The 55,901-nt window shown below is 71.0% G+C and carries 55 protein-coding genes and 1 pseudogene (1 of these 56 running past the window's edge); 17 read left to right on the top strand and 39 right to left on the bottom strand.

The window, feature by feature from the left end; all coding sequences use genetic code 11:
- On the top strand, nt 1-339 hold the 3' portion of the coding sequence (locus tag C9J87_RS03305) for a SigE family RNA polymerase sigma factor (RefSeq protein ID WP_107704707.1). 171 nt of this gene lie to the left of the window's left edge; the window shows 339 of its 510 coding nt (coding positions 172-510); the start codon falls outside the window, past its left edge; its stop codon occupies nt 337-339.
- Complete coding sequence (locus C9J87_RS03300; RefSeq protein ID WP_107704706.1) at nt 332-1,573, top strand: hypothetical protein; 1,242 nt, start codon at nt 332-334, stop codon at nt 1,571-1,573. Before C9J87_RS03305 ends, C9J87_RS03300 begins: the two co-directional genes overlap by 8 nt.
- Before the next feature lie 79 nt (nt 1,574-1,652).
- Here C9J87_RS03300 and prfB read toward each other — a convergent pair whose 3' ends face one another.
- From prfB to C9J87_RS03235, 13 genes are all read right to left on the bottom strand, one after another.
- A complete protein-coding gene (gene prfB / locus C9J87_RS03295; protein ID WP_010831976.1) occupies nt 1,653-2,768 on the bottom strand; it encodes a peptide chain release factor 2 in 1,116 nt (371 codons plus the stop codon).
- Nucleotides 2,769-2,920: 152 nt separating this feature from the next.
- Nucleotides 2,921-3,718 (bottom strand): hypothetical protein, encoded by a 798-nt coding sequence (locus tag C9J87_RS03290; RefSeq protein ID WP_107704705.1) that lies wholly within the window; start codon nt 3,716-3,718, stop codon nt 2,921-2,923.
- Nucleotides 3,719-3,793: 75 nt separating this feature from the next.
- Nucleotides 3,794-4,234 carry a Tad domain-containing protein gene (locus C9J87_RS03285; protein WP_010831975.1) on the bottom strand — a complete coding sequence of 147 codons (441 nt, stop codon included), beginning with the start codon at nt 4,232-4,234 and terminating at the stop codon, nt 3,794-3,796.
- Nucleotides 4,231-4,695: a hypothetical protein gene (locus C9J87_RS03280; protein WP_010831974.1), complete on the bottom strand. Its 465-nt coding sequence runs from the start codon at nt 4,693-4,695 to the stop codon at nt 4,231-4,233. The genes C9J87_RS03285 and C9J87_RS03280 overlap by 4 nt, the downstream gene beginning before the upstream one ends.
- A complete protein-coding gene (locus C9J87_RS03275; RefSeq protein WP_232211618.1) occupies nt 4,692-5,027 on the bottom strand; it encodes a TadE/TadG family type IV pilus assembly protein in 336 nt (111 codons plus the stop codon). The genes C9J87_RS03280 and C9J87_RS03275 overlap by 4 nt, the downstream gene beginning before the upstream one ends.
- Nucleotides 5,028-5,094: 67 nt before the next feature.
- Nucleotides 5,095-5,292: a hypothetical protein gene (locus tag C9J87_RS03270; RefSeq protein ID WP_036490243.1), complete on the bottom strand. Its 198-nt coding sequence runs from the start codon at nt 5,290-5,292 to the stop codon at nt 5,095-5,097.
- Nucleotides 5,293-5,350: 58 nt separating this feature from the next.
- Nucleotides 5,351-6,292, bottom strand: coding sequence for a type II secretion system F family protein (locus tag C9J87_RS03265; RefSeq protein ID WP_107704704.1), 942 nt, complete (start codon nt 6,290-6,292; stop codon nt 5,351-5,353).
- Complete coding sequence (locus C9J87_RS03260) at nt 6,289-7,143, bottom strand: type II secretion system F family protein (RefSeq protein WP_010831972.1); 855 nt, start codon at nt 7,141-7,143, stop codon at nt 6,289-6,291. The genes C9J87_RS03265 and C9J87_RS03260 overlap by 4 nt, the downstream gene beginning before the upstream one ends.
- Nucleotides 7,143-8,396 (bottom strand): CpaF family protein, encoded by a 1,254-nt coding sequence (locus C9J87_RS03255; protein ID WP_107704703.1) that lies wholly within the window; start codon nt 8,394-8,396, stop codon nt 7,143-7,145. The genes C9J87_RS03260 and C9J87_RS03255 overlap by 1 nt, the downstream gene beginning before the upstream one ends.
- Before the next feature lie 138 nt (nt 8,397-8,534).
- The gene (locus C9J87_RS03250) at nt 8,535-9,227 is read right to left on the bottom strand and encodes a response regulator transcription factor (protein WP_010831912.1); all 693 of its coding nucleotides are present in this window, start codon (nt 9,225-9,227) and stop codon (nt 8,535-8,537) included.
- Between the two features lie 70 nt (nt 9,228-9,297).
- Nucleotides 9,298-10,191, bottom strand: a complete 894-nt coding sequence (gene ligD, locus C9J87_RS03245) for a non-homologous end-joining DNA ligase (RefSeq protein ID WP_010831911.1) — start codon at nt 10,189-10,191, stop codon at nt 9,298-9,300.
- The gene (gene ligD, locus C9J87_RS03240) at nt 10,188-11,123 is read right to left on the bottom strand and encodes a non-homologous end-joining DNA ligase (protein WP_107704702.1); all 936 of its coding nucleotides are present in this window, start codon (nt 11,121-11,123) and stop codon (nt 10,188-10,190) included. Before ligD (C9J87_RS03240) ends, ligD (C9J87_RS03245) begins: the two co-directional genes overlap by 4 nt.
- 13 nt (nt 11,124-11,136) lie before the next feature.
- Nucleotides 11,137-12,714 carry an AMP-binding protein gene (locus C9J87_RS03235; protein WP_107704701.1) on the bottom strand — a complete coding sequence of 526 codons (1,578 nt, stop codon included), beginning with the start codon at nt 12,712-12,714 and terminating at the stop codon, nt 11,137-11,139.
- Between the two features lie 46 nt (nt 12,715-12,760).
- Here C9J87_RS03235 and ku point away from each other — a divergent pair, with 46 nt between their 5' ends.
- Nucleotides 12,761-13,669, top strand: coding sequence for a non-homologous end joining protein Ku (gene ku / locus C9J87_RS03230; protein ID WP_107704700.1), 909 nt, complete (start codon nt 12,761-12,763; stop codon nt 13,667-13,669).
- Between the two features lie 140 nt (nt 13,670-13,809).
- On the opposite strand, the gene C9J87_RS03225 is transcribed toward ku, so the two are convergent.
- The gene (locus tag C9J87_RS03225) at nt 13,810-14,715 is read right to left on the bottom strand and encodes an SDR family NAD(P)-dependent oxidoreductase (RefSeq protein ID WP_198652238.1); all 906 of its coding nucleotides are present in this window, start codon (nt 14,713-14,715) and stop codon (nt 13,810-13,812) included.
- 26 nt (nt 14,716-14,741) lie between these two features.
- Nucleotides 14,742-19,640: an NAD-glutamate dehydrogenase gene (locus C9J87_RS03220; protein ID WP_107704699.1), complete on the bottom strand. Its 4,899-nt coding sequence runs from the start codon at nt 19,638-19,640 to the stop codon at nt 14,742-14,744.
- A gap of 136 nt (nt 19,641-19,776) precedes the next feature.
- Between C9J87_RS03220 and C9J87_RS03215 the strand changes: the two genes are divergently transcribed.
- The gene (locus tag C9J87_RS03215) at nt 19,777-20,247 is read left to right on the top strand and encodes a DUF2505 domain-containing protein (RefSeq protein ID WP_157953104.1); all 471 of its coding nucleotides are present in this window, start codon (nt 19,777-19,779) and stop codon (nt 20,245-20,247) included.
- Nucleotide 20,248: 1 nt separating this feature from the next.
- Nucleotides 20,249-20,737 carry a DUF2505 domain-containing protein gene (locus C9J87_RS03210; RefSeq protein ID WP_010831904.1) on the top strand — a complete coding sequence of 163 codons (489 nt, stop codon included), beginning with the start codon at nt 20,249-20,251 and terminating at the stop codon, nt 20,735-20,737.
- Nucleotides 20,738-20,798: 61 nt separating this feature from the next.
- On the opposite strand, the gene C9J87_RS03205 is transcribed toward C9J87_RS03210, so the two are convergent.
- The 5 genes from C9J87_RS03205 to C9J87_RS03190 are packed head-to-tail and all read right to left on the bottom strand — an operon-like array spanning nt 20,799 to nt 25,619.
- Complete coding sequence (locus tag C9J87_RS03205; RefSeq protein ID WP_107704697.1) at nt 20,799-22,055, bottom strand: hypothetical protein; 1,257 nt, start codon at nt 22,053-22,055, stop codon at nt 20,799-20,801.
- A 5-nt stretch (nt 22,056-22,060) separates the two neighbouring features.
- Nucleotides 22,061-22,192, bottom strand: coding sequence for a hypothetical protein (locus C9J87_RS20390; protein ID WP_269634806.1), 132 nt, complete (start codon nt 22,190-22,192; stop codon nt 22,061-22,063).
- Nucleotides 22,189-23,823 (bottom strand): L-glutamate gamma-semialdehyde dehydrogenase, encoded by a 1,635-nt coding sequence (gene pruA / locus C9J87_RS03200; RefSeq protein WP_107704696.1) that lies wholly within the window; start codon nt 23,821-23,823, stop codon nt 22,189-22,191. The genes C9J87_RS20390 and pruA overlap by 4 nt, the downstream gene beginning before the upstream one ends.
- 9 nt (nt 23,824-23,832) lie before the next feature.
- On the bottom strand, nt 23,833-24,165 hold the full coding sequence (locus C9J87_RS03195; protein WP_010831901.1) for a DUF6912 family protein: 333 nt from the start codon (nt 24,163-24,165) through the stop codon (nt 23,833-23,835).
- Nucleotides 24,162-25,619: a WS/DGAT/MGAT family O-acyltransferase gene (locus C9J87_RS03190; RefSeq protein ID WP_107704695.1), complete on the bottom strand. Its 1,458-nt coding sequence runs from the start codon at nt 25,617-25,619 to the stop codon at nt 24,162-24,164. Before C9J87_RS03190 ends, C9J87_RS03195 begins: the two co-directional genes overlap by 4 nt.
- Nucleotides 25,620-25,733: 114 nt before the next feature.
- Between C9J87_RS03190 and C9J87_RS03185 the strand changes: the two genes are divergently transcribed.
- Nucleotides 25,734-26,192, top strand: coding sequence for a hypothetical protein (locus C9J87_RS03185; protein WP_107704694.1), 459 nt, complete (start codon nt 25,734-25,736; stop codon nt 26,190-26,192).
- Between the two features lies 1 nt (nt 26,193).
- Complete coding sequence (locus C9J87_RS03180; protein WP_107704693.1) at nt 26,194-27,516, top strand: hypothetical protein; 1,323 nt, start codon at nt 26,194-26,196, stop codon at nt 27,514-27,516.
- On the opposite strand, the gene C9J87_RS03175 is transcribed toward C9J87_RS03180, so the two are convergent.
- The 3 genes from C9J87_RS03175 to C9J87_RS03165 form a co-directional block, all read right to left on the bottom strand.
- On the bottom strand, nt 27,517-28,782 hold the full coding sequence (locus tag C9J87_RS03175; protein WP_107704692.1) for a calcium-binding protein: 1,266 nt from the start codon (nt 28,780-28,782) through the stop codon (nt 27,517-27,519).
- A gap of 75 nt (nt 28,783-28,857) precedes the next feature.
- Nucleotides 28,858-30,111 (bottom strand): AAA family ATPase, encoded by a 1,254-nt coding sequence (locus C9J87_RS03170; protein WP_107704691.1) that lies wholly within the window; start codon nt 30,109-30,111, stop codon nt 28,858-28,860.
- A gap of 13 nt (nt 30,112-30,124) precedes the next feature.
- Complete coding sequence (locus C9J87_RS03165) at nt 30,125-30,796, bottom strand: hypothetical protein (RefSeq protein ID WP_157953103.1); 672 nt, start codon at nt 30,794-30,796, stop codon at nt 30,125-30,127.
- A gap of 128 nt (nt 30,797-30,924) precedes the next feature.
- On the opposite strand from C9J87_RS03165, the gene C9J87_RS03160 reads away from it, so the two are divergent.
- The gene (locus C9J87_RS03160; protein ID WP_010831894.1) at nt 30,925-31,167 is read left to right on the top strand and encodes a helix-turn-helix domain-containing protein; all 243 of its coding nucleotides are present in this window, start codon (nt 30,925-30,927) and stop codon (nt 31,165-31,167) included.
- Between the two features lie 8 nt (nt 31,168-31,175).
- On the opposite strand, the gene C9J87_RS03155 is transcribed toward C9J87_RS03160, so the two are convergent.
- The 3 genes from C9J87_RS03155 to sigE are packed head-to-tail and all read right to left on the bottom strand — an operon-like array spanning nt 31,176 to nt 33,797.
- On the bottom strand, nt 31,176-32,612 hold the full coding sequence (locus C9J87_RS03155) for a S1C family serine protease (RefSeq protein ID WP_010831893.1): 1,437 nt from the start codon (nt 32,610-32,612) through the stop codon (nt 31,176-31,178).
- 10 nt (nt 32,613-32,622) lie between these two features.
- Nucleotides 32,623-33,207, bottom strand: a complete 585-nt coding sequence (locus tag C9J87_RS03150; RefSeq protein ID WP_036490189.1) for an anti-sigma factor — start codon at nt 33,205-33,207, stop codon at nt 32,623-32,625.
- Entirely contained in the window at nt 33,204-33,797 is a 594-nt protein-coding gene (gene sigE, locus C9J87_RS03145; RefSeq protein ID WP_010831891.1) for an RNA polymerase sigma factor SigE, read from the bottom strand. The genes C9J87_RS03150 and sigE overlap by 4 nt, the downstream gene beginning before the upstream one ends.
- A gap of 239 nt (nt 33,798-34,036) precedes the next feature.
- Here sigE and C9J87_RS03140 point away from each other — a divergent pair, with 239 nt between their 5' ends.
- Nucleotides 34,037-34,675, top strand: coding sequence for an O-methyltransferase (locus tag C9J87_RS03140; RefSeq protein ID WP_408635501.1), 639 nt, complete (start codon nt 34,037-34,039; stop codon nt 34,673-34,675).
- A 90-nt stretch (nt 34,676-34,765) separates the two neighbouring features.
- On the opposite strand, the gene C9J87_RS03135 is transcribed toward C9J87_RS03140, so the two are convergent.
- From C9J87_RS03135 to C9J87_RS03125, 3 genes are read right to left on the bottom strand one after another with little or no spacing between them, the layout of a single operon-like run.
- Nucleotides 34,766-35,104, bottom strand: a complete 339-nt coding sequence (locus C9J87_RS03135) for a hypothetical protein (protein WP_107704689.1) — start codon at nt 35,102-35,104, stop codon at nt 34,766-34,768.
- A complete protein-coding gene (locus C9J87_RS03130) occupies nt 35,104-36,636 on the bottom strand; it encodes a leucyl aminopeptidase family protein (RefSeq protein WP_232819811.1) in 1,533 nt (510 codons plus the stop codon). The genes C9J87_RS03135 and C9J87_RS03130 overlap by 1 nt, the downstream gene beginning before the upstream one ends.
- Before the next feature lie 2 nt (nt 36,637-36,638).
- Entirely contained in the window at nt 36,639-36,806 is a 168-nt protein-coding gene (locus C9J87_RS03125; RefSeq protein ID WP_084622999.1) for a DUF3117 domain-containing protein, read from the bottom strand.
- Nucleotides 36,807-36,973: 167 nt separating this feature from the next.
- Between C9J87_RS03125 and C9J87_RS03120 the strand changes: the two genes are divergently transcribed.
- On the top strand, nt 36,974-37,759 hold the full coding sequence (locus C9J87_RS03120; protein WP_107704688.1) for a PaaX family transcriptional regulator: 786 nt from the start codon (nt 36,974-36,976) through the stop codon (nt 37,757-37,759).
- Between the two features lie 46 nt (nt 37,760-37,805).
- Nucleotides 37,806-38,603 carry an enoyl-CoA hydratase/isomerase family protein gene (locus C9J87_RS03115; protein WP_010831886.1) on the top strand — a complete coding sequence of 266 codons (798 nt, stop codon included), beginning with the start codon at nt 37,806-37,808 and terminating at the stop codon, nt 38,601-38,603.
- Nucleotides 38,604-38,643: 40 nt separating this feature from the next.
- Here the strand turns inward: C9J87_RS03115 and C9J87_RS03110 are convergent, their stop codons facing one another.
- Genes C9J87_RS03110 through dapE form a run of 4 tightly spaced genes read right to left on the bottom strand, consistent with a single transcriptional unit; the run spans nt 38,644 to nt 41,226 of the window.
- Nucleotides 38,644-39,069, bottom strand: a complete 426-nt coding sequence (locus C9J87_RS03110) for a hypothetical protein (protein WP_010831885.1) — start codon at nt 39,067-39,069, stop codon at nt 38,644-38,646.
- A gap of 15 nt (nt 39,070-39,084) precedes the next feature.
- Entirely contained in the window at nt 39,085-39,396 is a 312-nt protein-coding gene (locus tag C9J87_RS03105; RefSeq protein ID WP_010831884.1) for a DivIVA domain-containing protein, read from the bottom strand.
- Nucleotides 39,397-39,400: 4 nt separating this feature from the next.
- Nucleotides 39,401-40,159: an LOG family protein gene (locus tag C9J87_RS03100; protein ID WP_010831883.1), complete on the bottom strand. Its 759-nt coding sequence runs from the start codon at nt 40,157-40,159 to the stop codon at nt 39,401-39,403.
- On the bottom strand, nt 40,156-41,226 hold the full coding sequence (gene dapE, locus C9J87_RS03095) for a succinyl-diaminopimelate desuccinylase (protein ID WP_107704687.1): 1,071 nt from the start codon (nt 41,224-41,226) through the stop codon (nt 40,156-40,158). Before dapE ends, C9J87_RS03100 begins: the two co-directional genes overlap by 4 nt.
- An 84-nt stretch (nt 41,227-41,310) precedes the next feature.
- Here dapE and C9J87_RS03090 point away from each other — a divergent pair, with 84 nt between their 5' ends.
- Entirely contained in the window at nt 41,311-42,153 is an 843-nt protein-coding gene (locus tag C9J87_RS03090; protein WP_107704686.1) for a TIGR03619 family F420-dependent LLM class oxidoreductase, read from the top strand.
- Nucleotides 42,154-42,960: 807 nt separating this feature from the next.
- Here C9J87_RS03090 and C9J87_RS20110 read toward each other — a convergent pair.
- The 3 genes and pseudogenes from C9J87_RS20110 to ileS form a co-directional block, all read right to left on the bottom strand.
- Nucleotides 42,961-43,611 (bottom strand): annotated as a pseudogene (locus C9J87_RS20110) (ABC transporter transmembrane domain-containing protein); the annotation flags it as partial.
- Between the two features lie 116 nt (nt 43,612-43,727).
- Nucleotides 43,728-44,867 carry a hypothetical protein gene (locus tag C9J87_RS03080; RefSeq protein WP_010831880.1) on the bottom strand — a complete coding sequence of 380 codons (1,140 nt, stop codon included), beginning with the start codon at nt 44,865-44,867 and terminating at the stop codon, nt 43,728-43,730.
- Nucleotides 44,868-44,986: 119 nt separating this feature from the next.
- The gene (gene ileS, locus C9J87_RS03075; protein WP_107704683.1) at nt 44,987-48,163 is read right to left on the bottom strand and encodes an isoleucine--tRNA ligase; all 3,177 of its coding nucleotides are present in this window, start codon (nt 48,161-48,163) and stop codon (nt 44,987-44,989) included.
- Between the two features lie 270 nt (nt 48,164-48,433).
- Between ileS and C9J87_RS03070 the strand changes: the two genes are divergently transcribed.
- From C9J87_RS03070 to C9J87_RS03055, 4 genes are all read left to right on the top strand, one after another.
- On the top strand, nt 48,434-48,982 hold the full coding sequence (locus C9J87_RS03070; protein ID WP_010831877.1) for a DinB family protein: 549 nt from the start codon (nt 48,434-48,436) through the stop codon (nt 48,980-48,982).
- 116 nt (nt 48,983-49,098) lie between these two features.
- Nucleotides 49,099-49,848, top strand: a complete 750-nt coding sequence (locus C9J87_RS03065) for a hypothetical protein (RefSeq protein ID WP_010831876.1) — start codon at nt 49,099-49,101, stop codon at nt 49,846-49,848.
- 114 nt (nt 49,849-49,962) lie between these two features.
- Nucleotides 49,963-50,895, top strand: a complete 933-nt coding sequence (dapD, locus tag C9J87_RS03060) for a 2,3,4,5-tetrahydropyridine-2,6-dicarboxylate N-succinyltransferase (protein WP_107704682.1) — start codon at nt 49,963-49,965, stop codon at nt 50,893-50,895.
- 2 nt (nt 50,896-50,897) lie between these two features.
- Nucleotides 50,898-51,905, top strand: a complete 1,008-nt coding sequence (locus tag C9J87_RS03055; protein WP_232819810.1) for a hypothetical protein — start codon at nt 50,898-50,900, stop codon at nt 51,903-51,905.
- A 36-nt stretch (nt 51,906-51,941) separates the two neighbouring features.
- Here C9J87_RS03055 and C9J87_RS03050 read toward each other — a convergent pair whose 3' ends face one another.
- Nucleotides 51,942-53,975, bottom strand: coding sequence for a hypothetical protein (locus tag C9J87_RS03050; RefSeq protein ID WP_107704681.1), 2,034 nt, complete (start codon nt 53,973-53,975; stop codon nt 51,942-51,944).
- A gap of 68 nt (nt 53,976-54,043) precedes the next feature.
- On the opposite strand from C9J87_RS03050, the gene C9J87_RS03045 reads away from it, so the two are divergent.
- The gene (locus tag C9J87_RS03045; protein WP_107704680.1) at nt 54,044-54,430 is read left to right on the top strand and encodes a cupin domain-containing protein; all 387 of its coding nucleotides are present in this window, start codon (nt 54,044-54,046) and stop codon (nt 54,428-54,430) included.
- A 5-nt stretch (nt 54,431-54,435) separates the two neighbouring features.
- Here C9J87_RS03045 and dapC read toward each other — a convergent pair whose 3' ends face one another.
- Together dapC and fdxA are read right to left on the bottom strand one after the other, a co-directional pair.
- On the bottom strand, nt 54,436-55,539 hold the full coding sequence (dapC, locus tag C9J87_RS03040; protein WP_107704679.1) for a succinyldiaminopimelate transaminase: 1,104 nt from the start codon (nt 55,537-55,539) through the stop codon (nt 54,436-54,438).
- Nucleotides 55,536-55,862 (bottom strand): ferredoxin, encoded by a 327-nt coding sequence (gene fdxA, locus C9J87_RS03035; protein WP_010831869.1) that lies wholly within the window; start codon nt 55,860-55,862, stop codon nt 55,536-55,538. The genes dapC and fdxA overlap by 4 nt, the downstream gene beginning before the upstream one ends.
- Nucleotides 55,863-55,901 lie beyond the last annotated feature (39 nt).

Genomic DNA, 55,901 nt, shown 5'->3' with positions numbered 1-55,901 from the left:
GCGTGGGTCCGGCAGGTGACCAGCCGGCTGGCGGTCAGTCGCTGGCGCCGTACGAAGACGGCGATGAACTTCCTGTCGCGGACTCGCCATCCCGAATCGGCCGCCGCGCCGGACGAGACGTCCGTCGTGCTGGTCCAGGCGCTGCGCACTCTGCCCGAGGCACAGAGACGGGCGCTGGTGCTGCACCACCTCGGCGAGCTGCCCGTCGCCGAGGTCGCCCGGATCGAGGGCTGCCCCGAGGGCACCATCAAGGCCCGTCTCTCGCGTGGTCGCGCGGCCCTCGCCGTCCTGCTGACTTCCTCCGAGCCTTCCGAGAACGGAGCACCCACTCATGCCTGACATCTTCGACCTCGACCGCGCCTTCGACGCGCTTGCCCACGACGTCATGGACCGCACGTCTCCCCCGTCCGCCGTCCACGCCATCGAGCAGGCCCGCCGTCGTCGCCGTACGGCGATCGCGACCGTCGCCCTGGCCGCTGCCGTCGCCGTGGCCGGTGTCGCGGTGCCGACACTGCTGCTCGACCGGTCCGGGGTCGAGTTCGCCGACGGTCTCCCGGAGTCCGCGCCGCTGGACGCAGCCGCGCTGAACGACGCGACTCGCGGGTGGATCTCCGGGTGGAGCGACGAACCCGGCGGCCCATGGTCGCAGCCGGGCTGCCTCATGGGGAGCGACGAACACCCTGAGCCGACTGAGCTGCGCCGCTCCAACTTCGGTGGTGGCCATGAGTCGAGCGCGATGCCACTCTTCCTGACCTTCGACAGCGCGACGTCCGCGGAGAGTGCGTGGAAGGCCCTCAACGCTCCGCTGACTCGTTGTCCGGGAGCAGATGTCACGGAGACGACGGCTCCCGACTATCCGGACGGGACCGCGGTGCGGCACTACTCCGTGTCGGACCGATCGGACGACGGCGGCGCGGCCCTGACCGATGTCTGGGTCGCACGCTCGGGCAACACCGTCGGCAGCTTGTGGCTGACCTCCGCTGCGGGTGTGGCGAGCGACGACGCGGTCGACACGCTCAGTGACGTCCTCGTCGCGGGGATGCTCGATGGATCCGCCCAGGTGCTGGAGCACCCGCAATCAGTCCCCGACGTGAAGCAGCGGCCGCACCTGCCACTCTTCGACGAGCGCGACCTCGCGTCCGCCCTGGACGGGTGGCGCGCAGCCGAACGTGCGAGCGGCGTGGTGCCGCCTCAGGTGCCGTGCCTGCCCGGGGGCAGGGGAACGGCAGGAGGGTCGTCAGGTGAACGCGACGGTGGCAGGCACTACGAGATCAAGGGCTACCTCGAGCCCGGGCCGGAGGCTGCCCGCTGGATGCAGGAGGCGGTGGCCCAGCTCCGCGACTGCGCCGTCACCACGATGACCGAGACCGCCCTGGCGGACGGCGTCCTCTTGTTCACCTTCGAGCTCGACGTCGAGGACGGCCACGGTGCGATCTGGCTGGCGGCCAACGAGGACCGGAACATGGCCTACTCGGTCAACGGCGCGGCCACGCCGTTGCCGGACGGGGTCGGAGAGCGAGTCGGGCGTGATCTCACCCGCGCCCTCGCGGTCCCCTGGGGCCCGGCGGAGTAGGGGCGCGCCGGCGCTGCGCCGTACGTCATGAGATCTGGCTGTTCGAACAGCCAGTCCCCATGACGTTGCGGTCAGCGGATCAGGCGTCGGCCTTCTCGGCGGCCTTGCGCCAGCGGATGCCGGCCTCGATGAAGCCGTCGAGGTCGCCGTCGAAGACCGAGGTGGGGTTGCCCGACTCGTAGCCGGTCCGCAGGTCCTTGACGATCTGGTAGGGGTTCAGCACGTAGTTGCGCATCTGGTCGCCCCACGAGGCCTGGACGTCGCCGCGCATGCCGTCGAGGTGGGCCTTCTCCTCGGCCTTCTTCAGGGCGAGGAGCTTGGCCTTGAGCACGACCATCGCGGATGCCTTGTTCTGCAGCTGCGACTTCTCGTTCTGGCAGGACACGACGGTGCCGGTGGGGATGTGGGTGAGGCGCACCGCGGAGTCGGTCGTGTTGACGGACTGGCCGCCGGGACCGCCGGAGCGGTAGACGTCGGTGCGGATCTCCTCGTCGGGGATGTCGATCTCGTCGGTCTGCTCGAGCACCGGCACGACCTCGACCGCCGCGAAGGAGGTCTGGCGACGGCCCTGGTTGTCGAAGGGGCTGATCCGCACGAGGCGGTGGGTGCCGGCCTCGACGGACAGCGTGCCGTAGGCGTAGGGCGCGTGGATGGCGAAGGTCGCGGACTTCAGGCCGGCTTCCTCGGCGTAGGACGTCTCGAAGACCTCGACGGGGTACTTGTGCTGCTCGGCCCAGCGGATGTACATCCGCATCAGGGTCTCGGCGAAGTCGGCCGCGTCCACACCACCAGCACCGGCGCGGATGCTGACCAGCGCCTCGCGGACGTCGTACTCACCGGAGAGGAGAGTGCGGATCTCCAGGGACTCGACGGACTTCTTGATCCGGTCGAGCTCCAGCTGGGAGTCCTCGAGGGTGGCGTCGTCACCCTCCTCCTGGGCCATCTCGACCATCAGCGCGAGGTCCTCGATGCGGCCCTCGAGGCCGGTGAACTTGTCCAGCTCACCCTGGAGGGCCGAGAGCCGGCCGGTGATGCGGGTGGCGCTGTCGACGTCGTCCCACAGGTCGGGGGCGGCGACCTGGTCGCCGAGGTCGGCGATCTCCTCGCGCATCTTGTCCAGGTCGAGGACCTGGCCGATGGTCTTCATGGTCGCCTGGAGCTGCTTGATCTCTTGGTCGAAGTCGGTGCCTGCCACAAAGGGCAACACTACGGGGCGGGCCATGGGCCGTCGATTCGGCGAGCCGCCCGGAGCCGACCCGACTTCTCGGGCGACTCCGGGCGGCTCCGTCGGGCGGTGCGGGCCCGACTTGAACGCTCCCGAGTGGGAAGGGGGAGCGAGCTCTCGGGCTACTTGGTGCAGAGCACCTCGGGCGTGGCGACGGCGACCCTGGAGACCTTGTCGGCGGCGGTGGCCGTGGCGGTCAGCTCGTAGCTGATCCGGAACGCGTCGGTGATGTTGACCTCGTGGTCCTCGACGAGCTGGCCGATCGCGAGGCCGGAGGCGAAGGCAACGTTGCCGTCGACCTTGAGGGCCGCGATGCCGGTGCTGTCGCTGGCGGAGTCGTCGGTGAGGGCGTAGCTCGCGCGCAGCTTGAGGCACTTCTTGCCCAGCGTGTACTCCACCGACGACGGCGTGCCGGTCTTGTCGGTCACGATGCTGGCGGCGTAGTTCTCGGTGGCGATCACGGCGTTGGTGACGAACACATTGGTGGCCGGCCCGCGGGAGCGGTAGCCGAGCTTCTCCCAGCCGTAGACCACGAGCTCGAGCTCCTGGCTCACGCCCTTCTTGATGCTGCCCGCGGCCGGCTTGAGCACGCGGTAGAACCGGGTGCCGGCGGTGCTCGGCTCGTCCTTGAGCAGGAACGTGCCGTTGGCCTTGATCTTGGCCTTGCCGGAGACCGCCCACTTCTTCTTGCCGTCCATGCGCTGCTGCAGGACGACCTTGTCGCCGACGGCCTTCGGGCTGACCTTGCCGCGGATCTTCACGACGTCCTCGTCGGCGATCGCCATCGTCTTGTTGATCTTGGCGGTGACCGAGTAGGCCACCTTGCGCTCGGCGGTGGTGTCGCTCGCGGTGGCCGTGGTGGCAACGAGCGGGGTGGCGATCAGTGCGAGACCGGCGCCGGCGGTGATGAATCGGTTCATGGGATTCCCCCTGTCAGTGTCGCCCGTTGTGGGCTGCTGCAAGAGGGATGCGCCGGTGGGTCGATTAGTTGTCGCTCAGTTGCCCTGGACCGTCACGGCGGCGGTGCTGCTCGCCCCGACGACGGGTTTCGTCGGACTTCCCGGGATGCGCATCGGCAGGTCGACGGGCGCACTCAGGGTCACGGTCACCGACCGGTCGACGACGTTCACCCGGGCGTCGACCTCGAGGCCGGGGTAGGTCCTGTCCGCCCCGATGGACTGCAGGTAGGCGACCACGACCTTCTCGACGGCCCCCTTCTCCTGCAGCAACCGCTCGACGTCCAGGCCCTCGCCGTACACACCCGCAGCGCCGAGGTCGGCCCCGCGCAGCGCCGCGCCGTCGGCCAGGGTGTCCAGCGCCTGCCGCTGGAGATAGGCGGACGACGCGTTGACGACCAGGGCGACGCCCATCAGCAGGACGGCCGCGAGACCGACGATGAGCGGGATCGTCGAGCCACGCTCGTCGCGGCGCCTCACTCCTCGACCCCTTGCTCTTCGTGGGGTACGGCGACGAACTGGCCGATCGGCACGGTGTGCGTCGCCGTCAGCTTGAACGAGTCCCGCTGGTCGCCGAGCACCGCGGGCAGGAACGGCAGCGTGACCCCGGAGGCGATCCGGACGGTGATCATCGAGGTGCCGGTGTGACAGTTCTTCGGGAAGGGGACGCACGACACGTGCACCTTGCCGGTCTGCCCGTCGCCGCCCTGGTCGGCGAGCGTCTGGTCGACGACCGCCTGCGCCCGGGCGGCACCGGTCGCGTCGTCCGGCGCCAGCGCATAGGCGCGCGCCGCCGCCCGGGCCGCGCCGTTGACGGCGAAGGCGCCGCGCTGCACCTCGAACACGGAGATGACGATCCAGGTGATCGGGATGAAGAGGATCAGCCCGACCCAGCAGAACTCGACGAGCGCACTCCCCTGCTCGTCAGCCCGAATCCTCATGGCGACTCGATGATCGCGTTGCCACTGACCTCGAGGCGGATCGCCGGTCCGCCCAGTCCGAGCGCCGGGACCTCGGCGACGATCACGACCTTGTAGGCGGGCGCACCACCGATCGTCGTGCCTTGGATGTCGATGTCCTGGGCGAACTTCTCGTTGAGGGTGCCCACGATCTGCTCGGCCGCCTTCGCCCTGCCGTCGTCGGCCGTCGCCCCGACGACGGCCGCGCGACGCGCCCCCTCGGCCGCGGCGGAGGAGAGCGTGTTGCGCACGTGCAGGACGAGCGCGAGCTGGAGCAACCCGGCGAACAGCGGGAGCAGGACCAGCAGGATCATCACGAAGTCCACCACCGCGCTGCCACGCTCTGACCTCGTGCGGGATCGGAGGCAGCCGAGCATCGGGCTACTTGACCGAGTCGAACGCGCGAGTCAGCAGGGCCTTGAGCGGCTCTTCGGCGAAGCCGAAGATCACGATCGCCAGGCCGACCGTCATCACGGTCACCATCACCCAGCCGGGCACGTCTCCCCGCTCGTCACGCCGGCGAGGCTCGGTCATCGCGACGTAGAGGCGCAGGAGCTGGTCGAGAGTGGTGTTGATCATCGGTTTCCCCGTTCGGTTCGTTCGGACGTGCACAGAGGTGGGTGTGGATCGGCGGTGCTCACGGCACCACCAGGCTGAGGCCGATGGCGCCGGGGAAGAAGGCGAAGAGGACCGTCACCGGCAGGACCAGGAAGACGACGGGCGCCATCATCAGGACCTCCTTGCGGGCGGCGGTCTCGATCAGGTTGCGGCGACCGGCCTCGCGCACGTCCGCGGCCTGGGCGTGCAGCACGTCGGCCAGCGGAGTCCCGCGCTCGATGGCGACCGAGATGCCGGTCGCGAAGCGGGCCACGAGCGGCAACCCGGTCGTGGCGGCGAGCCGGTCGAAGCCGGCCGCGACGGGGGTGCCGGTGCGGATGTCGGCCAGCACACGGCTGAGGTCGGCGGACAGCTCGCCCCCGCTGCGGCGTACGACACGATCGAGCGCAGCGACCGGGCTCTCGCCCGCGGCCACCGCGAGGGCGAGCAGCTCGGCGACCGTCGGGAACTCGGTGATGATCTGTCGCTCGCGGTTGGTCGCCTGGGAGCTGAGACGGTTGTCGCGGGCCATGACCCCGAGCACGAAGCCCAGGCCGCACAGCAGCAAGGAGGTGATCGGCGCGACCGACCCCGAGAGCGCCTTGAGGAGGGAGTATGCGGCCACCAGCCCGAAGCCGGCGAGCCCCCACAGCACCTGCTCGATCCGGAACTCGTGCACGGTCTTGGGGATCGCTGCGCGCTCGAGGCGGCGCCGCACCGACGTCGCACCGCCGAGGACCTTCTCGACGAGGTCGGCGGTGGAGCGGAGGAAGGGTCCGAAGATGCCGGCCGCCGCGACCGTCGGCGACGACGACGTGACCTTGAGGCTGGGGGTGCGCCCGACCTGCGGCAGGTCGCGGACGTAGGGCAGCACGCGCAGCGCGAGCTGGGGGCGCCGGATCACCAGGATCCGGGCGGCGATCAGCAGCACCCCCGCAGCCGCTGCGGCTCCGAGCACCGCTCCCCACAGCGACGCGCTCATGCCAGGATCCGTCGCTCGACGGGCAGCCGGCCGATGCGCATCATCAGCCGGTAGGCAGTCAGGCACAGCACGGCACCGATCACGAGCACCACGACGCCCGCGCCGGACGAGTAGGCGGTGACGGAGCCGGACTGGAAGGACATCAGCAGCAGGACGACCCAGGGCGCGGCCACGGCCAGCCGGGCGCCGTTGACCGTCCACGCCTGGCGCGACTCCATCTCGGAGCGGGTGCGCGCCTCGTCGCGGAGATAGCCCGAGAGGTTGCGCAGCAGCCGGCCGAGCTCACCTCCACCCACCTCGCGGGCGATCCGCAGGCCCTCGACGACGCGGTCGCCGACGGGGTCGGCCAAGCGCACCTTGAGCCGGTCGAGCGACTCGTGGAAGCGGCCGGTGACCTGGTAGTCGAGCGCGAACTGGTCGAAGGAGTCACGCAACGGCTCGGGGCCGTTGGTGCCCAGCGCCGAGAGCGCGTCGGGCAGCGAGAGTCCGGCGCGTACGGCGCTGGCGAGGTTGTCGACGGCGTCGGGCCAGACCTCGGCGAACTCGCGCTGGCGCTTGGCTGCGCGCTGCTTGACCACGGCGACGGGCGTGTAGCCCGCCATCAGCGCGAACGTGATGGACACCGGCACGGTGCGCGAGACCGCCTGGATGACGACGAACGCGACCACGGCGAAGACGACGCACAACGCCGCGAGACTGGCGACCGAGACGTCACCGAGCCCGGCCCTGGCCAGCAGCTGGCGTCCACGGCCGCCGCCGGGCCTGGGCTCCTTCGGCGTCCGCGGCACGAAGAAGGCCGACCAGATCAGCAGCAGGCCCAGGCCGGTGCCGAGCCCGACGAGCGCACCCATCAGTGGACCCCGTTGAGGATCTGGTGCAGGTCGATGCCGATCCGCTCGAAGCGCTCGAGCCGCGAGGGCATCCCGGCACCGCGGCGCAGCTCGCCGCCCACGCGCTCGAAGATGGGCTCGACCTCGATGATGTCGTTCTCCACCCGGCCGGGCACGGAGACGATCTCGTTGACCCGGCGGACACCCTGGGCGTCGATGCCGAGGTGCACGACGAGGTCGACCGAGCTCGCCACCGTCGGGACGACGAAGCGCGCGGAGATGTTCTCGCCCGCCAGCAGCGGCAGCGTGCACATCTTGACCAGCGCCTCGCGGGCGCTGTTGGCGTGCAGCGTGCACATGCCGGGCAGGCCGGCGTTGAGGGCGAGCAGGAGGTCCAGGCACTCCTCGGCGCGGACCTCGCCGACGATGACCCGGCTGGGGCGCATGCGCAGCGCCTCCTTGACCAGGTCGCGCAGCCGGATCTCGCCGGTGCCCTCGAGGCCCGCCTGCCGGGTCTGCATGGGCACCCAGTCGGGGTGGTTGAACTGGAGCTCGAAGACCTCCTCCGCGGACACGACCCGGTCCCCACCGGGGATCGAGGCGGCGAGACAGTTGAGGAAGGTCGTCTTGCCGGCCTGGGTGCCGCCGGCGACCAGGACGTTGAGACCGGCGCGGATCGCCGCGTCGAGGAAGGCCGCGGCCTGCGCCGACATGCTGCCGAGCTCCACGAGGTCGTCGAGGCGGCGGGCCCGGACGACGAACTTGCGGATGTTGACGGCCGAGAACCCGCGGCTGATGCCCTCGAGCACGACGTGCAGCCGGTGCCCCTCGGGCAGCATCGCGTCCACGAACGGCTGGGAGATGTCGATGCGGCGACCGCTCGACTTCAGCATCCGCTCGATCAGCTCGTGCACCTGGGCCGCCGACAGCATCAGGTTGGTCAGCTCGTGCCGCCCGCGCCGGGCGATGAAGACCCGGCTCGGGTCGTTGATCCAGACCTCCTCGACCTCGGGGTCGTCGAGGAACGGCTGCAGCGCGCCGAAGCCGGAGACCCGGGCGATCAGCTCGCCGACGACGGCACCGGGATCGGCGACCGGGACGACGGCACCGGTCAGGCTGCGCTCGTCGTGGCGGCGGACGACGTCCTCGGCGATGCGACGCACGATCAGTGCATCGCGCTGGGGGTCGACCCCTTCGGTGCGAACCTGCTCGCGCACCCGCGCGTCGAGCTCCTCGATGAGGTCGGCGTGCGTGTCTGGACGCGTCAGCGTCATGGCGTAGTCCCCTGTCCCGAGATCGGCTACGGGCTAGAGGCTAAATGAGGGTGGACCAGACCACCACTGGCGAAGAACAGCCTGTGGACAACGTCGCGTCGGGGACGCCACACGAGGCGTCACCCGTCACACCAGGGCTCAGCCGTCGCCCTCGAGCCGGAACCCCACCCCACGGATCGCCACGACGCGATCGCGGGCGCCGGCCTCGTCGAGCTTGCTGCGCAGTCGGCCGATGGTCACGTCGAGCGTCTTGGTCGAGCCGAACCAGTTCTCGTCCCAGACCTCGTTCATCAGGGTCTCGCGGGTGACGACCTTGTCCCGGCTGGCGGCCAGCAGCGCGAGCACGTCGAACTCCTTGGCCGTGAGGGCGAGCTCGACCTGCTCGATGGTGACCCGGCGGGCGTCGACGTCGACGCGGAGCCCGGAGGCGGTCTCGGTCGTGGTGACGCGGTTGTCGCCACGACCCGACTGGCTGCGACGCAGCAGCGCGCGGACCCGCGCCTGGAGCTCGGCCAGCCCGAAGGGCTTGACGAGGTAGTCGTCGGCCCCGAAGTCCAGACCGACCACGCGGTCGAGCTCGCCGCCGCGGGCGGTGACGATCATGATGCCGCCCTCGAAGCCGGCGGTGCGGGCGGCCCGGCAGACGTCGAGGCCGTCCATGTCGGGCAGCCCCAGGTCGAGGATCAAGATGTCGGGCGACTCGAGCCGCAGGTGCTCCAGCGCGCCGCGGCCGGAGTCGAGCCAGGTGACGTCGTAGCCCTCTCGTTCGAGCGTGCGAACGAGCGGAAATGCGATGTCTTCCTCGTCCTCGACGACCAGCACCCGCGCCATACCGGCGAGCATAAGGCTGATTGGGTGACAGCGAGCCTGAACGCCGGAGCCGGGCGTCCGGCATCGGTCCTCAGGCGTCGAAGAGGTCGCCGTGGTCCTGCACCCGCTCGAGGACCTCCTCGAAGCGGAACTGCTCCAGCCCGAGGGGGTCGTGCGCCCCGAGCTCGACCTCGTCCCAGGTGACGGGGGTGGCCACGGTGGGGCGCTCGCGCCCGCGCATGGAGTACGGCGAGATGGTGGTCTTGGAGCCGGAGTTCTGCGACCAGTCGAGGAACACCTTGCCGGGCCGCTTGGCCTTCGTCATGCTCGCCGTGATCAGCCCGGGGTCGGCCTTCTGCAGCTCCTCGGCGACCTCCTTGGCCAGCGCGGTGGTGCCGTCGCTGTCGAGCTTGCGGGGCAGTGCGGCGTAGAGGTGGAGGCCCTTGCTGCCGCTGGTCACGGGACTGCACGACAGGTCGCGCTCGGCGAGCGCGTCGCGGACCTTGAGCGCGACCTGGCAGCACTCGTGCAGGCCGGCCGGCTCCCCCGGGTCGAGGTCGATGACGAGCCGGTCGGGCTTGCGTGGCTTGCCGGCCTTGGTCACCTGCCACTGGTGCACGTGCAGCTCGAGCGCGGCGAGGTTGACCAGCCACGTCAGGGTCGCGAGGTCGTCGCAGATCGGGAACCGCAGGGTGTCGCTGTCCGAGCTCGCGCGGCTGCCGGTGGTCGGCACCGTCGCCGTACGCACCCACGACGGGGTGCCCGACGGCGCGTTCTTCTCGAAGAAGCTCCCCGCCTGCACGCCGTGCGGCCAGCGGATGCGGGTGACCGCGCGATCCTCGAGGTGCGGGAGGAGGACCCCGGAGATCGAGGCGTAGTAGTTGAGCACCTCACCCTTGGTGGTGCCGGTGCGCGGATAGAGCACCTTGTCGAGGTTGCTGATCTTGAGCGTGCGGCCGTCGACGTCGACGTGGATGTCGTTCATGTCAGTAGGTCCTCCGGCCCGATGTCGTTGCGGACGCCGCGGTAGGACGGCTGGCGCAGGCGCTTGACGGGCGGGCGGTTGTGGGAGTCGACGTCCACCACGACCAGCGGCTCGACCCAGTGGGTGCCGGCCGCGTCCTCGCGGGGAACCTCGTCGGCGAACGGCGACTCCCCCACCTCGAGCGGCTTGACCAGCTCGGACAGCAGCTTGGACGCGGCGCCGCCGATGCCGCTGCCGACCCGGCCTCGGTAGATCAGGCCGTCGGCCGTCGGCTCCCCGACGAGCACGGACGCGAGCCGGTCGGTGGTGCCCTCCTGGGGGCGCCAGCCGGCCACGACGTAGGAGAAGCGGTGCCGGTGCGCCAGCTTGATCCAGTCCTTGCTGCGCGCGTCGAAGGTGTAGCGCGAGGACAGCCGCTTGGAGACGATCCCCTCCAGCCCCTGCTGCCGGGTCGCGTCGAAGAGCATCGCGCCGTCGTCGTACGCCGCTGGCACCTGCCACGAGGCGTCGAGCCCGAGCCCCGCCAGCCGTTCCCGGCGATCGCCCAGGGGCAGGCCGCTGAGGTCCTCACCGTCGAGGCGCAGCAGGTCGAAGACCATGTAGGTCGCGGGGATCCGCTCGGCCAGCCGGGCCGCCGAGGTCGCCGAGCGCACGTGCATCCGCTCCTGCAGGACGCCGAAGTCGGGCAGCCCGTCGGCGTTGAGCCCGATGATCTCGCCGTCGACGAGCAGGTCACGATCGCCGAGCGGGCTGGGCGCGATCTCGGGCCAGGCGATCGAGGCGTTGTTGCCGTTGCGAGTGAACAGGCGCGCGCGACCGCCCTCGCCGGCGACGACGTCGGCGAGGATCCGCACGCCGTCCCACTTCACCTCGTGCGACCAGCCGGTCCCGGTCGGGACGTGGGTGCCCTTCGTGGCGAGCATCGGACGCATGGAGGTGAGTCTGTCAGGAGCCCGTGAGCTCCACCGCTCGCGCGGTGGCGGCCGGGTAGTCGACCTTGCTGACCGGCGTGCGCGGCACGGCCTCGACGAAGAAGACCTGCTTGGGCACCTTGTAGTTGGCGATCAGCGCGTGGGCGTGCGCGATCAGGTCCTCCTCGGTCAGCTCGGCCCCCTCGCGCCGGTGCACCAGCGCCGTGACCTGCTGGCCCCAGCGCTCGTGCGGGGTGCCGACCACGACCGCGTCGAAGACGCCCTCGTGGCGCAGCAGCACGGCCTCGACCTCCTCGGGGTGCACCTTCTCGCCACCGGTGTTGATGCACACCGAGCCCCGGCCGAGCACGGTCACCGTGCCGTCCTCCTCGCGCCGGGCGAAGTCGCCGGGGATGACCCAGCGGACGCCGTCGACCTCCTTGAAGGTCGCCGCCGTCTTCTTCTCGTCCTTGTAGTAGCCGAGCGGGATCGGGCCGGAGCGCCCGAGCATGCCGCGCTCCCCCACGGCCGCCGGCGTCAGGTCGGGCGTGAAGACCTGCACCTCGTCGGTGACGCCGAAGCGGGCCGACCCGTCGCCGTCCCCTGTGTCGAACGACGAGCCGGTGGCGCCGGACTCGGAGGCGCCGTACGAGTCGAGGATGAACTTGCCCGGGAAGGCGGCCCGGATCTCCTCGCGCACGCCGAGCGAGAGCGGTGCGGCTCCGTTGGAGATCGCCGCGAGCCCGCTGAGGTCCCAGCGGTCCGGCTCGGCGAGCACGGCCTCCGCGATCGGGCGGGCCATCGCGTCGCCCAGCATCGCGAGCGAGACGGTGCGCGACTTGGCGGCGAGGTCAAGCACGCGCTCGGCGTCGAAGTTGGGCTCCGTGTAGTAGGCGATCTGCTGCCCGGCGACGAGCGCGTTGCCCATGATCCACTGGCTGCCGCCGTGCATCAGCGGGCCGCAGGCCATCAGCACCATCGGGCTCTCGTTGGCCGCCGCCTCCACCGCGAGGGCCTCGACCGACTCGATCGGCGCGCCGTAGCGCGCGGCGTTGAGGGCCGCCCGGACGAGGTCGGCCTGCCGCCAGACCACGCCCTTGGGCGAGCCGGTGGTGCCGCCGGTGTAGATGACGTAGTGGTCGTCGTCCGAGCGGTCGACCTCGGGACGCTCGCCGCTGGCGGCGGCCATCGCTTCGCCGTACGACTCGTCCATGACCAGGACGTGCTTCAGCCCGGCGAGCAGGTCGCCGGCGACCTCGACGTAGTCGGGCGCGATGACGGCCGCGACGCAGTCGGCGTTGTCGTAGAGGTGGGCGAGCTCGTCGCGGAGGTACTTGTAGTTGATGTTGATCGGCACCGCGCCGATCTTGAGCGTGCCGAAGAAGGCGTCGATCCACTCGATCCGGTTGTGCGCGTGTACGGCGACGTGGTCACCGCGCCCGATTCCCTGAGCGAGCAGGTGGTGGGCGAGCCGGTTGGCGCGCTCGTCGACCTGCGCGTAGGTGTAGGCGGTGTCGAGGGTCTCGACGAAGGTGCGGTCGCCGACGGCATCGGCCATCGCCTCGAGGACGTCGGGAATGGTCAGCGGGCGAGGCGGCGCGGCGTCGGTCACGCGCTCAGGGTCCTACAAGAACGTGTTCTGGTCTACGGTTTGAACCATGCGCGCCATCTGGAAGGGCTCTGTCTCGTTCGGTCTCGTGAACGTGCCGGTGAAGCTCTACTCGGCCACCGAGTCCCACGACGTCTCGTTCCGCCAGGTCCATGCGAAGGACGGCGGGCGGATCAAGTACCAGCGCGTCTGCTCGATCGACGGCGAGGAGGTGCCCTACTCCGACATCGCCAAGGGCTACGAGACCGAGGACGGCGAGATGGTCATCCTCACCGACGACGACCTCGCCGAGCTGCCCTCGACGTCGTCGCGCGAGATCGCCGTCGAGAAGTTCGTGCCGAGCGAGCAGATCGACCCGATGATGTTCGAGAAGTCCTACTACCTCGAGCCCGAGAAGTCGGGGGCCAAGCCCTACGCCCTGCTCCGCCAGGCGCTCCAGGATGCCGACCGGATGGCGGTCGTGACCGTCGCGCTGCGCCAGCGCACCTCGATCGCGGTCCTGCGCGTGCGCGACGACGTGATCGTCCTGCAGACCATGATGTGGCCCGACGAGGTCCGCCAGCCCGACTTCACGATCGAGCCCGGCGACGTCAAGGACTCCGAGGTCAAGATGGCCCACATGCTCGTCGAGACCCTGGCCGGCGACTTCGCCCCCTCGGAGTTCGAGGACGACTACGCCGGTGCCGTCGAGACCCTGGTCAAGACGAAGATCGAGGGCGGCGAGGTCAAGAAGACCGCCACCTCCACCAAGTCCTCCGGCGAGGTCGTCGACCTGCTCGCCGCGCTGCAGAAGTCGGTCGCGGCCGCGAAGTCGGCCCGGGGCGAGGCGCCCGCAGCCTCCGACGACACCGAGGACGAGAAGCCCGCGAAGAAGACGCCGGCCGCGAAGAAGACGCCGGCCAAGAAGGCCGCGAAGAAGGCTCCCGCCAAGAAGGCCGCGGCGAAGAAGGCCAGCTAGGTCGCTCGGGCTTCAACTGCAGGCAGTTCGCGGGCCGTACGGCGCAGCCGAGCGTGCCCACGCCGTACGAGCCTCCAACTGCCTGCAGTTGGAGTCCTGGACACGGCGCGTCAGCGAACGTCCGGGACCATCCGCTTCTGCTACGACGCGGTCGGGGCGGGATCTCGTTGTGCTGCGACCTCGCCGCGCGCCGCAGCGGAGTCGGGGACACGCCGCGCCATCTCGGCGAAGACGAAGTCGGCCAGCCGCGGGCTCACGAGGTTGAAGACCTCGCTGACCGAGCCGACGATGCCGTCGACGGTGATCGGCCTGTCCTCGAGCGCCCGCACGATCCGCTCGGCGCAGTGCTCGGGACTCTCGGCCCGACTGTTCTTGTAGGCGTCCGTCGGGCCGATCATGTCGGTCGCGACCAGGGAGACGCGGACGTTGGTGCAGGTGACGTTGTCGAAGAACGCCTCGCGCCCCATGATCCGGCCGAAGACGTCGAGCGCGCTCTTGGCTGCGATGTAGGCCGCGAACTTCGGCGCCTTGATCTGGTTGCCCCAGGTCACGATGTTCACGACGTGGCCGAACTTCTGCTCGCGCATCGCGGGCAGCAGGCCCATCGTGAGCCGCACCGGCCCGAAGAAGTTGACCGCCATCATCCGCTCGAAGTCGTGGAAGCGGTCGTAGGACAGCTCCAGCGAGCGCCGGATCGAGCGCCCGGCGTTGTTGACGAGGTAGTCGACGGCACCGTGCTGGGCGAGGACCTCCGCGACGAGTGCGTCGACACCCTCGCCGTCGGTCAGGTCCACGGTGTACGTCGATGCGCGACCGCCCCGAGCCTCGACCTCGGCCCGCACGCGGTCGAGCTCCTCGGCCCGCCGGGCCACGAGCAGGACGTGGGCGCCACGGCTTGCTGCGGCGTACGCCGTGTGCTCACCGATCCCGGACGAGGCGCCGGTGATCAGGACGGTGGCGCCGAGCAGCGGGCTCGGTGCGCTCGGGCGCAGGGTGCGGTGCAGGCGGGAGAGCGCGGCGAGGGGGGTCTGGAGCAGCAGGGTCACCCGCCCAACTCTAGGCGGGGCTCCCGTCAGGAGAGCAGTCCGCGCACCACTCGCAGGCCCACCGACAGCCGGGCCAGGTCGGCGGCCTCGTCGCGGCAGATCTCCGTCAGCGTGGCGGCGGCCCGACCGATCAGCTCGGCGTCGGCGTCCTCCCACTCGGCGACCCGCGCCGGCGCGGAGTCCTCGGCCGAGGTGGAGGAGATGACGGCGGCGGTGAGCTGCTGGTGCACGGCATAGAGGTCGTCGCGCACCGCGGCCCTGGCCATCGTCTGCCAGCGGTCGTCCCGCGGCAGCGCGAAGATGCGCTGCACCAGGGCCGGCAGACCGAGCCGCTCGCCCAGCGCGAAGTGCACCCGGGCGACCTCGACGGGATCGAGGTCGAGCTCGTCGGCCGTCTCGATGATGCCGAGCAGCGCATAGGCCGGAGCGAGCACGGCGACGCGCGTCGCCAGGTCGTCGGGGACCCCGGCCGTGGTGAGCCGGTCGCGGCGACCGATGAAGTCGTCGAGCTCCTGGCCGCTCATCAGCTCCGGCAGCACCGCCATCACGGACTGGACGCGGCCCTGGAAGAAGTCCACGGTCGCGACCGAGTCGAGCGGGGGCCGCCGGTTGTTGACCAGCCACCGCGAGCTGCGCTCGACGAGGGTGCGCATCTCGATCCGCATCCGGGTCTGCCGCTCGGCGGGCACCTGATTGTCGTAGGAGGCGATCTCGTGGCGCATCGCCAGCGACCCGAAGATCTCCCGCGCGACGAAGTTGGCCCGGGTCAGGTCGGCGACGCTCGCCCCGGTCTCGCCCTTGAGCCGCGGGATGAAGGTCATCCCGGCGCCGTTGACCAGGTCGTTGACGACCTGGGTCACGATGATCTCGCGGCGCAGCGGGTGTTCCTCCATGGCCGGCACGTGGTCGGCCTGCATCCGGGAGGGGAAGTAGGCGAGCAGGTCGTCGCGGAGGTAGGGGTCATCGGGCAGGTCGGACGCGAGCAGCTCGTCGGCCAGCACGATCTTGGTCCACGACAGCAGCACCGACAGCTCGGGCATCGACAGGCCCCGGCCACTCTCCAGCATGCGCTTCACCTGGCGCGAGGCCGGCAGCGCCTCGAGGTCGCGGTTGAGGACCCCGCGCCGCTCGAGCTCCTTCATCCAGTCCTCGTGCACGTGCAGGAGGGGTACGGCGTGCGCGGCGGCGTTGGCCAGGGCGAGGTTCTGCTCGTAGTTGTCGCGCAGCACCAGGTCGGCGACCTCGTCGGTCATCTCGGCGAGCAGCGTGTTGCGCTGCTTCTGGGTCATGTCACCGCCGGCGACCACCTTGTCGAGCAGGATCTTGATGTTGACCTCGTGGTCGGAGGTGTCCACACCCGCCGAGTTGTCGATGAAGTCGGTGTTGATCCGACCACCCTCGCCGCCGCAGCCCTCGCGGGCGTACTCGATGCGGCCGAGCTGGGTGAGGCCGAGGTTGCCGCCCTCCCCCACGCACTTCGCGCGCAGCTCGCCGCCGTTGACGCGGATCGCGTCGTTGGCCTTGTCGCCGGCGTCGGCGTTGACCTCCTCGGCGGACTTCACGTAGGTGCCGATACCGCCGTTCCACAGCAGGTCGACCGGCGCGAGGAGCACGGCCCGCATCAGCTCGGCCGGCGTGAGCTTGACGACGTCGTCTGCCAGGCCCAGTGCGCGGCGTACCTCGGCAGAGATCGGGATGGACTTCAACGCCCTCGACCACACACCGCCCCCGGCGGAGACCAGGCTCTTGTCGTAGTCCTGCCACGAGGATCGCGGCAGCTCGAAGAGGCGCTTGCGCTCGGCGTAGGAGACCGCGGCATCGGGGTCGGGATCGATGAAGATGTCGCGGTGGTCGAAGGCGGCGACGAGCCGCGTGTGCTCGGAGCAGAGCATGCCGTTGCCGAAGACGTCGCCGGACATGTCGCCGATGCCGACCGCGGTGAAGTCCTCGGTCTGGCAGTCGATGCCGCGCTCGCGGAAGTGCCGCTGCACCGAGACCCAGGCGCCGCGGGCGGTGATGCCCATGGCCTTGTGGTCGTAGCCCACCGAGCCGCCCGAGGCGAACGCGTCGCCGAGCCAGAAGCCGTAGTCGCCGGCCACGCCGTTGGCGATGTCGGAGAAGGTCGCGGTGCCCTTGTCGGCCGCCACCACGAGGTAGGTGTCGTCGCCGTCGTGGCGCACGACGCCGGCCGGCGGCACGACGGTGCTGCCCTCGGGTCCGTCGACGAGGTTGTCGGTGATGTCGAGCAGACCGGAGATGAAGGTCGTGTAGCAGGCCTTGCCCTCGGCCAGCCAGGCCTCACGGTCGGAGGAGTCGGGCAGCTGCTTGCAGAAGAACCCGCCCTTGGCGCCCACCGGCACGATCACGGTGTTCTTGACCATCTGCGCCTTCACCAGGCCCAGCACCTCGGTGCGGAAGTCGTCGCGACGGTCCGACCAGCGCAGGCCACCGCGCGCGACGGAGCCGAAGCGCAGGTGCACGCCCTCGACGCGGGGCGAGTAGACGAAGATCTCGTAGGTCGGTCGCGGCTCGGGCAGGTCGGGGATCGACGACGGCTCGAGCTTGAAGGACATGTAGGGGTGCAGCGCGCCGTCCGCGGTGGTCTGGAAGTAGTTGGTGCGCAGGGTGGCGCGGATGTGGGTGAGGTAGGACCGCAGGATGCGGTCGTGGTCGAGGCTGACCACGTCGTCGAGGGCCGTGGCGAGCTTCTCCTCGACGACCTCGATCCGCGCCGTACGCGCCTCGGCGTCACCCGCGAGGTCGCTCTTGCCCGGGTCGAACCGGGCCTCGAAGAGGTCCACCAGCAGCCGGGTGATGTCGACGTTGTTGCGCAGCGCCTCCTCGATGTAGTCGAGCGCGAACGGCGAGTTGCCCTGCTTCATGTACTTCGCGTAGGCGCGCAGGACCGTGGCCTGGCGCCAGGTGAGCCCGGCGCCGAGCACGAGCGCGTTGAAGCCGTCGGTCTCGTTGTAGCCCTCCCACACCGCGCGCAGCGCGTCGGCGAAGAGCTGGCGGGCGGTGTCGGGCAGCTGCTGGCCGTAGCGCAGCCCGAACTCGTAGATGTAGGACTCGCGACCGAGCCCGGCCAGCTCGTAGGGCCGCTCGTCGACCACTTCGACACCCATCGAGGCGAGCATCGGCAGGACGGCGCTCAGCGACAGCGGCGCCCCGACCCGGAACACCTTCAGGCGGGCCTCGCCGCGCCCGGCGTCGACCTGCTCGAACAGCGCGAGGTCGATGCCCTCGTCGCCCTCGATGGCCTCCAGCCGGCCGAGGTCGGCGGCGCCCGTGCGGGGGTTGAAGTCCTCCTTGTAGGCCTCCGGGAACGACGCGGACCACGTGCGCGACAGGCGCGAGCCCCGCTCCTCGCCGTACTCCGCGAGGACGGCGTTGGTGAAGTCGTCGCGCCAGGAGCGCGCGGCCTCGACCATGCGCCGCTCGAGGTCGGCGACGTCGATGTCGGGGATCGTCTCGCCCTTCGCGGGGTGGACGACGAAGTGGACGCGGGCGGTCATGGCCTCGTTGACGCGGGCGGTGAACTCCACGCTGTCGCCGTTGAGGCGCTCCTTGAGGATGTCGGCAAAGCGCTCGCGCACGGTCGTGTTGTAGCGGTCGCGCGGGAGGTAGATCAGCACGGAGACGTAGCGGCCGTAGGTGTCGCGGCGCGCGAACAGGCGCGGCTGTCGGCGCTCGCGGGCGAACATCACCGCCTCGACGGTCGGTGCGAGCTCCTCGGCGGGTGTGTGGAAGAGCTCGTCGCGCGGGTAGTTCTCGAGCGTGTCCATCAGCGCCTTGCCGGCGTGGCTGCGCGAGTCGAAGCCGACCTTGCGCATGATGCTGCTCGTCTTCTCGCGCAGCAGCGGGATGCGGGTGACCGACTCGGTGTAGGCGGCGCTCGAGTAGAGCCCCAGGAAGCGGCGCTCGCCGACGACCTCGCCGTTGTCGTCGAACGTCTTCACGCCGACGTAGTCGAGCCACGCCGGGCGGTGCACGGTGGCGCGGGAGTTGGCCTTGGCCAGCACCAGCAGAGTCTTCTCGCGCGCCTTGTCCTTCACCAGCGCCGGCAGCTTGGCGAACGACGAGGACATGTCCTGGTCGGCGCGCAGGACGCCCAGCCCGGTGCCGGGTACGGCGCGCAGCGCCCACTCCTCGTCGGGCCCCTCGCCCACCGACTCGAGGCGGTACTCGCGGTAGCCGAGGAACGTGAAGTGGTCGTCGGCCAGCCAGCGGATGAAGTCGCAGCTCTGCTTGATCTCACCGGCGGAGATCGGCGGCGGGTTGTCCTCGATGTCGGCCACCACCGCGAGGGCGCGATCGGCCATCTTGCGCCAGTCCTCGACCGACTCGCGGACGTCGCGGAGCACGCGCTGGAGGCTGTCGACGATCTCGGCCACCTCGTCCTGCTCGACGACGCGCTCGATCTCGACGTGCATCCACGACTCCTCGAGGGAGTCGGGGGCGGCCTCCTCGACCACGCCGTCGGCGAGGGCGCCGACGCGCTGCAGCCCGCCGGTGATGTCACGGGTGACCTCGAACCTCGGGTGGATGACGACGTGCACGTTGTGGTCGAGCCGGGCCAGCTCCATCGTCACCGAGTCGACGAGGAAGGGCATGTCGTCGGTGACGACCTCGACGACCGAGTGACCGCCGGCCGACCAGCCCACGTCGACCGGGTTGGGCGTGACGACACGGACCGCCGCCGTGCCCTGCGGACGCGACGTCGCGATGGCGTAGTGGGAGGCGAGGGCGCCGTACACGTCCTCGGGACTGCGGCCGGCGAGGTCCTCCGGCGCGACGTGGCGGTAGTAGGCGCCGAGCAGCTCGCCGACCTGCGCGTGCGGCGGGCCACCGGTGCCTCGGGAGGCCAGCGCCACTCCCTCGGCGCGGTCAAGAAGCTCGGCCTTGTCGTCCTCGACGTTCACCACACCCCCGACCCTAGGGGCCCGCTTGTGACGCACACAACACGGGCGCGTACTGGCCGGTCACATCGTGACCAAGAGCCGACGGACGCGCTGACGGACATGCTGGTCAAGACCGGCGATTGCCGTGAAGATGTCGCCCATGAAGCTCACCCACTCAGTCAGGTACGACGCGCCGGTCGACGACGTCTACGCCATGCTCACGGACCCGGCCTTCCGCGAGAAGGCAGCGCTGGCCCAGGGAGTGACCTCGGTCGACGTCTCCGTGGACGGCGGGACCATCACCCTCGAGATGCAGCAGCCCAACACGGACCTGCCGGGCTTCGCCCGCAAGATCGTCGGCGACGACAGCCGGGTCATCCAGGCCGAGGCGTGGAACGGCTCCGACTCGGCGGACTTCTCGATCACGATCCCGGGAACCCCCGGCTCGATCAGCGGCGTCCGCACCCTGACGGCCGACGGTGACGGCACGCTCGACAGCTTCGACGGCGAGGCCAAGGCCAAGATCCCGCTGGTCGGCGGCAAGCTCGAGGGCCTCATCGCCACCAAGCTCAAGGAGGGCTGGGACGGCGAGCACGTCGTCGGCACCGCCTGGCTGGCCGGTGAGCGCTGACATGTCGAAGAACATCTCCGAGAAGCTGACCTACCCCGGCACCACCATCGAGCAGGTGCTCGCGATGTACGCCGACCCGGCGTTCCGCGAGGAGGTCGCGACCTACCAGCGCGCGGTGCGCAGCTCGGCCGAGCTCGACGGCGTCGGCGCCGGCAGCACCGCCCGCGTCGAGATCGTCCACGGGACCGAGCAGATCCCTTCCTTCGCGCGCAAGCTCGTCGGCGACGAGATCGCGATCGTTCAGGAGGAGACGTGGACCAGCGACACCCACGCCGACGTCCGGGTGACGATCCCCGGCAAGCCGGGCGACATGTCGGGCACCTTCGACCTCGCCCAGGTCGGTGACGACGTGGTCGAGACTGTGGCGCTCACCGTGAAGGTCAACATCCCCTTCGTCGGCGGCAAGGTCGAGGACCTCATCGCCGGCCTGCTCGCCAAGGCACTGCGCGCCGAGAACAAGGTCGGCCTGAGGTGGCTCGGGGTTTCGTGACGGTCGCTGCGCGACCTCCTCAACCGCCGACCCTCGGAGGTTGAGGAGGGCCGAAGGCTCGTCACGAAACCGCAGGCAGCGTGAGGCGATGGGCCAGCACTCCGCCGTTCCCGTGGCTCGGCATCAGCAGGACGTCGTCGATGACGACTGCCTTGGGTGCTGCGACAGCCAGGTTGGTGTCGTTCAGGAACACCTCTGAGTCGAGCTCGGTGAGCGAATCGTCGCGGAGCGAGCGCAGCGTGAGCCTCCCGCGGCCTGCGTTCAGGCCCTCCTGGGTGCCCTCGAACCCGAGCACCCCGCCGTCCAGGCGGGCGAACGGGATCCACCGCTCGGCGCCGACGCCCGGGAACCCACCCAGGGTCGAGCCGTCGTCCAGGGAGAGCTCGGTGGCGCCGGGCCAGGCCTCCCCCGCCAGCACGACCGACTCGTCCGTGGCGGTGACGAAGGCGTCCTGCGCCTCCGTGGAGACATCGGCGAGCTCGCGCACGCCGTCGGGCTCGAGCCTGACCACGGCCGACCGCCCGTCGGCGGTGTCCGCGGCCAGCACGGTCAGCGGCTGGCCCGCCAGGATCCTGAGCGGGTTGAACGGGTCGGACACCGTCACCTCGGCGACGGTCTCCCCCGACGTGACCTCGACGGCGCGCCAGGGAGGCCCGCCGCCTGCGCTCGAGACGACGACCACGCCGTCGCGCACCAGCACCTGGTTGTCGCAGCCGGCCGCGAGCGGGCCGAGCGGCGCTCCGGTGCCGAGGTCGAAGCGACGCGCACTGCAGCGCCCCGCGACGAGCAGCGCCTCTCCGCCGACCTCGAGCGTCGGTGCCCCGGGAAACGGCCGCTCCCAGACGACGGAAGCGCTCTCCAGGTCCACGGCCTTCACGGTCGTACGGCGCGCGGTGGCCGGCTCTCCGGTCAGGACCGACATCCCGGCGCGTGTGGGTCGGCCGGCCGGCTCGCAACGACCGACGGTGATGGCCACGAGTCCGAGCTTCGAGGGCACCGGAGTCGCCCCGCACACCTGACCCCCGAGCGGCAGGCGCCACACCTCCGCGCCCGTCTCCTGGTCGAGCGCGACCAGCCCGCGCGGCGCGATCACCACGACGTCGTCGCTGTACTCCCAGATCCACGGCGCGTCGCGCCCGATCCAGTTGGGCCGCACCCGCACGTCTGCGACCCAGGCTTTCGAGCCCGACGCCACGGACGTCGGCTCCGCGCTGGGGGCCACCCCGTCGGGAGGAACGCCGTCCACCTCAGCACTGCAGCCGGCCGCCGCCACGAGGGCGACGGCCAGCACAGCGACGTACAGGCGAGGCGCCCGCACGACCGTCAGCCGTCCGCGCCGTCGTGGCGTCGTCGGTGCCAGACCACGAGGCCGAGCAGCACGAACGGGCCGAACGCCAGCACCAGCGTCAGCGCCTGTTCGAAGGGGTGCAGCGACCCCATGTGCAGAGCGGTCACTCGGCGTCCATGTAGGGGTAGCGGTAGTCCTTCGGCGGCACGAAGGTCTCCTTGATCGAGCGCGGCGACGTCCAGCGCAGCAGGTTGACCGCCGAGCCCGCCTTGTCGTTGGTGCCCGACGCGCGGCCACCGCCGAAGGGCTGCTGCCCCACCACGGCACCGGTGGGCTTGTCGTTGATGTAGAAGTTGCCGGCCGCGAAGCGGAGCTCGCGCCGTGCCCACGCGATGGCCGCGCGGTCCTGCGAGATGATCGCCCCGGTCAGGGCGTAGGGCGCGAACGACTCCATCTGCGCGACGACCGACTCGAACTTGTCGTCGTCGTAGACGTGCACGGCCAGGATCGGTCCGAAGTACTCGTCCGAGAACATCTGGTCGGTCGGATCGGTCGACTCGATGATCGTCGGTCGCACGAACCAGCCGACGGAGTCGTCGGTCTGGCCGCCGGCGATCAGCGTGAGGTGCTTGTTGGCGCGCACCCGCGCGATCGCCTTCTTGTGCTTGGCGAAGGCACGCTCGTCGATCACGGCGCCCATGAAGTTGGTGAAGTCGGTGACGTCACCCATGGTCATGCCCTCGGTCTCCGCGATGAGCTGGTCCTTGATCTTGGCCCACACCGACCTCGCGACGTACGCACGAGAAGCAGCGGAGCACTTCTGGCCCTGGAACTCGAACGCGCCTCGGATCATCGCGACCCGCACGACGTCGGGGTCGGCGGACGGGTGGGCGACGATGAAGTCCTTGCCGCCGGTCTCGCCGACGATCCGCGGGTAGGAGCGGTAGCGGTCGATGTTCTCGCCCACGCCCTTCCAGAGCCGGTGGAAGGTCGGCGTCGAGCCGGTGAAGTGGATGCCGGCGAGGTCGGGGTGCGTCAACGCGACCTTCGAGACGTCGAGGCCGTCGCCGGGGAGCATGTTGATGACGCCCGGCGGCATGCCGGCCTCCTCGAGCAGCTCCATCGTCAGCGATGCGGCGAGCTGCTGGGTCGGCGACGGCTTCCAGATGACGGTGTTGCCCATCAGCGCGGGCGCGGTCGGCAGGTTGCCCGCGATCGCGGTGAAGTTGAACGGCGTGATGGCGTAGACGAAGCCCTCGAGCGGGCGGTGGTCGGTGCGGTTCCAGATGCCGGGGCTGTTGGCCATCGGCTGGTCGGTGAGGATCTGCTTGGCGTAGTGGACGTTGAACCGCCAGAAGTCGATCAGCTCGCACGCCGAGTCGATCTCCGCCTGGAAGGCGGTCTTCGACTGGCCGAGCATCGTCGCGGCGTTGATCCGCTGGCGCCACGGCCCCGCGAGGAGGTCGGCGGCCTTGAGCATGATCGCGCACTTGTCGTCGAAGGGCATCCGCTGCCAGGGCAACGCGGCCGCGGACGCGGCCTTGACCGCGGCCTCGGCGTCCTTGGTCGTGGAGTTCTTGAAGGTCCCGAGCACGTGCTGGTGGTCGTGCGGCTGCACGACCTTCATCTCAGCACCGCCGCCGTTGCGCTTCTTGCCGTTGATGTGGGCGCGCAGGGTGTGCTGCTTGCTCTCGAGACGGGCGAGCTCCACCTTCAGGTCAGCCCGTTCGGGGCTGCCGGGGGCGTAGGTCAGGTTGGGCTCGTTGATGGGAGCCGGTGGGAACGTGATCGCATCCATGAACCGACCTTAGCGACCTGCCAGCACGTCCGAAATTTCCTGGATGCCGTACCACGCGAGGTCGTCGTCGGGGTCGGCGTCGTCCTCGGTGTCGACGTGCACCGCCGCCCAGCTCTTGCGGGGTACGGCGCCCGCCGCATCGACCACGTCGGCCGCGAGCACGACGCGCCGACCCGAGCCGGTGCCGAGCGCGGCGGACGCGTCGGCGGCGGTCATCAAGGCGGCGTACTCCGCCTCCTCCGACTCGTCCTCGGCGACGACCTTCTCGACGTCGGCGGGCACGACGCCGGCGTCGTGGGCCTCGGCGAGGGAGGCCAGCGTCAGCGGGAGGTAGACCCTCACGACTGGTCCGTCCTGGTCGGAGTGGTGGTCTTCTTCCGGCCCCGCGGCGCCCGCTGGCGGCTCTCGCTGGCGGACTCCGTCAGCTCGTCGAGCGCCTCGACGATGCACTGGCCGAGGGTGTCGACGTCGGGCAGGGCGTCGCGGTCGGCGGTGATGCCGTAGAAGACGCTGCCGTTGTAGGAGGTCACCCCGACGGCCAGCGCGTGCTCGGGCAGCAGCGGGTGCACGGGATAGGTCTCCAGCATCGTCGCGCCACCGGCGTAGAGCGGGAACTGCGGTCCCGGCACGTTGGTCACCGAGAGGTGGAAGCCGCGGCGCAGCTCGTCGGCCGCCACCCGCGAACCGAGCGCGTGGAAGGTCGTCGGTGCGAAGCCGGCGATCCCGGCGAGACGCTCGGCGCCCACCCCGCGCCCGGTCTCCTTGTGGGCCTGGAAGCTGTAGCTGACCTGGTGCAGCCGCACCACGGGCGACGGCTCGGAGATGGGCAGGTTGACGAGGTGGCCGGCGACCTGGGTGCCGAGGGATGTCGGCTCGAGCTCGTCGTCGATCACCGACATCGGCACGATGGCCTTGATCGTCTTCAGGCCGGCCATCGACTCGGTGCGCGTCATCAGCCAGCCCCGCAGGCCACCGGTCAGGGTCGCGAGGATGACGTCGTTGATGGTGCCGCCGTGGACGCGCCTGATCCGCTTGTAGTCGTCGAGCTGCGTGTGGATCGTGAGGAACCGGCGCTGCCGCGAGAGCGGCCCGTTGATCGGCGAGGAGGCGACGGGCTTGCGCCCGGCCAGCGCCCCTGCGACGTCACTGGCGCGGTGGCGGGCGGAGCTCGCCGTACGCACGATGGACTGGGTGTTGGCCTGGACCGTCTTGACCAGGGTCGAGGGACGCTCGATCGAGTCCGTGATGGCGCCCAGCGTGAGCGACAGCGCGTCGGGGCGGCCGCGCGGGTGCCACTCGTCGTGCCCGAGCTCGGGGCGGTCGGGCTCGGTGTCGAGGAGCACCTGGCCGATGTCGACGGTCTCCCGGCCGTCGACCAGGATCTGGTGGCTCTTGGTGAGCACCGCGACCCGGCCACCGGCGAGGCCCTCGACGAAGTAGGTCTCCCACAGCGGCCGGGACCGGTCGAGGGGACGCGAGGCGATGCGGGCGACGAGCTCGCGCAGCTGGTCGTGGCCGCCGGGACGCGGCAGCGCCGAGCGGCGGACGTGGTAGCTCAGCTCGAACTCGGGGTCGTCCACCCACACCGGCGTCGCCAGCCGGCCGGGCACCCACTGCAGGCGCTGGCGGTAGCGCGGGACGAAGGCGATGCGGTCGGCGATCAGCTCCACGAGGCGCGCGTAGTCGAACCCGGACTCGCCCGGATCGAAGATCTCGACGGTCGCGTTGTGCATCGGCGTCCGCGAGGACTCGGTGGCCAGGAATGCCAGGTCCCGGGGTCGCAAACGCTCGCTCATGTGTGCCCTTCGTGTCGGTGGCGGCCACCACAGGCTGACACACCCCGGGCACCACTCTCTTGCTCCGCGTGGGATTGTGGCAGAGGAACCGCAGTCATACGAGGAGTAGTCCACATGCCCCGCACCATGCCGACCACCCGGCGCCGCCGATCCACCCGCCCGGCCCTCCTGGCCGCAGCCCTCACGATCGGCCTCGGCCTCGTGCTGAGCGGCTGCTCCGAGGACGCCGACCCGACCGGCCCGGTCGGCGAGACGACCTCACCGGAGTCGACCGAGACCCCGTCGGACACCGGGTCGCCCGAGGCACCCACCGCGCAGGTCATCGAGATCACGGTCTCCGGCGACACCGTGGAACCCAACGGCGAGCGCGTGGATGCCGCGGTCGGCGAGGAGATCGTCCTGCGGGTCACCTCCGACGCCCCCGGCGAGATCCACGTGCACTCCACCCCGGAGCAGGAGCTCAGCTACGAGGCCGGCACCACCGACCTGCCGTTGACCATCGACCAGCCGGGTCTGGTCGACGTCGAGTCGCACACGCTCGACCTGGTGATCGTCCAGCTCGAAGTCCGCTGAGGTGGGCGACAAGCTCCTGGCCCACGGCATCGGCGGCGCCAAGGACCTGCCGATCCCGCTCGAGCTGGCGATCGCCGGCGCTGTCGCGGCCCTGGTCGTCTCCTTCACCGTGCTGGCCGTCGCCTGGCGCAAGCCGCGCTACGACGAGGCGACGAGCGGTCGTACGGCGCCCGCGTGGCTCGACTCCCTGACGTCCTCGACGCCGTGGCGTGCCGGGTGGCGCGCCTTCGGCGTGCTCGCCCTGCTCTACGTCGGCTGGGCCGCCATCGCCGGCCAGGACACCCTGATCAACCCGTTCCTCGGGGTGTTCTACGTCCTGGTGTGGGTCGGGATCGTGCCACTGTCGCTGCTGTTCGGACCCGTCTGGAAGGCGATCAGCCCGAGCCGCACGATCAACTGGCTCCTCGCCAAGGCGTCCGGCAGCGACCCGTCGGTCGGCCTCTACACCTACCCCGCGCGACTGGGCTACTGGCCGGCGGCGATCGGCCTGTTCGCCTTCGTCTGGCTCGAGCTCGTCTATCCGCACTCGACCGAGATCGGACCAGTGCGGCTGTGGTGCGCGGCCTACCTCGCGATCATGCTCATCGGCGGCGCCCTGTTCGGCAACAAGTTCTACGAGCACGCCGATCCCTTCGAGGTCTACTCGTCCCTCGTCGCCAAGCTCTCGATCTGGGGCCACCGCGACGACCGCCTGCTGATCCGCTCGCCCCTGGCCAACCTCGACAGCCTGCCGGCCAAGCCCGGGCTCGTGGCGGTCGTGGCGGTGCTGTTCGGCAGCACGGCGTTCGACTCCTTCAAGGACTCCAGCCCCTGGGTCCAGTTCATCCAGTCGACGACCATCAGCCCCGACCTGCTCAACAACCTCGGGCTGCTGGCCTTCTGCGCCGGCATCGCGCTGCTCTTCGCGCTCGGCACCATGACGACGGGCGTCGGCGACGGCGTACGGCGAAGCGCCCTGCCCGACCTGTTCGCGCACTCGGTCGTGCCGATCATCGTGGGCTACATCATCGCCCACTACCTCGCCTACCTCGTGGAGTACGGCCAGACCACGATCATCCAGCTCAGCGACCCGCTCAGCCGGGGCGACAACCTGCTGGGCACCGCTGACCTGACCGTGAACCGCTGGCTGTCCTACCACCCGACGTTCCTGGCCCGGCTCAAGGTGCTGGCCGTCGTGGCAGGCCACGTGCTCGGCGTGATCGCCGCCCACGACCGGGCCGTCCGGCTGCTCCCGGCCCGCCACCAGCTGACGGGTCAGCTCCCGCTGCTGGTCGCCATGGTCGGCTTCACCGTGGGCGGGCTCTACCTGCTCTTCGCCGCCTGATCAGAACAGGCGGCGCTCCGCGGTCGGGCTGGACGCCGCGCGCGCACTCGCGTCGGGGACCGGACCGTAGGGCCACCCGGCAGGCAGGTGCTGGATGACCTCGACGACCTCGCACGTGTTCCGGTCACCGACCACCTTGTCGAGGGGGTCGCGACGCCCGACGAAGAAGACCCGGTCGTTCATGCCCTCGGCCGGGGTGCCGATGTCGTCGTAGTCGTCGCAGTAGATCTCGTCGCGGAAGCCGTCGTCGTAGAGGTAGATCGTGTCGTTGCCCTGCTCGGAGAAGGCGCTGTCGGCACCGGGGCCGAGGAAGATGACGTCATCGCCCTCGTCACCCTTCACGTAGAGGTCGTTGCCGGCGCCGTCGATGATCGTGTCGTTGCCGGGACCTGCGCTGAGTGAGTAGTCGTCGCCCGGACCCGCGTCGAGGTGGTCGTCGCCGTCGAGCCCGATCAGCTTGTCGTTGCCCTCACCGCCGATGAGCCGGTCGTTCCCCGCACCGCCGTTGATCTCGGCCGTGCCGCTGGCGCCCGGCGCCACCCCGTCGTCGCCGGGCCCGCCGTCGAGGACGTCGTTGCCGTCGCCGCCGTTGATGTGCTCGCTGCCCTCACCCCCGGCGATGGTGTCGTCGCCGGACGCACCGGCGAGGTGGTCGTCGCCCGTCCCGCCGTCGATGCTGTCGTGGTCACCGTTGCCGTCGAGGTCGTCGTTGCCGTCCCCGCCCAGGATGCTGTCGCTGCCGGTGCCGCCGTCGACCACGTCGTCGCCGATCCCGGCGTCGATGGCGTCGTTGCCCTCCGCACCGAGGATCGTGTCCACGCCGGACCCGCCGAACAGCCGGTCGTCGCTGCCCTGACCCTGGATCGTGTCGTTGCCGTCGCCGCCGTCGATCGTGTCGAGACCGACCGCACCGAGCAGCCGGTCGTTGCCGAGGCCGCCCGAGATCGAGTCGTTGCCGGAGCTGCCGGCCAGGCGGTCGTGGCCGTTGGCGCCCTCGATCGTGTCGTTGCCGGGCCCGGCCTGGACCATGTCACTGCCGCCACCGGCGTCGACCCGGTCGCGACCGGGTCCCGACAGCACGGTGTCCTTGCCGCCCCGGCTGGCGATCTTGTCGTTGCCGCTGAGCGAGACGATCCGGTCGCGCCCGCTGGTGCCCTGGATGTTGTCGTTGCCCCTCGTCGGGCCGTTGGACGCGGCCAGGGCGGGAGCTGCCAGGCAGACGGCGAGGAGGGCGGGCGCGACACAGCGGCCGAGAGTGCGGATCATGGTGGGAGGTCCTTGATCAAGGGGGTGGGGGGACCACCATCTTGACCCCACGGACCAACTCTCGGGGTGGAAACCTCAATTTCGGGCGAGCCTGCGACGGGCGCCGCGGCGCCGGGGCTCGTGACCGACCAGGGTCGTCGGGAACACCGCATCGACGACGCCGCCGAGCGCGCGCACCAGCTGGCCGTCCCCGCCCTCGACGAGCGACCTGCCTGCCACGAGTGCGCGATCGACGGCCGACTGGTCGTCGGGCAGGAAGTGCAGGCCGGAGACCCGGGAGAAGCCCTCGACCATGCCCGCTATCTCACGCTCCGACCAGCCCAGGCTCGAACGCATGCGGTTGACCACCACCCGCACCGGCGCTCCACCGGTGATCTCACGCAGCTCCACGAGCCCTCGCGCGAGGCGCGAGAGCCCGACGGGGTCGGCCGCGCCCACGACGACGATCTCGTCGGCGGCTCCCAACGCGGTCAGGGTCATCGCGTTGCGCGCCGGTCGGGCGCCGAAGTCGCCGCCCGGGTCGTCCTCGAGGCTGAAGCCGGTGTCGAGGACGACGTCGCCGAGCTCGCGCGCCCGGTCGACGACGGACTCCAGGTGACTGGCCCGGACCTCGATCCACCGATCGGCGCGCGGCAGTCCGGTGACGACCGTGAGCTGGTCACCGACCGCGCGCGTGGTGGACAGGAAACGGTCCCCGAGCTGGCCGGCACCGGCCAGCCTGGCCGCGGAGAGCAGGCCGGAGACCTCGTCGAGGATGCCCAGCTGCTGGGCGACGCCCCCACCGTAGGGATCGGCGTCGACGAGCACGGCCGGGCTGCCCCGGCGCGCGAGCTCGGCCGCCAGCGAGACCGCCACCGTGGTGCGTCCCGGAGCACCGCCCGGCCCCCAGACGGCCACGACCCGGTGCTCGTCGGCGGGTGTCGTGACGACGGCGGACGGCAAGTCCTCGCCGCCCCGGACCTGGGTGTCGCCGAGGTCCTCCACGGTCGAGACGACCTCCGGCAACGAGTCGAGGTCGTCGGCAGCGACGAGGGCGGCGATGCCGAGGCGCTCGGCCCGCGCGAGGACGTCCAGGTCGTCGACGGACGTCGAGGCGACGGCGACCGGCCGGACGGCGTAGCGCCTCAGGTGGGTGACGGCCGACGGGTCGAGGCCCGGGGCGTCGAGGCCGATGACGGCGACGTCGGCCTGGCCGCTGGTCGCGGTGGCGAGCAGGTCGTCGACGTCGACACAGCGCTTGAGCACCACGACACCACCGGCGCTCGTCAGCCGGGCGAAGGCGTCGGACTCCCAGGCGGCCCCGGAGGCCATCATCAGGACGCAGATCATCGCGCTGCCGCCCTCAACCGCGCACGAGGACGCGAACGCGCTCGTCCTCGCTGGCCGACAGGATCTCCGCCAGGGCGTCGGAGTCCGTCTCCGGGATCCCCAGCACCAGCTGGCGGCCGCGGCTGACACTGCCCAGTGAGTCCGCGGCGGACGGAGCGTCGATGACCACGACGTCGGAGAGCACCGTGGTCGGCTCGATGCTGCCCCGCTTGTCGTCGCTCGCGCCGTCCGCCGGGAGCACCAGGAGCTCGATCAACGATCCAGTCCCGATGTTGGTCGGGATCAGCTCGTGCGGGAAGGCCAGCGACACGATCACCGTGTCGGCCTCATCACCCGAGCCGAGGGCCGCGGCCGGCACGAGCTCGCCCTCTCCCAGGGCCCGCACCAGGGTGAGGTCGTCGGGCAGCGGCGAGGAGGTCAGGAGATAGCGGGCGACGTCGGTGCTCTCACCGAAACGCACCGACGTGGAGACCAGGTCGTCCGCACCGACCGTGTCGCCCGGCGCGACGTCGCGCGCGGCGGCCCACACGCTCACCGAGTCGTCGGCCGCACCGAGGATGCGAGCACCGGCGATGATCGACACGGCGACGATCGCGATCCCGATCCAGAGACGAGGATCGCGCCACCCCGGAGGCTGGGCGCGGGTGGCGGTGGGGACGTCGATGGCAGCGTGGGTCCGAGACACCGACACATCATGACCTCAGATGCCATCCGGCACGAGTCGTTGTCCACAGGTGCACCAGGGCTCAACAGTTCTCCACAGCCCGCGAGGCGCCGTACCTCCGGCTGCGTCTCGAGTGGCACCATGTCGCCATGGCCTCCCCCCGCTTCCTCACGCTGGCCGACGTGGCCGAGGTGCTCAACACGTCCAGCGCCCAGGTCTATGCCCTGGTGCGCCGTGGCGACCTGCCCGCGATCAAGATCGGCGGCCGCGGACAGTGGCGCGTGGAGGGCTCGGAGCTGGAGAAGTACATCGAGCGGATGTATGACGAGACGAAGACCTTCGTCACCGCCCACCCGTTCGTGGAGAGCGAAGCCGGTCGCGACGACGGCTGAGGTGCGACTCAGCCGACCTCGCCGTCGAGGGTGATCTCGAAGGCCTGCTCCGACCCGTCGCGGTTGACGGTGAACTCGATGGTGTCGCCCGGCTGGTGGGTGCGGATGGCCACGATCAGCGCGATGCCGTCGGTGACGGGCTTGCCGTCGACCTGGGTCACGACGTCGTCCTTGCGCAGCCCGGCGTCCTCGGCGGGCGTGCCCTCGTTGACCTCGGTGATGAGGGCGCCGACCGACTCGGCGCCGCCCGTGCGCACCTGCGCACCGATGACGGGGTACTGCGCCTCGCCGTTGCGCAGGATCTGGTCGGCCGTGGTGCGGACCTGCTCGATCGGGATCGCGAAGCCGACGCCGATGTTGCCCGAGCCCCCGCCGCCGAGGCTGCCCCCACCGGTGGTCGCGATGGCCGAGTTGACCCCGACGACCGCGCCGGCGAGGTTGACGAGCGGGCCGCCGGAGTTGCCGGGGTTGATCGCCGCGTCGGTCTGGACGGCGTTGATGTAGGACGAGACGTTGTCCTCGTCGCCGGTGGTGACCGGCCGGTCCAGGGCGCTGACGATCCCCGAGGTCACCGTCTGGCTGAGCCCGAGCGGCGAGCCGAAGGCGACGACGGGGTCACCCACGCGCAGGCCCACCGAGGAGCCGAGAGCGGCCGGTTCGAGGGCGCCGGCGTCGGTGATCTTCAAGATCGCGAGGTCGTAGACGGGGCTGCGACCGACAACGGTCGCGTCGTGGCGCACGCCCTCGAAGTCGACCACCTTGATCGGCCCCTCGTCCTCGGCGGCCGCCTGCACGACGTGGTTGTTGGTGACGATGTGGCCCTCGCGGTCGAGCACGAAGCCGGAGCCGGTGGCACCCTCGTCCTCACCCTCGAAGGCGGCCAGGATCTGCACGGTGCTGGGCAGCAGTGCCTGGGCCACGGCCGGGACCGAGCCGTTGTCGGCCTCCAGCGGAGCGGAGTCCTGCGTCTGGACGGCGTCGAGCCCGTCGTCGTACGTCGAGGAGCTGTCCTCCCACTCGTCGTAGCCCAGGGCACCGAGGAAGCCGCCCATCAGGCCGAGCAGGAGGGACATCGTCGCGACGACCGGCCAGACCCAGCCGGAGACGCGGCCCCTCGGCCGGTCATCATCGCGGTGCTGCTGCATCGGAGTCGTCGGCCCGGAGGCACCGTAGGGCTGGCCCGGGAGCTGCGCGGTGTCCTGCGGCGGACCCCACGGCGACTGCTGGGGCGGGATCGGCGACGGGGCCGGCTGGTGGGCGAGCTGCTCCGCGGGAGCCGGCGCGGGCTCCACCGGTCGAGCCGGCGGACGGTGCGACTGCGACGGTGAGGTCCAGCCCGCTCCGGTGATCGGCTGCGTGGGCTCGGCGTCGGGCTCGCCATCGGGCTCGACGGCAGGCTGCGCGTCTGGATCGGGCGAGTTGGGTCCGGAGGTCTGGTCGCTCACGGGCCCATTCTCACCCGAGGCGCTCACGCACCACTACGACGTGGGGGGTGGGATCGGTCGGCGCGGTCTCCTGGCGCCGGGCACGCTGCCGCTCGGCACGCTGGGCCCGGTCTGCCGCACGGTCGCTGGTCCGGTCACCGGTCCGGCCGCCGGTCCGGTCGTCGAGCACCGGCGTCGACGTCTCGGTCGGGCGCGACAGATCGCTGACGGGGGCCCTGCGCTCGAGCTGGGGAGTGCTGACGGCGCCGAGGGCGAGCACGCCGACGACGGCAGCGCCGGCGGCACCACCGCCGATGGCGACCAGGGAACGATGGCGCGAGCGGAAGGTGCTCGACGCGGTCGGGAACGGCGCCGGGGCCAGCGCCGACCCGCAGCCTGCGGCTGCGAGCAGCGAGCTCTTGAGCCCGTCGGGCGCCTCGCACGCAGCCCGGTCGGAGAAGGAGAGCCCGGCGAGCCGGGTCTTGATCCAGCCCTCGCGCTCGACGAGGTCACGACAGGGGTGGCACTCGTGGACGTGGGCCCAGGCCCGCTCCTCCTCCGCTGCCGGCAGCCGGCCGTCGAGGAGCGCGCTGACGCGCGACCCGAGGTGCATCACGACCGATGTCCCGGGACATCGGGCCCGAGCACGGGGCCGGCGTAGCGTTCGCGGCCCTCGGTGGGGGCCCGGTGCGCCAGCGCACGGCGCAGCATCGCCCGGCCTCGGTGGATCCGGGAGCGGACCGTGCCGAGCTTGGCGTCGAGGATCTCGGCGATCTCCTCGTAGGTCAGGCCCTCCACGTCGCACAGCACGACGGCTGCGCGGAAGTCGGGCGGCAGGGTCGCCAGCGCCAGCTCGATGTCGTCGTCGAAGCGCTGGTCGGCGTAGGACGTCTCGGGGGCGACGTCGGTGCTCTCCAACCGCGAGGCACGCTCGTCGGAGAGGGCGTCGAAGCGGATCCGCTGCTTGCGGCGGGCGCCGTCGAGGAAGAGGTTGGTGGTGATGCGGTGCAGCCAGCCCTCGAAGGTGCCGGGCGTGTAGGTGTCGAGCGAGCGGAAGACCCGGATGAAGACCTCTTGCGTGAGGTCCTCGGCGTCGGGCCGGTTGCCGGTGAGGCGGTAGGCGAGGCGGAAGACGCGGTCGGAGTGGTTCTCGACGACCTCGTCCCACGTCGGCACGCCGACGGTGGCTTCACTCTGGTCCATCATCGGTGCCCCCTGGCGCTTGAGCTGCTGACCGAACAGTGTCTGACCTCCTCAACCTAGGGACCGGGTCTGAGAGGACCCTGTGAAAGCACCGCGAGCCTGCTCAGGATTGGGACTCTTCGTGCACAACGGACGGGTCAGCTCGTGTGTTCCCGGAAGTCCCCGCCGGGAGCGATAGAGTCGCTGCCACGCTGTGCGCACGCGCGCGTCCCGTCTCCAGGAGGATCATCATCACCACCCCGATCAAGCCCGCGAGCTGGACCTACGCCGAAGAGTTCGTGGCGGAGGACGACATCCTGGCCGCTGCGCGTGCCCGTGCCGAGGAGGTCGGGGTCGCTCCGATCGGCTCCGGCGGTGGTGCTGCGCTGCGCTTCCTGGCCTCCGTGCTGGACGCGCGTGCCGTGGTCGAGATCGGCACCGGCACCGGTGTCTCCGGCCTCTGGCTCCTGCGCGGCATGCGCGCCGACGGCGTGCTGACCACGGTCGACATCGAGGCCGAGCACCAGCGCCTCGCCAAGGAGACCTTCAGCGACGCCGGCATCTCGGCCAACCGCGCCCGCACGATCGCCGGCGCCGGCCTCGACGTGCTCCCCCGCCTCACCGACGGGCACTACGACATCGTGTTCTGCGACGGTGACAAGCGCGAGTACCCCGCCTACCTCGCGGAGGCCCTGCGCCTCCTGCGCCCCGGCGGCGTCGTGGCCTTCGACAACGCCCTGTGGCACGACCGGGTCGCCGACCCCGCCCAGCGCGACGAGGAGACCGTCGCGATCCGCGACCTGGGTCGCACGATCGCGGAGAACGAGTCGCTGGTGCCCGTGCTGCTGCCCGTCGGTGACGGACTGCTGGTCGCCAAGAAGGTCTGGACGCCCGAGACCTGAGGGACACTCAGCCTGACGTGCAGCGGTGGCACACCCACATTCGAGTGACTTCGAATGTGGCTCACTCACCGCTGCGGGAGCGAGAAGAAGTCAGGCGCGGGGAGCGGCGTTGAAGCCGTCCCAGCCCTCGGCGATCGCGACGATGTCGCACGGCTCGATCAGCACCGGTCCGGAGCCGACGAGCTGCGAGACGGGCGACTCGGCGGCACCTGCGGTGAAGGTCGCCTGGAACTCGGCGCGCACCTCGTCGGAGGAGAAGACGTAGCAGCCCTCGAACCACTCACCCGGCACCATCCGCCAGGTCTTGAACTGGAGCCCGGCCATGCCGGTGAAGCGGGCATGGGAGCTCTCCGCGACGTACGTCGACAGCTGCTCCTCCACACCGTCCTCGGCCGTCGCGAGCGACCACCGGACACTGAGACCCTTCATCACACGATCCCTTCGAGCGGGGCCTCGGAGCCGAGCCAGGCCAGCAGCAGGCGCGGACCGAAGCCGGTCGGCCCCTGGGTCCACTCGTAGCGCTCCTCCGGGGCCTCGGCGATGGAGGCGAAGTCGATGTGCGCCCACGGGACGTCGCCCGCGAAGTGCTGGAGGAACAGGGCCGCGGTGATCGCGCCCGCCCCGCCGGCAGCGTTGTCGCCGTCGGCGACCTTGGAGCTGACCCGCTCCTCGTAGTCGGCCACGAGCGGCATCCGCCACAACAGCTCGCCCGAGAACTCGGACGCCTCCGCGAGCCGGCCGGCCAGCGCGTCGTTGTTGGCAAAGTAGCCGCCGGTGCCCTGCCCGAGGGCGACCTTCATCGCTCCGGTCAGGGTGGCGATGTCGACCAGCACGTCGGGCTTGAGGTCGGCCACGGCGTAGGCCATCGCGTCGGCCATCACCAGCCGGCCCTCGGCGTCGGTGTTGTTGACCTCGCTGGTGCGTCCGCCGTAGTGCCGGATCACGTCACCGGGGCGCATCGCGGCACCACCGATGGCGTTCTCGGCGGCCGGCACGAGGCCGATCACCTTGACGGGGCACTGGACGTCGCGCAGCGCGGCCATGGTGGCCAGCACCGCGGCTCCACCGGACATGTCGCGCTTCATCGACAACATGCCGGAGGGGGGCTTGATGTCCAGGCCGCCGGTGTCGAAGGTGATGCCCTTGCCGACGAGCACCACGGTCGGCGTGCTCTTCGTGGCGCCCCGCGGCGAGTAGTCCAGACGGATCAGTCGCGGCGGCGACACCGAGGCGGCGCCGACGGCGAGCACGCCACCGAAACCCTCGTCGGCCAGGCGCTGCTCGTCCCAGATCGTGACGTCGAGACCTGCTGCGGCGGCGAACTCCTCGGCCTGCTCGGCCAGCCAGGCCGGCGTCTTGAGGTTGGAGGGCACCGAGGCGAGCATCCGCGAGCGCCAGCCGGCACCGCCGGCGGCCAGGGCGCGGGCGAGCTCCTCGTCGGCGACCTCGTCGACGGTGCCGCCGAGGACGATGCGCGCCACGGGTCGTTCCTGGGGCCCGGTCGAGCGCCAGTGGAACCCGAACGAGCCGAGCATCGCGCCGACGACGAAGGCACCGAGGCCCTCGTCGGGAGCGATCGCGGTGATCGAGGTGGCCACGCTGGCGCGGTCCTTGGTCGCGCGGGCGAGGGTCGCCCCGGCGCGCCGGAAGTCGGTCACCGTCTGCTCCCCCACCCCGACCAGCAGGAGCACCTGCACGTCGTCGTGGACGACGGGGACCGTGGTCACCTCACCGGTCCGGCCGGTGGCCTTCTGGGCTTCGAGGAGACCGAGCAGGTCGAGCCCGAGCAGCTCGCCCACCTCTTCCGCACCCGGCCCGAGGGCGACAGAGCCGTCCTCGGCGTCCGCGGGGATCACCGGCAGTGCCCACACCTCGGCGCCGCCGATCTGGTGCGGCAGGGCCGGGCTGAGGGCGAACTCCGGCGGGGAGACCTGGGCGGGAAGCTTCAACGAGGCGGCCACGATCAGCCGACGACGTCCTTGAGTGCGTCGCCGAGCGCGGCGGCCTCGTCCTTGTTGAGCTCGACCACGAGGCGGCCACCGCCCTCGAGCGGCACGCGCATGACGATGCCGCGTCCTTCCTTGGTCACCTCGAGTGGTCCGTCGCCCGTCCGGGGCTTCATGGCGGCCATCGGCGCACCTCTTCCTGATTCTGCGGGAGTGGATCACCGGTCTTTGGCTCCACATGCGAAATCGAGGCGGCTGGGGCCTCCTCGACGGCGTTCTAGGAATCCATTATCCCCCATGCCGGGCGTGACGGGGACCACAGGTCTCCGAGCACTGCTGGCAGACTCCTCACATGCACGCCAGGTCTGCACTTTTCGATGTGTACGGCGACCACCTCGGGACACACGGACACGTGGCCGCGGTGGCCGATCTGGTGCGCCTGCTCGCGCCTCTCGGCATCGCTGCGCCGGCGGTGCGGACCGCCGTCTCCAGGATGGTCTCGCAGGGCTGGCTCGCGCCGGCCACCGTCGAGGGCGCGCGCGGCTATGCCGCCACCGCGCAGGCGGTCCGGCGGCTCGAGGAGTCGGCCACGCGGATCTACCAGCGTCAGCCACGTTCCTGGGACGGCTCGTGGCAGCTCGTCTTCGTGGCGCCGTACGCCGATCGCACGACCCGGGCCGCGGTGCTGCGCGACCTGCCGTTCCTCGGTTATGCAGAGCTCGCCGACCGGGTGTGGGTGAGCCCCTTCCCCCGCGCCGAGCTCGAGGCCACGCTGGCCCGCGTCGGCGCGAGCGCCACCACTGCCGTGGTCGAGGACTTCGACCCCGCCGACGCGCCGGTGCAGGCGTGGGACCTCGAGGCGCTGGCGGCGGCGTACGACGTCTGGATGCGCGAAGCGGCCGACCGGATGGCAGCCGACCTCGCCGCGCACGCGGATCCGGACGAGGCGGCCTACGCAGCCCGCTTCCGGCTGGTCCACGAGTGGCGCAAGTTCCTCTTCACCGACCCCGGGCTGCCCAGCGAGCTGCTCCCCACGGACTGGCCGGGGCACCGCGCGACTGCGTTCTTCCAGGTCGAGGGCGAGCGGCTGCGACCGGCCGCCTCCACGTTCGTCGCGCGCACCCTGAAGACCTCCTGACGGGTCGGCGCAGATCAACCGCCCAGCCGGCTGGCAGACTGCGGGAATGAGCCTCGAACAGCCCGTGCTGCTGAGCGTCGAGAACGCCATCGCCACGATCACCCTCAACCGGCCCGACGCGATGAACAGCCTCGACATCGCCACCAAGGAGCTGCTGCGCGACATCGTGCAGCAGGTCGCCGCCGACGAGGCGGTGCGCTGCGTCGTGCTGACCGGCACGGGTCGTGGCTTCTGCGTCGGGCAAGACCTCAAGGAGCACATCGAGCTGCTCCGCAGCGGCGCGAGCGACGAGCTGTTCACGACCGTCGAGCGTCACTACAACCCGATCGTGACCGCACTCGCGACCATGCCCAAGCCGGTCGTCGCGGCCGTCAACGGAGTCGCGGCCGGCGCTGGTGCGTCCCTCGCGCTCGCCTGCGACATGCGGGTCCTGGCCGACACGGCCGGGTTCAACTTCGCCTTCGCCGGCGTCGCCCTCGCGGCCGACACGGGGGCGAGCTATCACCTGCCGCGACTCGTCGGGCAGGCCAAGGCGCTGGAGCTGCTCTACTTCCCCAGCACGGTCTCCGCGACGGAGTCGGAGACGCTCGGCCTGGCCAACCAGGTCGTGCCTGCGGCCGAGCTCGCCGAGACCGTCAGCGCGCTCGCCACCCGGCTGGCCGCCGGGCCGACCGTCGCGTTCGCCTCCATCCGCCAGTCGGTGGCGTTCTCCTCGCAGAACTCGTTCGCCGACTCGCTGGCCAACGAGGGCCAGGCGATGAACCGCACCGGCGCCACCGAGGACCACGCCGCCGCGGTCGCCGCCTTCGTGGCGAAGGAGAAGCCGGTCTTCCACGGCCGCTGAGCTCGGTGCAGGTGCGCCGACCCAGCGGGGTGCCGTCGGGTCAGACGGCTGCGGTGAGGTAGGCGAGGGTGAAGATCAGCACGCCCACGAGGAGCCCGACGTGGGCGAGCACCGAGAGCCAGGGACCCTCGCTCCAGGAGTCGGTCGCGGCGGCCTCGGCGTGCTTGCCGCGGGCCGGCAACCAGCGGGCCAGGATCAGCAGTCCGACGATCGTGGTGATCCACCACAGGCCGATCGCGACGATGCCCGCGCCCGCGCCGCCGAGCAGGCTGTCGGGCGCGAACAGCAGGAACAGCACCCACGACAACAACGCGAGCGTGCCCACGGCCGTGTGCGCCAACAGCAGCTGGTGACTGATCTGGAGCCGGCCGGCAGCGCTCCCGTCACCGCTGAGCCGCAGGCGCGTCAGGACCACGACGACCGCCGCCAGCGGGGTCAGGATGTAGACGAGAACTTCGAGGAACATGACCGGGAGTGTGCCTCAGTCGAGGGTCCGGCCGCCATGGGAGGGCTGGTCGGCTGCCTCGTCAGCCGTGTCGGGAACGTTCGAGGAGGGCTGCTCGAGCTGGTCGGCGAGGCGCTCGAGCAGGGTGTCGACCTCACTCATCCGGTAGCCGCGGAACGCGAGCGAGAAGCGCACCCGGCGCAGGTCGTCGGCCACGAGGGGGCCGGCGGGGACGCGCACGTCCGGCCGATCGCCGTACTCCTCCGGCAGGGCGCCTGTGCGACCCGAGGCGACCAAGGCGACACCGCCCATCGTGAGCACGATCAAGACGGCGAACAACCACATCATCGGCTCACTCCGGTCGTTCGGGGGCGGGGGTCTCGACCGTGCCCTGGCGGGCCTTGACCATGAGCTCGACGGCGAGCTCGACATCGTCGGTGACGGTGAACATGTCCAGATCGTCCGCGCTGATCTTGCCTTCCGCAAGCACCGTGTCGCGCAGCCAGTCGACCAGCCCCTGCCAGTAGGCGGTGCCGAGGAGGACGACGGGGAACGACGTGACCTTCTGGGTCTGCACGAGGGTCAGTGCCTCGAAGAGCTCGTCGAAGGTGCCGAGCCCGCCCGGCAGGACGACGAAGCCCTGGCTGTACTTGACGAACATCGTCTTACGGGCGAAGAAGTAGCGGAAGTTGATGCCCTTGTCGACCCACTGGTTGAGCCCCGCCTCGAAGGGCAGCTCGATGCCGAGACCGACGCTGACGCCGCCTGCCTCGCTGGCGCCCATGTTGGCGGCCTCCATCGTGCCCGGCCCTCCGCCGGTGATGACTGCGAAGCCCTCCTCGGCCAGCCGCCGGCCGACCTTCTCGGCGAGGGCGTAGTCGCGGTGCTCGGGCTTGGTGCGGGCGGAGCCGAAGACGCCGATGGCCGGGCCGAGCTCGGCGAGCGCGCCGAAGCCCTCCACGAACTCAGCTTGAATTCTGAGCACTCGCCACGGGTCGGTGTGCACCCAGTCGCTGGGCCCGCGCGAGTCGAGGAGCCGCTGATCGGTGGTCGAGCCCTCCTCGACCTGGCCACGTCGCGTCATGATCGGGCCCTTGAAGCGTTGGTTCATGCCAGCCACTCCTTCAGCTGCTGCTCGCAGCGCGTGATGTGCTCCATCGGCACGTGCTCGTCCTGCTTGTGGGCGAACATCGGGTCACCGGGGCCGAAGTTGACGGCCGGCACGCCGAGGGCCGTGAACCTCGCGACGTCGGTCCAGCCGAACTTCGGCGCGACCTGGCCGCCCACCGCCTCGACGAAGGCCGTCGCCGCCGGCCGGTCGAGCCCCGGCAGGGCACCCGCTGCCATGTCGGTCACGGTGACGTCGAAGCCCTCGAAGAAGTCACGCACGAACGCCTCGGCGTCCGCCTCGTCGCGGTCGGGCGCGAAGCGGAAGTTGACCTCGACCACGCACTCGTCGGGGATCACGTTGCCCGCGACCCCGCCCCGGATCCCGGTGGCGTTGAGGCCCTCGTGGTAGGTCAGTCCGTCGATCACCGGCTGGCGGGCGACGAAGTCGTTGAGCCGGGCCAGGATCGGCGCCGCCTTGTGGATCGCGTTGACGCCCCTCCAGCTGCGGGCCGAGTGCGAGCGCTCGCCGGTCGTGCGCACGTCGACGCGCATGGTGCCCTGGCAGCCCGCCTCGACGGCCGCGTTGCTCGGCTCCATCAGGATCGCGAAGTCGGCCGTCATCAGCTCCGGGTCGCTCTCGGCGAGCAGCCGCAGACCGTTGTAGACGGAGTCGACCTCCTCCGCCTCGTAGAAGATGAAGGTGATGTCGCGGTTGGGCTCGGTCACGTCGGCGGCGAGCTTGAGCATCACCGCGTCGCCGCCCTTCATGTCGCAGGTGCCGAGGCCGTGCAGGATGTCGCCGTCCCGGCGCGCGGGCAGGTTGTCGTTGATCGGGACGGTGTCGAGGTGGCCGGCGATGACCACCCGCTCGTCGCGGCCGAGGTCGGTCCGCGCCACGACGGTGTTGCCCCGTCGGGTGACGGTGAGGTGCGGGAGCGCCTGCAGCGCGGCGTCGACCGCGTCCGCGATCGCCTCCTCGGCGTGGCTCACCGACTCGATGTTGACCAGCTGCTCGGTCAGGGTGACGACGTCGAGCGTGAGGTCCAGGAAGGGTGCGGGCGCAGGCATGCCTCCATCCAACCAGCCCGCGGCGACGGGCCGATCGGCAACGGCACAGCCCGCACAAAGGAGAACGTGTTCTAGTCTTGCGCCATGCGCAACGGAGTCGTCCTGTTCACCAGCGACCGCGGCATCACCCCGGCCGCCTGCGCCCGGGCAGCCGAGGAACGCGGCTTCGACACCTTCTACGTCCCCGAGCACACCCACATCCCCGTACGGCGGAGCGCGGCCCACCCCGGCACCGGGGACGAGTCACTGCCCGACGATCGCTACCTCCGCACCCTCGACCCGTGGGTCGCGCTGGCGACCGCGGCAGCGGTCACGTCGACGATCCGCCTCGGCACCGCGGTGTCGCTGCCCGTCGAGTCCGACCCGATCACGCTGGCCAAGACGATCGCCACCCTCGACCACCTCTCCGGCGGCCGGGTCACGATCGGCGCCGGCTTCGGCTGGAACACCGACGAGCTCGCCGATCACCACGTCCCGGCGGGCAAGCGACGGACCGTGCTCCGGGAGTACGTCGAGGCGATGCGCGCCCTCTGGACACAGGAGGAGGCGGCGTACGACGGGGAGTTCGTGTCCTTCGGTCCGTCGTGGGCCTTTCCCAAGCCGGTGCAGGCCCACGTGCCGCTCGTGATCGGCGCGGAGGCCGGGCCGAGGACGGTCGAGTGGATCGCCGAGCACGCCGACGGCTGGATGACGACGCCGCGGACGGCCGACGTCGCCGCGTCGGCCGCACTGCTGCACGGCGCCTGGGCCGAAGCCGGGCGGGCAGGGTCACCCCAGATCCACCTGCTGATCGTCTCCAGGCCCTCGCCCGACGACATCGCGCTCTGGACCGACGCCGGGGTCACCGACCTGATCTGGGGCGTCCCCGACGCCGAGGAGGACACAGTCGTCGCGCACCTGGACAAGGTGGCCTCCCGGCTCCCCTGACCCGGAGTCCAGGTCCCAGATGACGACGTCGTCGAGGAATGCCTCCGGATGGTCGCTGGCGACCACGGCCACCCCCTCGTGCGCGCGCAGGCTCTCGCGGAGCACCTCCACCCGACCTCGGCCGAGCTGGGCGTCGAGGTGGTCGACGACGAGCAGGGGCGGAGCGCCGTACAACGCACGCGCGAGGCGCACCTGAGCCCGCTCGGCAGGGCTCAGCGGCTCACCACCGCGGCGCAGGGTCGTGCGCTCCTGGTCGGGGAGCCGGGCCACCCGTTCGACGAGACCCACGGTGGCCAGCACAGCACCGATGGGTTCGGTGCTGTCGGGGCGTCGGTAGCGCACTGCGCGCGCGAGCGTCCCGCGCTCCAGGGGAAGGTCGCGGGCAGCATGGCCGACCAGGGCGCGCCTCTCGTCCGACGAGACGTCCGCCAGCGAGCGACCAGCCACCCGGACGTGCCCGGCCTCGGCGTCCAGGCCGGCCAGGGCCCGCATGGCCGTCTCGACGCGGACCGGGTCGGCGCTGCGGACCAGCACCGTCGCACCGGGACCGACGTCCAGGTCCGGCAACGACGCGCCGCGCACGACGAGGCCGCGCACCTCGAGCGTCGAGGTCTCGGGGTCCCCCCCGGCCGTGCCGCGCGGCAGCGGCTGGCGCAGGACGCTGCCGGCGACGAGGGCAGGGGCGAGGATGCGTCGGGCTGCGCGGTAGGACTGGCGGTACTCCACCACCCGGCCCAGGTCGGTGACCGGCCCTGCGAGCACACCGACGACCGTGAGCGCGGTCGCGATGGTGCCGCCGGGGAGGGCGCTCCACGCGCCGACCATCGCCACCGCGACCGCCGCGACGGCAGCGGCTGCCACCGCGGCGCCACGGATGTGTCCGGCCACCCGGGCGCGCTCCACGGCGGCCTCCATCACCTGGTGACCGCGGCGTTCCACCTGGCGCAGCTCGCGCCGCTGGCCACCGCCGGCCCGGATCGAGCCGGCGGCGTGGACGGTGTCGCTGACGTGTGCGGCCAACCGTCCACGCTGGCGCCGCAGCCGTCGCGACCGGTCGTAGGAGACGCGCGCCAGGAGCAGCAGCACCACCGCGAGCACCGTCATCGGGACGGCGACCGCGACGGCCAGCATCGGTGACAACATCGCGAGGGCGACGAGGGTCCCGGCGATGAGCGGCACCCCGACGGCGATGGGCGTGATGCCGAGGGCGATCCAGTTGCGCACCGAGGTGAGGTCGTTGGTGGTCCGGGCCACGGTGATGCCCAGCGAGGACCGGTCGTCGACCAGGCTGGAGGCGACCAGTCCGACCCGGATCTCCTGGACGTAGTGCTGACCCAGCCGCTCGCCCAGCACCCGTTCGCGCGAGCGCACCAGCCCGAGGGCCAGGGCGCCCGCCAGCAGCACGGCGGCGGCCGCACCGCGGCGTACGGCGTCCGGCGAGGCCAGCAGGACCGGCATCGCCACCGCCGTGACGCCCACCAGTCCCGCCTGCGCCAGGCCGGTGCCGACCAGGCGGGCGAACAACGACCGGCGGGCGCCGACGAGGAGCGCCGGTAGGGCGGCATGCTCGCGGGTCACGACAGGAGGCGCCCAGCGGCCTCGGGATCGGTCAGGTCGAAGGTGTCGATGACGGGGACGCCCAGCGCGCCGCGGGCCTCCCCCGCTGCCAGCGGGGAAGCCGTGACGACGCCGCTGCAGGCGACGACGTCGAGGCCGGCAGCCTGCAGGCTGCTGACCCCGGCGGCTGCGCCGAGGGAGTCGGCAGCGGCGAAGACCACGTGGTCCACCAGGTCGGCGAACACGGGGTCACCGATGAGCCGCGCCGTCTCCTGCTGGTAGACGCCGTCGGCGATCTCCAGGACGACGACGTCGGTGGTGGGCTCGCTGAGGTGCTCGATCATCGAGACCAGCAGGGCGCGCACCTGGGTGTGGGCCAAGCGGTACGTCGACGGGAACCCGAAGTCCGTGAAGTCGAGGACCCGAGCGGCTCCCGCATCGAGGAACATCCCCGGATCGCCGCCGGCACCGGTGCCGGTGACCTTGCCCGCGCTGACCTGGCGGCCGGAGGCGACGAGGCCGCGGACCAGGCACGCCAAGGTGGTGGACTTGCCGGAGTTCATCGACGTGCCGAGCACCGCGACGACCCGTGGGCGCGGCAGGCCGAGCTCGCTGGAAGGATCCACCAGCCGGCAGGGGGCCAGCCGTTCGAGGGTGAGCACGCCGGTCTCGTCGGCCAGCAGGCCGAGCGGCTGGAGGACGGTCGCGTCCTCGATCGCGGCGTGCTGGGCGGTCACCCGGCCGACGACGCCCCCGGCGGCGACGAGGTGGGCCGGGGCGAGATCCTCAGGCACCTCGGCCTCGAACTGGTCGGGGGCGTAGCGGTGGCCGTAGGCGACCACGACCTCGTCACCGACGAAGAGCGCGGCCCGCCGGCTCGTCGGGCTCTCGAGCCGCTTGTGCTGGCCGATCTCGACCACACGGGCCAGCGTGATGTCGCCGGGCCGCGGCTGCACGGCCGCCCCCGCGACGAGCGTCAGGTCCTGCTCCGAGCGCAGGTGCTCGGCGAGGAAACGGGTCGTGTAGGCGACCTTCGCGCGACGCAGCCGCGCGGGGTCGAGGGGCTCGCGATGCTCGGCGAGCTCGTGCGATCGGCTGGGGCGAGCCAGCGTGTCGTCGGTGCGGGCAAGGCCGGTCGTGTCCACTGTCGAGGTCATGGCCGCGACGCTACGAACGCCCGATGAGGTCGCGGTGAGACACCGATGAGAAGACCCTCATGCGGCACCGCTGACCCAGCGCCGGCCGCCGCGGTGGGCGGCGGCCGGCGCACGGGCACTCAGGCGCGGGTGACGCTCACGGCGATGTCCGGCGCATCGGCATACGACACGCTCGTGGCCAGCGTCTCCTGCGCGAGCAGGGTCTCGTGGGTGCGAGCGGCGGCGAGCGCGTCGGCGGGGCCGTTCACCGTGAGGGTGATCCGGTCGCTGACGTCGAGGCCGGCGTCGCGACGCGCCTGCTGCACGGCCCGGACCAGGTCACGGGCGACGCCCTCGGCCTCGAGCTCGGGCGTGAGCGCGGTGTCGAGCACGACGAAGCCACCACCCGGCAGCACACCGGTCGCGGTGTCGGCGCCGGTGTCGGCGGCGACTGTCTCCAGCGAGAACTCCCCCTCGACGAGCGCGAGCCCGCCGGCGGTGACGGTGCCGTCGTCGGCGACGCTCCAGTCGCCGGACTTCGAACCCTTGATCGCGAGCTGGACGTCCTTGCCCAGGCGCGGGCCGGCGGCGCGGGCGTTGACCGTCAGCGACTGCTTGACGCCGTAGGCGTGCGCCTCGTCGGTCTCGACGTCGAGGAGCCGCACGCTCTTGACGTTGAGCTCGTCGGCGACGATCGAGGTGAAGGGCGCGAGGCGGTCGGGGTCGGCGACCACGATGGTCAGCGACGCCAGCGGCAGCCGGTTCCTGAGCGAGGCGCCCTTGCGCAGCGCGGAGCCGGCGGAGCAGACCTCGCGGATCGAGTCCATCGCGGCGACGAGCGACTCGTCGGCCGGGAGGTCGTCCACGATCGGCCAGTCCGTCAGGTGCACCGAGCGCTCACCGGTGAGCCCACGCCACACCTCCTCGGTGACGAGCGGCATCAGCGGAGCGGTGACGCGACAGACGGTCTCGAGCACGGTGTAGAGCGTGTCGAAGGCCTCGGTCGAGTCGCTGTTCCAGAAGCGCTCGCGCGAGCGGCGGATGTACCAGTTGGTGAGCACGTCGAGGAACGAGCGCGTCGAGTCGCACGCACCCGCGACCTCGTAGTTGTCGAGCTCGTGGGTCATCGCGGCGACGTAGTCACGCAGCTTGGCGAGGATGTAGCGGTCCATCGGGTGGCTGCTGGCGGTGTTGTACGACGCGTCGTAGGACTCCGCGTTGGCGTAGAGGCTGAAGAAGTACCAGCTGTTCCACAACGGGATCAGCACCTGGCGCACCGAGTCGCGGATGCCCTGCTCGGTGACGACCAGGTTGCCCCCGCGCAGGATCGGCGAGCTCATCAGGAACCAGCGCATGGCGTCGGCGCCGTCGCGGTCGAAGACCTCGCGCACGTCGGGGTAGTTGCGCAGCGACTTGCTCATCTTCTGCCCGTCGCTGCCCAGCACGATGCCGTGGCTGACGCAGGTCGAGAAGGCGGGCTTGTCGAAGATCGCGCCCGCCAGGACGTGCATCGTGTAGAACCAGCCGCGGGTCTGGCCGATGTACTCGACGATGAAGTCACCGGGGAAGTGGCCCTCGAACCAGTCGGCGTTCTCGAACGGGTAGTGCACCTGGGCGAAGCTCATCGAGCCCGAGTCGAACCACACGTCGAGCACGTCGGTGACGCGGCGCATCGTGGACTTCCCCGTCGGGTCGTCCGGGTTGGGCCTGGTCAGCTCGTCGATGAAGGGCCGGTGCAGGTCGGCGTTGCCCGCGTGGTCGACCGGCAGCCGGCCGAAGTCGCGCTCGATCTCCTCGAAGGAGCCGTAGACGTCCAGGCGCGGGTAGGCCTCGTCGTCGGACTTCCACACCGGGACCGGCGAGCCCCAGAAGCGGTTGCGGGTGATCGACCAGTCGCGGGCGTTGGCCAGCCACTTGCCGAACGAGCCGTGCTGGATGTGGTCGGGCACCCAGCGGATGTCCTCGTTGAGCTCCAGCAGCCGCTCCTTGACCTTGGTCACCTCGACGAACCACGAGGAGACGCCCTTGTAGATGAGGGGTTCGCGGCAGCGCCAGCAGTGCGGGTAGGAGTGGTCGTAGGTCTCGCGGCGCAGCAGCACGGTGCCCGGCGTGACGGAGGCGGTCGTGCCCTTGAGGTCGTCGATGATCTGCAGGTTGGCGTCGAAGACCAGCATGCCGGCGTACTCGCTCACGGGCGCGGTGAAGCGACCGTCCTTGCCGACGGGCATGACCGCCTCGATGTCCTCGCGGTCGGTGACGACCTTGTCGTCCTCACCGAAGGCGCCGGCGGAGTGCACGAGGCCCGTGCCGTCGCTGGTCGTGACGAAGTCGGCCTCGACGACGCGGAAGGCGTTCTCGTGGCCGAGGTAGTAGCTGAACGGCGGCGTGTAGCTGCGACCGAGCAGGTCACGGCCGTGCACGCGCTCGACGACCTGGTCCTCGATCGAGCCGTCGCCCTCGAGGAGCTCACGGCTGTACGCCGCCAGCCGCTCGGCGCCGATGATGTAGCGCTCGGAAGAGCCGGTCGGCGTGGCCGAGCGCACCACGACGTACTCGATGTCGGGGTGCACCATGATCGCCAGGTTGCTCGGCAGGGTCCACGGTGTCGTGGTCCACACGAGGGCGAGCTCGCCGGTCTCGAGCCGGAGACCGACCGTGACGGCCGGGTCCTGGCGCATCTTGTAGACGTCGTCGTCCATGCGCAGCTCGTGGTTGGACAGCGGGGTCTCGTCGTTCCAGCAGTAGGGCAGGACACGGAAGCCCTCGTAGATGAGGCCCTTCTCGTGCAGCTGCTTGAACGCCCACATGACCGACTCCATGAAGTCGGGGTTCATGGTCTTGTAGTCGTTCTCGAAGTCGACCCAGCGCGCCTGGCGGGTGACGTAGTCGCGCCACTCGCCGGTGTACTTCAGCACCGACTCGCGGCAGGCCTCGTTGAACTTCTCGACGCCGAGCTCGTGGATCTCGTCGGTGGTCTTGAGGCCGAGCTGGCGCATCGCCTCGAGCTCGGCGGGCAGGCCGTGGGTGTCCCAGCCGAAGCGGCGTTCGACGCGCTTGCCGCGCATCGTCTGGTAGCGCGGGATCAGGTCCTTGACGTAGCCGGTGAGCAGGTGGCCGTAGTGCGGCAGCCCGTTGGCGAAGGGCGGGCCGTCGTAGAACACGAACTCGCGGTCGGTCTCGGCGTCGCGCGCATCGATGCTCGCCTGGAAGGTGCCGTCGGCGTCCCAGTAGGACAGGACGGCTTCCTCGAGTGCGGGGAAGCCCGGCTGGCCGGGGACGCTCTTCGCGTTGGTGTGCGAGACCTTGGGATAGGTCATGGGTGGCAACTCCTGCTCGTGTGATCGATTGACCCACGAGGACGATCCCCGACAGGGACCGCGGTACCACCTCGCTTGCGGCGTCTCCCGACGCTGCCACTCAAGTCCTGACCCGGTTCTAGTGGGCTCCACGCCGGCGTGCGTGGGCTGTTCTTCCGGAGGCTCGCCGCTGATGACGGCTCAGACGCCTGTTCCTCGATCGTACGGCGATGCGTCGGCGTGGCGCCAATCCGTTTGCCGTCAACCATGCGTGCGCGACAGGCTGCCCCCATGGCGAACCCCGGGTACGACGGCATGTGGCTCCCCCAGGACCAGGACCCCCGCTCGGAGGCAGGCCCGGTGAGGGGCGAGCTCGCCACCCTGGTCGGCTACCTCGAGGCCTACCGCACGACCCTCGAGCTGAAGTGCCAGGGCCTGACCCCGACCCAGCTCGGCACCCGCTCGGTGCCGCCGTCGAACCTGTCGCTGCTCGGGCTCGTGCGGCACATGGCGCGCGTCGAGCAGAGCTGGTTCCGGCGGGTCATCGAGGGCCACATGGAGATCCCGCGGCTCTTCCAGGACGAGGATCTGGACGCCGGCTTCAACTGGGCGGGCGAGGCCGACGACGCGCTCGTGGCGGACTCCTGGGAGCTCTGGCGGGCCGAGGTCGAGCACGCCCGCGCCGTACTCGACCGCACCGACCTCGACACCCTCGTCGACGTGCACGGAGAGCCCAGTGAGGTGCGCGACCTGGTCGTGCACATGATCGAGGAGTACGCGCGCCACTGCGGGCACGCCGACCTGGTCCGCGAGTGCATCGACGGCCGCGCGGGGCAGTGATCCCCACCTGAGGTTTCAACGAGCCGGATCGGGGAAGTCAAGGCATGCCGGTCACTTTGCGCAGCCGCGAAGGAACATGCCGGATCACGATCCACTCACAGATGAGGAGCAGAGACGTGCGCACGTTCGCCACTCTCGTTACGACCGCGGTGGCAGCTGCCGCCCTGACCGCCCCAGCGTTGACCTTCGCAGGCGCCGCAGCCGTCGCCGCCCCGGTCGGGCAGGCCGAGGCGTCCGCCGCCCGGACCATGCAGCTGAGCGGACTCAAGCTCTCCAAGAACAAGCCGGGCTCCCACTTCGGCCAGGCCGGCGTGATCGTCACGGCCAAGAGCGTGAAGAAGAAGGGCAAGATCACCTTCGTCGTCGCCGGCCAGCCCATCAAGGAGACCAAGAAGCTCAAGCGGGGCAAGGCCAAGTTCCAGCTCCCCTCGACGCTGGCGCCCGGCTCCTACAAGGTCAAGGCCAAGGTCAAGGGCGTCGGCAAGGCCGCGACCAAGGTCGTGGTCTACAACTCCTCGCTCTCCCTGTCCGCCAACGCCGTCACGATCTCCCAGTCGGCCAACTGCAGCACGTCCGACCCGGTCCTCACCGGCCAGGTGCTCTTCAAGGGCTCGCACCCCAGTGAGGGCTACGTCGATGCCTACCTCAACGGCGACATCAAGGGCGGCAGCCAGTCCCCGAGCTTCTTGACCTTCGACACGGTCGAGGGCGCTGGTCTGTTCGACTTCGGCGTCTGCGACACGCTCTGGAGCGAGGTCAAGGAGCTCGGCGTCGGCGTCCACAACGTCCAGCTGCTCTACACCCCGGACGCCTCCTACGAGGACTACATCTACTCCGACTTCGTCGCGATCACGGTCGTCGCCTGAGTCATCGCTGAACCGGGGTCCACCCGACCAGCTCCGAGAGCCGTCGCCCAGCCGGGCGGCGGCTCTCGTGCATCCGCAAGAAGTCGTCCATCTGCCCTTCCGTAGGCTTTGCCCGTGACTTCTGCTGCTTACGGCCACGGCCTTGCGACCCTCGACGCCAACGACACCGTCCTCGACGTGTGGTTCCCCTCCCCCGCGCTGGGTGAGCACGACGGCAGCGAGGCTCCCGCCTCGCTGACCGCGCTGGTGGGCGAGGACGAGCTCCGCGCCGTACGCCGCGAGGTGCGCCTGGTCCAGATCGCCGACCTGGCCGCGGCGCCGGTCGACACCGCCGACGTGTGGCTGCGGCTGCACCTGCTCTCCACGCGGCTCGCCACGCCGCACACGATCTCGATGGACGGCGTCTTCGGGCTGCTGGCCAACGTCGTGTGGACCAGCGCGGGTCCGTGCGCGGTCGAGGGCTTCGAGGACACCCGGGCGCGACTGCGGGGCTCCGGGCAGCACGTGACCGTGTTCGGCGTGGACAAGTTCCCGCGCCTCGTCGACTACGTCCTGCCCACCGGCGTGCGGATCGCCGACGCCGACCGCGTCCGGCTCGGCGCCCACCTGGCGGAGGGCACCACCGTCATGCACGAGGGCTTCGTCAACTTCAACGCCGGCACCCTCGGCGCCTCGATGGTCGAGGGGCGCATCTCCGCGGGCGTGCTCGTCGGTGACGGCTCCGACGTCGGCGGCGGCGCCTCCATCATGGGCACCCTGTCCGGCGGCGGCAAGGAGACCATCTCCATCGGCGAGCGCTGCCTGCTCGGCGCCAACGCCGGCATCGGCATCTCCCTCGGCAACGACTGCGTCGTCGAGGCCGGTTGCTACGTCACGGCCGGCACCAAGGTCACGCTCCCGGGCGAGGGCGGCAAGGTCGTCAAGGCACTCGAGCTGTCCGGCGCCAGCAACGTGCTCTTCCGCCGCAACTCGATCAGCGGCGCGATCGAGGCCGTCGCGTGGAAGGGCGAGGGCATCGCCCTCAACGCCGCCCTGCACGCCAACTGACCATGGGCAGACAGGTCCGACCGGCCCGCCGTCCCCGGACCCGGCTCACCCTGCTCGGCAAGGCCGTGGTCGTCGGCCTCGCCGGGGTGCTCGTCTTCGCCGTCGTCGGGGTGCTGGTCAACCGCGGGGTCGGTCCCCTGATCCGGCCGAGCGGGTGCACGGCCGAGGTCGGCGAGGTGACGGTCGAGCTGACCCAGGAGCAGGCGGAGAACGCCGCCCTGATCACCGCCATCTCCATCGAGCGCGGACTCCCGGCCCGCGCCGCGAGCATCGCGCTCGCGACGGCCTACCAGGAGTCGAAGATCGCCAACATCGACTACGGCGACCGCGACTCCGTCGGCCTGTTCCAGCAGCGGCCGTCCCAGGGATGGGGAACCGTCGAGCAGCTCCTCGACCCCGTCTATGCCACCAACGCGTTCTACGACGAGCTGGTCGAGGTCGCGGGCTACGAGGCGATGGACATCACCGTCGCCGCGCAGGCCGTGCAGCGCTCCGGCTTCCCCGATGCGTACGCCGACCACGAGGCCGACGCCCGGGCGCTGGCCTCCGCCCTCACGGGCAACAGCCCGCGCGCCTTCTGGTGCGAGACCGACGGCGACGCCGACGAGGCGAGCGACCGGCTCGACGACGCCGGTCTGGTCGAGCGGGCCTCGCTGGTGCGCCGCGACGTCGAGTCGGTCTTCGGCACGCTGTCCCTCGGCGGCTTCGAGCCGGAAGGCGTCTCCAGCGGCCACATGAAGGGGTCGGCGCACTACGAGGGCCGCGCGATCGACATCTTCGTCCGACCGGTCAACCCCGACAACCGCAAGCGCGGGTGGGCGATCGCGTCCTACCTCGTCGCCCAGGCCGACCGGCTCGACATCAACACCCTGATCTTCGACGACCGGATCTGGCACGCGGGGTCGCGCTCGGGCGACGGCTGGACCGACTACGACGTGCCGTCGTCCTCGGGCGGCGACCGAGCGATCCTCGAGCACCGCGACCACGTGCACGTCGACGTGATGGACTAGTCCGAGCTCCTCCACACGGTCCTACGGACCAGCCGCTCACGGGGCTGTCTCGACCTCCCAGACCAGACGTGCCATCGGGTCCGCCTGGTAGCTGCAGTAGAGACCCGTCCGGACGCACCGGCCCAGGTGTGCGCCCAGCTCGGCGTCCTGCTCGCTGATCCTGGCCAGCGCATATCTCAGCGACCGGGTCACGCTGGTCCGGGCGCGTTCCGACGTGCCGTGGGTGGTCCGGTCGCGACCGCCCAGGCCGAGTGCTCGCCCCAGCTCGGCAACGAGGTAGTCCCGGTCCTGCTCCGCATGCGCGCGGCGGACGTCGTCGAGGTCGTCCTCCGCCTCGGCGATGTCGTCCTCGACCTCGGCCAGCCGGCGCCGATAGGCGTCACGGGCCTCGTCGTCGAGGACCGGCAGCCCCTGGTCGCTGTGCTGCGCCCCGCACAGGTCGAGGACGTGGAACTCGCGCCCCGGCTCGGCCAGCATCCGCGCGAGATGGCCCAGCCCCACCAGGTCGGCCAGCACCACCTCACGGCCGCCGTGGGTCACGCGCCACACCCTGCCGGTCCGCCGCATGGTGGCCCGCGCAGGCAGCTCGCGCGCGGGACCGGCCGCGCCCTCGCGCCTCGGCTGGTCATCGGTGAACATCCCCGCGACGTGCGCGGCCCTCCGCTCGGCACCGAAGGCCACGAAGTCACGATGCGCCGCCTGCCACTCCAGCCGCGCCAGGTGTGGTTGGCCCGCCAGCTCGTGCGCCTGCCCCAGCAGGACGCGCGCAACGGCACGCTCGTGCGGCGCACCGGCCTCGCTCCACGCGACGACGCCGGCGCTCGCGTGGCGTACGGCGCCCGCCGCATCTCCGAGGACCAGCGCCAGCCGAGCGGCAGCCGTCGCGGCAGCCGCGGGCACGGTCCCCGACCCCACGCGCACCGCCACCTGCGCCAGGCCCGCGACGGCGCTCTGCAGACCCGGTAGGTCCCCGGACGCCGCGGCGATCTCGGCCTGCGCCTCCAGCAGCGGGACCATCCGGAGGTCACCGAAGGGCGGACGCTCCTTCCACGGCAGGTCAGGTGGGTTGGCCACGGCCTCGTCGACCATGGCGCCGGCGGTGGCCAGGTCTCCCTGCTCAAGGCGGAGCAGCGCCAGCCAGGGCTGCGGGGACCAGGCATGGTCATGGGCCTCGAGGAACGCCTCCTCGGCGCCCTCCAGGTCACCGCGTCGCAGCCGGATGATGCCCAGCTCGACCAGGGGCCAGCCCAGCTCGCGGCGCATCCACGGACGCAGCTCGGCGCAGGCGGCCAGGGCTTCGTCCTCCGCCATCGACACCGGCCCCGAGATCCGCAGGAGCTCGGCCCGGTGGACCCGGCACCGACCGTGGATGCCGCCGAACGCCCGGCCGTGGCGCCACTGCTCCATCATCTGCGTCCAGTCCCGGGCGCGGTCGTGGAGGCCGAGGTTCTGGGCAGCGCACACCAGCTCGCAATACATCATTCCCGTCGTGAACGGGTCGACCTCTCCCGAGGTCAGGCGCAGCGCCACCTCGTCGAGCTGGGCCAACCCCGCCTCGAGGTCACCGTCGTGGAGCATCAGCCGAGCCGTGGCCACCTGGCCGAGCACGAGCGCCGGCAGGACTCCCAGCCGGCTGCCCAGGTCGACTGCCTGCGCGGCATGGATCCGTGCCCCTTCGGGGTCGCCGGAGAGGAACCGCTCATAGGTCCGCACCATCGCCAACAGTGCGTGGGCGGGACCGTCGGGCCGGGCGCCGACGAGCGCCTCCGCGCGCGAGACCCACCCCCGGACGGCGGCCATCAGACCGCTGTCCACCAACAGGTGGAGGGCCACCGTCGCGGCGGTGAACCCCGCGGCGTCGTCATCACCCTGCTGGCGTTGCAGGGCGTGGAGCGCCTCCCAGGCCGACATCGCGTGCTCGAACTCCCCAGCGCCGTACGCCGCTCGGGCCCTGGCCTCCCACTCCTCGGCCACGAGGGCGGCACCGGGTGCGGCGACCGGTAGCAGGGTCAGGGCGCCTGCCCAGTCACCCCGGTCGAGCGCTGCACGCGCACCTGCCAGGTCGGCCACTGTCGCATTGTGACACCGGCTGTCACGCCTGAGGGGTGATGAACCGACAAACCGAGAGGAAACCCGCCATGCACCTTCCCAAGCACGAGATCCCCGTCCGGATGGCCGTCCCCGGAGCCACCGTCCGCCAGCTGTCCGACTTCGGGGAGGCGAGCGCGACGCTCGGCGCCGAATACCTCAGCCTGGCCGCCGGGACCGACATCGCTCCCCTGCTCGTGGGCCTCGAAGGAGACCTCTGCCAGTCCCCGCACTGGGGCTTCCTGCTCTCCGGCGCGCTGGCGGTCAGCTTCGACACCGGCGAGACCGAGCACGTCGTCGGCCACGAGCTGTTCCACTGGCCGCCCGGGCACAGCGTGCGGGTCGAGGAGGACGCAGAGGTGATCCTCTTCAGCCCGCAGGACGAGCACCTGGCCGTGATCGACCACATGAAGGAGCGCCTGGCGACGATCTCCTGAGGTGATCAGCGTCCGGCGAGGCGCGCGACCGCGGCGTCGATGCGCTCGTCGGTCGCCGTGAACGCGATCCGCACGTGCTGCGAGCCGGCAGCGCCGTAGAACGCGCCGGGCGCGACCAGGATGCCGAGCTCGGCGAGGGCCGCGACGGTGGTCCAGCAGTCCTCGCCGCGGCTCGACCAGAGGTAGAGCGATGCCTCGGAGTGATCGATGGTGAAGCCGGCGTGCAGCAGGGCTTCCTTGAGCTTGGCCCGCCGGGCGGCGTACACCGCGTGCTGCTCGACGACGTGGGTGTCGTCCTCGAGCGCCGCGACCATGGCCCGCTGCTGGGGACCGGGCATCTGCAGACCGAGGTTCTTGCGTACGGCGAGGAGCTCGCCGACGAGGACAGGGTCGCCTGCGACGAACGCACAGCGGTAGCCCGCGAGGTTGGACCGCTTGGAGAGCGAGTGGACGCTGAGGATGCCCTCGTGGGAGTCGCCGCAGACGTCGGGGTGGAGCACGCTGATCGGCTGCAAGTCCCAGGCGCACTCGAGGTAGCACTCGTCGGAGACCAGGATCGTGCCGCGTTCGCGGCACCAGTCGACGACCTTGCGGAGGTGCTCGACCGGCAGCACGCGACCGGTCGGGTTGGATGGAGAGTTGAGCCAGAGGAGCTTGGGGGTCTCGGGGCCGAAGGCCGTCAGCGAGTCGGTCGCCAGCGAGCGCGCGCCGGCGAGGGCGGCGCCGACCTCGTAGGTCGGGTAGGCCAGCTCGGGGTAGCCGATCAGGTCGCCAACGCCGATGCCGAGGTGCACGGCCATCGAGCCGATCAGCTCCTTGGAACCGATCACCGGCAGGACACCGTCGAGGCCGAGCCCGGTCACGCCGAAGCGCCGCGACAGCCAGTCGATGGCCGCCTGCCGGGTCTCGGGCAGCCCGATGGTGGTCGGGTAGCCCGGCGAGTCGGCAGCCGCGCACAGGGCGTCCTGCGCGACGGCGGGCGTCGGGTCGACCGGCGTGCCGATCGAGAGGTCGACGATGCCGTCAGGGTGTGCGCGCGCGGTCGCGGCGTAGGACGTCAGCTTGTCCCAGGGAAAGTCCGGGAGCCGGGTCGAGACCCGACCGCTCACTCGTCGTGCTCTTGGGGAGGAAGCGCGGCGATGAAGGGGTGGTCCTTGTCGATCTCACCCATCTTGGCGGCGCCACCCGGCGAGCCGAGGTCGTCGAAGAAGTTCACGTTGGCCGTGTAGTACTCCTTCCACTCCTCCGGGGTGTCGTCCTCGTAGAAGATCGCCTCGACCGGGCAGACCGGTTCGCAGGCACCGCAGTCGACGCACTCATCGGGGTGGATGTAGAGCATGCGCTTGCCCTCGTAGATGCAGTCGACGGGGCACTCGTCGACACACGCGCGGTCCTTGAGGTCGACGCACGGCTGGGCGATGACGTAGGTCACCGGATCCTCCTGAGGGGGCACGGGGTGGGACGCGGCCAA

Source organism: Nocardioides allogilvus, from assembly GCF_003047285.1.
In the GTDB taxonomy this organism is placed as follows: Bacteria; Actinomycetota; Actinomycetes; order Propionibacteriales; family Nocardioidaceae; genus Nocardioides; species Nocardioides allogilvus.
Note: the sequence above shows the minus strand (reverse complement) of the source record. Positions and strands in the feature narration are given on the sequence as shown.

What these genes read in the sequence shown, in the direction of transcription:
- C9J87_RS03280 (WP_010831974.1), bottom strand. Translation starts at nt 4,695, where the DNA reads ATGAGGATTCGGGCTGACGAGCAGGGGAGTGCGCTCGTCGAGTTCTGC.
- C9J87_RS03110 (WP_010831885.1), bottom strand. Translation starts at nt 39,069, where the DNA reads ATGTTCCTCGAAGTTCTCGTCTACATCCTGACCCCGCTGGCGGCGGTC.
- C9J87_RS03210 (WP_010831904.1), top strand. Translation starts at nt 20,249, where the DNA reads ATGTCGAAGAACATCTCCGAGAAGCTGACCTACCCCGGCACCACCATC.
- C9J87_RS03265 (WP_107704704.1), bottom strand. Translation starts at nt 6,292, where the DNA reads ATGAGCGCGTCGCTGTGGGGAGCGGTGCTCGGAGCCGCAGCGGCTGCG.
- C9J87_RS03170 (WP_107704691.1), bottom strand. Translation starts at nt 30,111, where the DNA reads ATGATCTGCGTCCTGATGATGGCCTCCGGGGCCGCCTGGGAGTCCGAC.
- C9J87_RS03120 (WP_107704688.1), top strand. Translation starts at nt 36,974, where the DNA reads ATGCACGCCAGGTCTGCACTTTTCGATGTGTACGGCGACCACCTCGGG.
- C9J87_RS03115 (WP_010831886.1), top strand. Translation starts at nt 37,806, where the DNA reads ATGAGCCTCGAACAGCCCGTGCTGCTGAGCGTCGAGAACGCCATCGCC.
- C9J87_RS03175 (WP_107704692.1), bottom strand. Translation starts at nt 28,782, where the DNA reads ATGATCCGCACTCTCGGCCGCTGTGTCGCGCCCGCCCTCCTCGCCGTC.
- C9J87_RS03105 (WP_010831884.1), bottom strand. Translation starts at nt 39,396, where the DNA reads ATGATGTGGTTGTTCGCCGTCTTGATCGTGCTCACGATGGGCGGTGTC.
- ligD (WP_107704702.1), bottom strand. Translation starts at nt 11,123, where the DNA reads ATGCGTCCGATGCTCGCCACGAAGGGCACCCACGTCCCGACCGGGACC.
- C9J87_RS03250 (WP_010831912.1), bottom strand. Translation starts at nt 9,227, where the DNA reads ATGGCGCGGGTGCTGGTCGTCGAGGACGAGGAAGACATCGCATTTCCG.
- sigE (WP_010831891.1), bottom strand. Translation starts at nt 33,797, where the DNA reads ATGATGGACCAGAGTGAAGCCACCGTCGGCGTGCCGACGTGGGACGAG.
- C9J87_RS03055 (WP_232819810.1), top strand. Translation starts at nt 50,898, where the DNA reads ATGGGCAGACAGGTCCGACCGGCCCGCCGTCCCCGGACCCGGCTCACC.
- C9J87_RS03275 (WP_232211618.1), bottom strand. Translation starts at nt 5,027, where the DNA reads ATGATCCTGCTGGTCCTGCTCCCGCTGTTCGCCGGGTTGCTCCAGCTC.
- C9J87_RS03290 (WP_107704705.1), bottom strand. Translation starts at nt 3,718, where the DNA reads ATGAACCGATTCATCACCGCCGGCGCCGGTCTCGCACTGATCGCCACC.
- C9J87_RS03190 (WP_107704695.1), bottom strand. Translation starts at nt 25,619, where the DNA reads ATGAGCGAGCGTTTGCGACCCCGGGACCTGGCATTCCTGGCCACCGAG.
- ligD (WP_010831911.1), bottom strand. Translation starts at nt 10,191, where the DNA reads ATGAACGACATCCACGTCGACGTCGACGGCCGCACGCTCAAGATCAGC.
- C9J87_RS03090 (WP_107704686.1), top strand. Translation starts at nt 41,311, where the DNA reads ATGCGCAACGGAGTCGTCCTGTTCACCAGCGACCGCGGCATCACCCCG.
- pruA (WP_107704696.1), bottom strand. Translation starts at nt 23,823, where the DNA reads ATGGATGCGATCACGTTCCCACCGGCTCCCATCAACGAGCCCAACCTG.
- C9J87_RS03045 (WP_107704680.1), top strand. Translation starts at nt 54,044, where the DNA reads ATGCACCTTCCCAAGCACGAGATCCCCGTCCGGATGGCCGTCCCCGGA.
- C9J87_RS03160 (WP_010831894.1), top strand. Translation starts at nt 30,925, where the DNA reads ATGGCCTCCCCCCGCTTCCTCACGCTGGCCGACGTGGCCGAGGTGCTC.
- ileS (WP_107704683.1), bottom strand. Translation starts at nt 48,163, where the DNA reads ATGACCTATCCCAAGGTCTCGCACACCAACGCGAAGAGCGTCCCCGGC.
- C9J87_RS03185 (WP_107704694.1), top strand. Translation starts at nt 25,734, where the DNA reads ATGCCCCGCACCATGCCGACCACCCGGCGCCGCCGATCCACCCGCCCG.
- C9J87_RS03255 (WP_107704703.1), bottom strand. Translation starts at nt 8,396, where the DNA reads ATGACGCTGACGCGTCCAGACACGCACGCCGACCTCATCGAGGAGCTC.
- C9J87_RS03070 (WP_010831877.1), top strand. Translation starts at nt 48,434, where the DNA reads ATGGCGAACCCCGGGTACGACGGCATGTGGCTCCCCCAGGACCAGGAC.
- C9J87_RS03300 (WP_107704706.1), top strand. Translation starts at nt 332, where the DNA reads ATGCCTGACATCTTCGACCTCGACCGCGCCTTCGACGCGCTTGCCCAC.
- C9J87_RS03215 (WP_157953104.1), top strand. Translation starts at nt 19,777, where the DNA reads ATGAAGCTCACCCACTCAGTCAGGTACGACGCGCCGGTCGACGACGTC.
- C9J87_RS03260 (WP_010831972.1), bottom strand. Translation starts at nt 7,143, where the DNA reads ATGGGTGCGCTCGTCGGGCTCGGCACCGGCCTGGGCCTGCTGCTGATC.
- dapE (WP_107704687.1), bottom strand. Translation starts at nt 41,226, where the DNA reads ATGCCTGCGCCCGCACCCTTCCTGGACCTCACGCTCGACGTCGTCACC.
- C9J87_RS03100 (WP_010831883.1), bottom strand. Translation starts at nt 40,159, where the DNA reads ATGAACCAACGCTTCAAGGGCCCGATCATGACGCGACGTGGCCAGGTC.
- ku (WP_107704700.1), top strand. Translation starts at nt 12,761, where the DNA reads ATGCGCGCCATCTGGAAGGGCTCTGTCTCGTTCGGTCTCGTGAACGTG.
- C9J87_RS03080 (WP_010831880.1), bottom strand. Translation starts at nt 44,867, where the DNA reads ATGACCTCGACAGTGGACACGACCGGCCTTGCCCGCACCGACGACACG.
- C9J87_RS03135 (WP_107704689.1), bottom strand. Translation starts at nt 35,104, where the DNA reads ATGAAGGGTCTCAGTGTCCGGTGGTCGCTCGCGACGGCCGAGGACGGT.
- C9J87_RS03270 (WP_036490243.1), bottom strand. Translation starts at nt 5,292, where the DNA reads ATGATCAACACCACTCTCGACCAGCTCCTGCGCCTCTACGTCGCGATG.
- C9J87_RS03125 (WP_084622999.1), bottom strand. Translation starts at nt 36,806, where the DNA reads ATGGCCGCCATGAAGCCCCGGACGGGCGACGGACCACTCGAGGTGACC.